Origin of the sequence: Phytohabitans rumicis (assembly GCF_011764445.1) — a bacterium.
GTDB lineage: Bacteria > Actinomycetota > Actinomycetes > Mycobacteriales > Micromonosporaceae > Phytohabitans > Phytohabitans rumicis.
Genome location: NZ_BLPG01000001.1, coordinates 1,203,189 through 1,260,859, shown reverse-complemented (window position 1 = coordinate 1,260,859; position 57,671 = coordinate 1,203,189). Strand labels below are relative to the sequence as shown.

Genomic DNA, 57,671 nt, shown 5'->3' with positions numbered 1-57,671 from the left:
CGCGGCCAGCGCCTCGCTGTGCCTGCCGGCGAAGGCGAGCACCAGACCGAGGTTCGTCAGCGCGGCGGACAGACCGGCAGCGGCGGCGGCCGGAGAGATCTCGGCTTGCTGGCGGCAGGCGGCGACGGCCTCGGACGCCAGGTCGAGCGCGTCCTCGACCTCCCCGAGCCCGGACAGCATGCCGCTGAGGTTGGTCAGCGCGGCGGCGAAGTCCGAGGCGCTGGCGGTCCGGCCCTCGGCGGCCAGCTCCCGGTGGATCTCGACGGCCTCCTCTGTCACCTCCAGCGCGTCCCGCCGCTCCCCCAGTCCCCACAGAAGGGTGCCCTGGTTGGTCAGGGCGTTCGCGAGGTCGGCCGAGAAGGCGCCCGGGTTGTCCTCGGCGAGCGTCCGGCGGATCTCGACGGCCTCGTCGGAGGCGGCCAAGCCTTCCCCGACGCGTCCCGCGGACAGCAGCCGCTTGCCCAGATGATCCAGCGACGTGGCCAGGCCCGGCCGGTGGGCGGCCGGGTTGCCCGCCGCCAGCCGCCGGCGGATCTCGACCGCCTCCTCGGTGACGGCCAGCGCCGCTTCCTGCTGCCCGATGTCGGACAGCTGCTTTCCGAGGTTGGAGAGGGACAGGGCCAGGTTGGCTTCGAGACCGGTGTTGCCCTGGGCGAGCAGCCGGTAGATCTCGACCGCCTCGTTGGTCGTCTCCCATGCCTGGTCCCGCTCTCCCATACCGGACAGCGCGTTGCCAAGGTTGGTCAAGGCCGTCGCCAGGTCGACCTCGAACGCGGCCTTGTTCGCCGCGGCCAGCCCTCGGCAGATCGTGACCGCCTCCTCGGCCGCGGCGACCGCGTCCTCGTGGCGCCCGATCTTCGTCAGCAGGACGCTGTGGTTCGACAGGGCGCGGGCGAGATCGGGCCCGAAGGCGGCCGGGGCCGCCGCGACCAGGTCCCGGTGGGCGGCCACCGCGTCCTCGGCCAGCGCCAGCGCCTCGTCCAGCCGCCCGACGTCGATCAGCCGTACCCGGAGGTTGTCCAGCGACCCGGCGGCGTGTTCCTCGTCGTCGGTGGCGTCCGGTTGACTGCGTATCCGGACGGCCTCCTCGGCCGCCTCGACGGCCCGTTCCCGCAGACCGGCCGCCGCCAGAGCGATGCTGAGGTTGTGCAGCGACGTGGCAAGCTCCGGCCCGGACGCGGCCGGGGTCCGCGCCGCCAGCCGCCGCTGGATCGCGACCGCCTCGGTGGCCGCGTCGAGCGCCTCTTCCCAGCGCCCGAGCCGGGCCAGGGCACCGCCCAGGATGGTCAGCGAGCCGGCGAGGTCGGGCTCGAGTCCGGTCCCGCCGCCCTCCACCAGTTGCCGAGCGACGGCGACCGCCGCTTGGATCGCGTCCAGCGCCTCCGGGTCCCGGCCCGCGTTGGACAGCAGGATGCTCAGATCCCACTGGATGCGCAGCCGGTCCACGGGGTCCGGGTCGCAGCCGAGTCGCTCGGCGGCGAGCCGGGAGGCGACCGCGGCGATGCCCGCGTCCAGGTCGACGTCTCGGGTCTCGGGCAGCAGGGACTCGATGGCCTCCAGCAATTCCATGGGCATGGTGGGCAGTTGGGCGAGGCTCGTCAGAGCGGCACCGCCGGCGGACACCGCGTGCCGGGGGTTGTCGAGCAGCAGCGGGTAGAGGTGCGCGGCGCCGACGTGCGGCCAGCGGCCAGCCGCGGCCGCCAGGAAGGTGATCGCCCGGGGTAGGTGCCCGGGCGGCGAGCCACCGGCGAGGACGTCGGTGGTCGCGGTGGCGGCCCACGGGTCGGCCGGATGACCGTCCAGGTCGTGGCCGGGCAGCATCAGCGCGAGGAAGTCCTCCGCCAGCCGGTCCGGGTAGAGCGGCTCGAGTACGGCGCCCTGGCGCGGGTCGATCGGCGGGTAGCAGATGGCGTGGTCGCTGAGGAGCCGTTCGGGCCGCACCTCCAGGTCGAGGCGACCCAGGATCGACTGTCCTTCGCGGTGCGGCATCGAGCCGGTCAGCACGGCGACCTGGACCGCCCGCGCCATGACGCTGGGCGGGGTCCGGAAGTCCGACCCGTGCGCGCTGTTGGCGTACAGCTTGGCCCAGTGCTCACGCTCCCGGTCCAGCAGGTACGCGGTGAGCCCCACGATGTCGGCGGGATAGGGCCGGCTGTTCGCCGCGGCGTCGACGCGGACCAAGGCGGCGAGGTGGATGGCGAGCGTCAGGCCGTACTCCGGGTCGTCCAGCAGACCGGGCGGAAGGGCTCGCGCGGGTTGGCCGTTCCCGTACCGGGCCGCGAAGGCGTCCAGCGCGACCGTGTACATCCGTTCGCGTTCGCCCTCGACCCGCGGCAGCGTTCGCAGTGCCTGGTCAGTGGTGTCGGCCTGATGCCGGTGCAGATCGGCCCGCAGCAGCGGCCACGGGTCGACGCTGCGGGCGACGAGGAGCAACCGGGTCGGTACGGGCTGGTGCAGCAGGACGTTGCTGAAGAGCCAGGCCAGGTCGGAGCGGGGCCATCGATCCGCGTAGTCGACGAGCACCAGCAGGCCCGCCGCGTCACCGAGCCGCAGGTCCTCGCTGCCGGGTGGCGACCAGATCGTGCCGGCCCCGTGGACCGCGGTGACGACCTTCCAGCCAGCCGCGGCGGATCGCCGCGCGAACTCGTTGGTGAGCCGGGTCTTGCCCTGCCCGCCGGCGGCGTGCAGCCATCGGGCCGTCAACCGAGGCCCGGTCGCCCGCCAGTCCGACAGCTGCGCCAGCTCGGCGTCGCGGCCGGTGAAGTCGACCACGGCGTAGCGGGCGTCGAGCAGGCGACTCGGCTGTGCGAGCAGCCACGCGGTGTCCGGGGTCGGGGCGGGACGGTGGGCCTGGAGCAGGTAGACCGGACCGCGGTCGGCGAACACGTGCAGATCCGCGCCGATCACGCCGTAGCCGAAGCCGCTCTCGACGCGCACCTCTTGCCGTACGCCGGGACCGCTCATTCGGGACTGCTCGGGCGCTCCTGCCCGGCGGGCGGCGGGGCCTCGTGATAGAAGACGTTGCCTCCTTGCACGGCGAACAGGCGCGAGTTGTCGCGAGCGATGTTCGTCTGCACCCACTGCTGATGCTGGGCCGGCAACGCCGCCTGGATGGCCGTGGTGAGGTCCACGAGCGCGGTCTCGAGCTCCGGATGCTCCTCCAACAGCTGGGTCAGCTGCAGCTGCCACACCGGTGCCAGCGCCTGGCGGGCCTGCTCCGGGTCGTGCGCCCGCTCGACCAGCGCGACGTTGGCGTCCAACTGAGCCTCGATCGCGTCCCGCCGCCCGGGGCCGACATGCTTGAGCAGCCTGCTCACGCCGGCCCGGGTCACCGTCCACGCGTCCGTGGCCATCGCGCCCACCAGGGCCGTGCCACCGCTGGCCGCCAACGCGGCAAGCGCCTCCGACAGCATCCATGCCCCCTTTTCTCGCCAGTCCAGCGTGGACCATGACTCACCCGGACGCTGTCGGGTCGGCTACACGCCGGGCCGCTGGAGCGGAGGAGGCGTGTACCACCCAGCCGGCAGGGCACGGTTTGCACGCCGGCTTCCGTCTCGCCACGCTGGATGGCCTCCAGTAGCAGCGCGCCCGCGCTCCGGCCCACCTGTTGGAGGTTGAGGTCGACGCTGGTGAGCGCGGGGCGGCAGCCCTCCGCGGTGGGCAGCCAGTTGTCCACGCCGACGCGCGCGATGTCCTCGGGCACGCGCCGGCATCGCGCAACGCGACGACCTCCAGCCGGCCGCTGGTCAACGGCAGCGTGCAGCTTCGGCTCGCCTGGCCTGGTCCGTCGGACTCGACGTGTTTGCCCGTGCCGGCCAGCGGCGGGTTCGTCGTCTTCAACGGTGAAGCGTCGAGGGCCTGGCAAAGGTTGGCGACCGGCCGGTAGGGCCCGTCCGGGGTACGGCTCGCCACCGGTCCGGACTCGGCCGCGGCCGTGGGTGTGTCATCGCTGGTGGTGCAGCTCGTGAGGACAAGCCCGGTTGAGCTGGGTGTCCAAATCTCAGTCGATGATTTCGGCACCGGGCCCTCGTCGTTCGCCTTGCTGCCCCGGGTTGCCGTCAGCGAGGCCAAGATCGATCGTTCCCTCGTGCGGACCATGGCTGACGCGCACGCCTCCGACGCGATCGTCAGAGCCACCTCGACCTCGGTCAGCGCCTCGGCCTGCGCGTCGTCGCCGAAGGCGTAGAGACCGCGGAACAGCGGTGCTGCGGTCGCTGGTCGACGCCGCCCGAGGCCAGGCATGTGCGGGTGCGGGCCCGTGCGGCCATCAAGAACGCGTTCTTCGGATCTGGGATGGCGCCAACCCGTCGAACTGACCCTTTGACGGCGGTGTGTCCATTCCGGACGCACTGCCGCCCCTTGTCCTTAGCGGAGTTGCACCGGCAGGGTTTGACCCGATCTCACCCTGATCGGACCTTTCCCGGGTGGGCGACAGTTTCGTTTCCGGGGGATTGCCAAGTGAATCGAAGGCTGCCTAAATTCTATCGTGCACAATGCGGTTCTCGGTCTGTAGTCGCTCGCTTTATCAGGGAGGGCCATGACCAGCGTATTGTTGGTTCCTGTCCATCTCGACTTTCTGTATTGTCCGACCGACCGGGTCGTGGTGCGTTCGACGGCCGACTATTCCCGGTTGCCCTACCTCGATGAGAGTAGCGACCGCAACGGTGACGTCGCCCAGATCAGCGAGGAGATCGTAGGCCGCCCCTTCCAGGAGGAGACGGCCCTGCTCAAGGCCGGTGTCCACCTGCACTGGGCGCTGCCCGACGCTCTGACCAGGGCCCGGCCCGGACCCGCCCGAGATGCCGCCGGGCAGCCCGGCGCCGCGGTCTTCCCGGCCGTGCCGAATCGGTGGCTGATTCGCCGGCGCGCGACCGGCATTCTCCCAGAACGCGCCTGGGTGGTCGAAAGCGATTACATTCATCCGGATGGACTCGGCGAGACCCTTGGTGTCGCCGTGCCCTATCCGTCGGCGCCGGAACTGCGCCGATTTCGGCCATTCAGATATCTCGGGCGAGTGCTGCCACTATCGCTGTCAAATGTCGCGGATCCGGCGGCGGAGTATGTCGGGAAATTGACAGCGATCGGGTTCGAGTCGTCCAGCGGCGGCTACAGCGATCCGACGTTCGCCGCGCTGTACCCGAACTGCCACAGCGTCTTCGGTTTTCACGACGCGGAGGTCGGCGCTGACCCGCCGGAAGGGCTGCGCTACGACCTGACCGGCTGGTACGCGGACCCGGCGCAGGATCTCCTGCGCCTGGTCGAAGCCGAGAGCGCGGCCGCCGGCACGCCGCCGCGGCAGACGCTGGAGCAGTATGCGCGCTGGGCGTTCGTGGCTGTCGACGCCGTCGCCGAGCAGTTCCCCACGCGCACGGTCTGCTATGCCAGCGGTGAGTTGCGGGTGGCGGGCGAGACCGCCGACCCGGCCGGCCCGGCGACGGTGACGGTCGGCAACACCGCTACCGAGGCGGTGTCCGTGGCGGTGGCCCAGGCTCTGGACCCTGCGCGGCGGTTCGAGATCGAGCATGAGCTGGAGGCCGTGCTGCTCGAGCCGCGCCTGACCGGCGCGCTGCTCGACGTCGAGGCCCGCATCGCGACGGCGCGGCACGAGCGCGGCTTCGTGCCCCGGCGCGGCGAGCGACAGTGGACGGTCGGCCCGGCCGCGGCCGGCGCTCCGGCGCCCGCCGACGCGGTGCGCGGGCAGGCCACGTCCGAGGTGCCGCTCCCGGCCCGGCTCGCCGGCCTGCTCGACGAGCTCAACACCGCGCAGCGCGAGTACGACGCGGTCGCCGCCGAGTGCGACGCGGCACGCGAGCAGCTGTTCGCCGACTGGTACAAGTACCAGATCTGCTCGTACCCGCTGGATCCGGCGGCCTATCCGCCGATCGACGAGGTGCGGACGTTTCTGGAGACCAAGAGCCTGGGCCTGGTCGACGACCTCGCCGCCGCGCTGGGGCCGGGATCGGACACGCTCGCCAGCCGCCTCCGGGACGCGCTGCTGGCGGTCGAGACCGCGCTCGCCGACCTCAACGCCACGGACGCGCTCGTGGCGTCCGGCACCCGCTACGCCCTGACCCCGCTGGAGGGCCCGAGGTTCTGGCAGCCCACCGAGCCGGTCGTACACGTGATGGGCGAGGACGTCCGGGCCACCGAGCGGCACGGGCGAGACGGCCGGCTGAGCGCCGACGGCACGCTGCTCTGCCAGGCGGTCGTCGCCGAGAAGGTCGACGCGGCGCTGGCTGACCCGGCGCTGCTCACCGTGCTCATCGACACCCTCCGTTCGGTGGCGGGACCTGACGCGATCGCGTTCCGCGACGGTGACGGCCGGCCGTGGCACCCGTTCATGCTGGAGTGGGAGGTCGGGGCGTGGCCCCGCCGCCGAGGTGGAAACCTCGCCGCGGACGGCAGCTACGACGAAGACTTCCTCACCGCCGGCGGCGGCCTGCCGCGCGGCGGTCCGGACTTCGCCCTGGACGCCGGCGACCCGAGCCTGGCCGGTGCTGTCGCTGTCTACAGTGGAACGTCGCTGCTGACCACGCACGGCGGTGACCGGCTGCGCGGCGCCCTGGCCGAGTACCTGGCCCGCGAGGTGCTGCCCGCGTTCTACGCGGCGACCGGCACGCCCCAGGCCGACGACCCCGCCATCCTCGCCGACCAACTGCTCGACTGGTACCAGAGAACGCACGGCGCCAAGGGTGACCACTCCACCGCGGTCCGGGCGTTCGCCGAGGTGAGTGGCATCGACTACTTCGCACAGTCGCTCAGCGGCTTCAACGACGCGCTCCTGATGCACCGTCAGGTCAAGCAGCTCCCGATCGGCGACCCGCTCGGCTTCGACGAAGACCGCGCCCTCGCGGCGGCGGTGGCGGCGGCGGTCGGCACCCGGGTTCGCGGCGCCCCGCAGCCGCTCGACGACTTCGCGCCGATCCGTACCGGCGCGTGGCGGCTGATGCGGCTGCGGCTGGTCGACACGTTCGGGCAGGTCCGCGACGTCGACTGGAACGGCGTACTGCCGGCCCGGAGCCTCACCGTGCCGGGTAACCCGGACCTCGTCGGGCTGCCGCCGCGGATCACCCAGCCGGCCCGGATCGCGTTCCGCTGGCTGGCCGCCGACCGCGACGGCGCCACCACCACGCACCCGGCCAGCACCCCGATCTGCGGCTGGCTGCTGCCCGACCACTTCGACGCCAGCCTCACCGTCCACGACAACACGGGTGCCGCGCTGGGCAGCATCGACGGGCGCGGTGGATGGCGGCCGGCCCCCGGCGGCACCGGCGTGCCGGCGCCGGAGCGGATCGCCAACCCGTACCTGCGCGGCCTGGTCACCGACGTCATCGGTCAGGGCGCGGCCTTCCTCGACGACTTCATGAACGCGCTCGACACCGCGCTGGGCCACATCGAGCCGGAGAGCGTCGACGAGCACGCCACGCTCGCCGTGCTGGTCGGCCGCCCGATCGCGGTGGTCCGGGCCCAGCTCGACCTGCAGCTGCTCGGCCTGCCCGCGATCCACCAGGGCTGGAACCAGTTGCGCCGCGACCTGGAGCGAGTCGTCCGCGACACCGACGGCTTCACCGGGGTGAAGGTGCCGATCCGCCTCGGCGAGCTCGACCAGCTCGACGACGGCACGATCGGCTACTGGGTTGAGGGCGACCCGACGTTCCACACGCCGCTCGACCAGGCCTTCAGCCACCCCGCGATCCGTACCTGGGCGGACGGGCCGGTCGACATCCGGCACGCGATCGACGACCCGCCGCTGGTGGTACGGATGCTGGTCGATCCGCGCGCGAAGGTCCAGGTGACCTCCGGGGTACAGCCGGTCAAGGCGATCACCCTGCCGGGAGAGCACTACGCGGCGGCGCTGGCCGCGATCGAGGTGACCTTCCCGGTCGGCCCGCTGCTCACCGACCAGGCGTCGGTCAACCTGCCGCTGCCCGCCGAGCCCGGCTACACCTGGTCGTGGGTCGCCGAGTCGGCCGGCGCCTGGTCCGAGGTGTCGCTGGCACCGGCGATCAGCCGCGACGTCTTTGTCACCGCCCTCACCGCCCGGATCTGGGACCACCTCACCGACCGGCACATCGGCTGGCTGTATCCGAGCGGGGACGGGTTTCTCGCCACCGATCCCGCGTACCGGCCGGCCGCACGGCTCGATCCGGCCTTCGCGGGCATGACACCGGCGATCGAGGCGTTCCTCGCGACCGCCGTCCGCACACCGGTTGCCGGGTCGGCCGCGATCGCCGACGCCATCGCCGACCCGGCCTGGGACCGGTTGCTGGCCGCGGGCTGGCTCAAACCCTTGCCCGGCACCACGTCGCGGGCCGCGCTGACGCCGGCCGACCAGCGCGCGAGCGCCCTGCCGGCACCGCTCGTCGGCGCCGAGCCGCTCGTCGGCGCCCTACTCGATCTCGGCGCGGAACGCATCGGGCCGGCGGCGGCCGCCGGCGACAGCGCGTCACAGCAACTGCGCGACGGCTGGCTGGGCCTGCGGGCCGAGCCAGCCGCCGGCTGACGGGACACCGGAGGAGACGCCGTGCCACGAGACATCCAGCTGGCGCTGACCGTGGAGGAGACGAACGTGGTGCTAGAGGCCTTGGGGCAGCTGCCGTACGCACGGGTCCACCTGCTGATCGGCAAGGTGCAGCGGCAGGCCACCGACCAGCTGCGGTCCACTGACGACAGTGCGGAGCCGGCCCAGTGACCGGCTACGACGCGAGCCTGCTGATCCACCTGCGCCTCGACACCATGACCGGCGGCCGAGTGGCCGACAACTCGTCGCACGCCCGGCACGGCACCGTCGGCGGCAATCCGGCCGTGGTCGCGGATGACCATTTCGGCAGCAGCCTGCGCTTCGACGGCAACGACGCGGTCCGGGTGTCGGACGTGCGCCCGCGGGCCACCGGAGCCAACCCGGCGCACACCATCACCGGCTGGGTGCTCGCCGACGCCTACCCGGCGCGGCGTGCCTGGCTCCTCAACCTCGGCCAGGCCAACGCGGGCGCGCACCACTGGCTGCTCCATCCGAACGGTGGCCTACAACTCGGGGTGTGGGGCGGCACGCAGCACACCCCGACGCTGCCGCGCGGGGTGTGGACGCACGTCGCCGTGGTGTACGACGGCTCGGCGCTCGCCTGCTACCTCGACGGTGAGCCGGTCGCCGCGAGCAGGGCCGGCACCTTCCGCTTCGCCACGTACAGCCTCGCGCTGGCGGAGCCCAAGCTGGCCGAACTCGGCTACACCGGGCGCCTCGCAGGCCTGCGGATCTACGATCGCGCGCTGACCGCCGCCGAGGTCGGCGAGGTGATGGACGACGACCGTGCCGCGATGGCGGTCTTCCGGCGCACCCATCCGCTCGCCTTCAGCCTGCACGACGGCGACACCCAGCCGGTACTCGCGATCGTCGACGACGCGACGGGTGGCCGGATGAGCCTGGAGGTCACCAACACCGCCAGCCAGGACGTGGTGCTCGCCGCCGGCGGCGCCCACCTCGAGCTGAGCTTCCGTCCCGGAATCCTCGCCACCACCGGCCAGCCGCTGATCGTCGAGACACCGGCCGGCTGGAGCGCGGCGGTCGGCAAAGACCGCATCACACTGACCGGCCCGGCCGGCACATCGATCGCCGCCGACCAGACCCTCCACTTCGGACTGGTGAATATCGGTGGCGACGGCCGCGGCGGCACCCGCGGCACCCGGGTTCAGTTGCGCTACCTCAACCTCGGGTACGTCGGCGAGACCGCGCCGCTGACCGGCCGCAGCGTCCAGCACCTCAGCCTGGTCAACCGGCGCGGCCAGCAGGACATCCCACTGGAGGCGGACTTCGCCAGCTTCCACACGGTCCTCACCGAGTCGGCCGGCACCACCGGTAGCCTCGGCAGCGACGTCAAGCTGCGGATCACCAACGTCTCCGACTCGCCGATCCCGCTGACCCCGAGCGGGCAGGAGGCGCCGTCGACGCTGGTGCTCGCGTTCGAGGAGGGATCGCTTGACCTGGCGGCGCTCTCCGTCACCGCCGAAGGAGCCGACTGGAGCGTCGTCAAGCCCACCGAAGAGGGCCAGACGCCGACCTGGGAGGTCACCTCACCGACCCGCATCGCCCTCGGCGCGGGGGAGAGCGTGCTCCTCACCCTCAACAGGGTCATCGGTCGCCACCCGTCCGGACCCACGCGCCTGCTCATCCACTACCGGAACTTCCCCGGGTACTGGGACGGCCACCTCGCCCTCACCGTCGAGAAGACCGCGCTCCTCGTCCGCGATGTCACCCCCGCCACCGGTGGGGTCGACACGCGGGTCGGCATCGGCACCGCCGACCCGCTGGCCAAGCTGCACGTCGTGGGCGGCGCCATCATGCCGGCCGAAGGGATTACCGCCAGAGCGGGCATCCTGTTCCTGAAAAGCCCTCGGGGTACGACCGACGAGGGCGCGTGGATCCGCTACCGCGCCATCCCCACCGGTTCCAGCACATTGCAGATCGGCACCGGCGCCGGCGCCAAGGACCACCTGCTGCTCATGCCGTCCGGCAACGTCGGTGTCGGCGTCGACACGCCCGCCGCGGCCCTGCACGTCGTGGGCCCTGGCAACGTCAGCACCAGCACCAGCGCGCTGATGGTCGGGCCAGCGAAATCCGCCCACCTGGGCCTCGGCCACGTCGGTGGGTACGGCTGGATCCAGGGCGGCGGCTCGAGACCGCTGGTACTCAACCCGCACGGCGGCACCGTCAGGATCGGCGAGACCGACATAGACCCAGCGGCGCCGGCGCCGAGCGACCGGCTGTACGTCAACGGCAGCGCCACGGTTCTCGGGCTGACCGTCGGCACCATGTCGACGCCGTTCGCGAACATCCAGGCCGGCGGCACACCGGTGACGCTGAACGCCAGCCCGACCCCTCCGGGGATCCCCCACCCGGCGGGCTTCGAGGTGGTGACAGTCGAATTCCCGATGGCGTTTCTCACCGTACCGGTGGTGGTGGCCACGGTGGAGCTCGCCTCGAGCGGCGAGCGCGCGGTCTACTCGTGCACCGTACAGAGTGCCCGAAGAGAGTCGATGACAGTCCATGTGTTGCGGGTGGACAAGAGGATCGAACAGGTCAACGTCCAGGCCCGCATCAACTGGATCGCCTGGACTAGGAGCTGACGATGCCTTGGGACCTGACGATTCACCATATCGACGTGCACCAAGGGAATGCCACCGTCATCGACGCGCGGTACGGGGACCCGGGTCAAGCACCTGCTCTACGCCGCACCGTCTTGATCAATGGTGGCTCCGCAGAGTCCGCCCCCGTTGTGGCGACCTATCTGCAGTCGATAGGAATCAGTCGTATAGACATCGTCATCGTTACCCACTTCGACGAGTACTACTTCGGTGGAATCAGTGCCATTCTACAGAAGTTCGGCCAGCCGGAATACAGATTTCTCGACGGTGCCACGCTATACGACCAGGGCTGGCAATATCCGATGTGCGAAATGCAAACAGTGGCCGCCGTAAAGGGCGCTAAGTTGGTATCCGACAGCTCGTACACGGTCTACCGAAAAGCTATGTCGAGCATGCCGTCGACCTTCCGTCACGCCACCTCGCTTGTCAACAGCTTCGAGATCGTCAACCTGAAAACTCAGACCGGCGAGGTCCTTCTACCCGCGCCGACGACGTTGAGCATCAGCCGCGACCCAAAAACCTTCGAGCTGACCGACAAGTCTCGCGATCAAACCTTCATGCCGCCGGACCGGCTCGTCGGTGTCGAACTGATGTGGGGTAATGGGGATCTCAGCGACTGGCGGGTGGAGTCGCCGCCACGAGACGCGCCTTACGCGCCTACCTTGACCTGCGTAGCGGCAAACAAGTGGATAGCGCAGATTGGCCCTGGGCCCCGCACCAGCCGGTTCTGCTCAGATCAGGCGGGCGGCCTCCAAAACGAAGGACAACTGAAGATAATCGAAAACCAAAAAGCAAAGGGTCTTGGCCTCGTGCTCAAGTTCAACAACTTTCGCTACTTCATCGCCGGAGATCTTGAGTCGGCCCAGGAGATAGGCAGTCGCAATCTGCGCAGCGCTGATCCGGCGGTTGTACCGGGCGTGATGCAGTTCCTCAACCCTTCCGACACGGCGAGCGGACGGGTGCACGTAGTGCGGCTAGCTGACGAGATGTCACATTCATTCATGTCTGGAGAGTACGTCCGGGTGCCTCGATCGACCGCCTCGCGAAGTTTCGTGTCGAGGCTTCGACCGGCGGCGGCGATCGTGGCGCTCGGCAGTGGCAACCGTGGCTTCCTGGGCAAGGACACGATGCCAATTCTGGACGGCTTCAAGAAATTCGACGACCAGATCTCGAAGCGGAAGGAATTCCGGTTCTATTACCCGCCGACGGTGTATCGGCCGGTTCGGCGATATCTGAGCGAGCTCAGATATTCCGACAACCAGAGCTACGCGCGCGGTCCCTATGCGCACACCGCTGGCGGCCCGAGCGTGCCCGGGCACATTCGTGTCCTGGTCTCACAAGAGGAGTCCTTGCGCCCGCCCGAAGGTCGGCAGTACCGGATCGCCTTGGCGGTCACCCGAGCGGTCGCCTCAATTTTTGGTGACCAGGTCCCTCAGCAGGTCGTCACCTCGTGCGCCGACGACATGACCCTATACGGTAGCTGCGCCGTGGTCGGCAAGATCATCGGCGCTCCGTTCGCGGCGGTCGAGGAGGCCATCACGAAGGCGGCGTGGGTCTGTCCCTGGCCGCGCCCGGAAGGCACCCCGCTCGAAACGGTCCTGGCCGGGCCCGACCAGACGGCGCAGGATCTGCTGTCGGCGATGCTGGGCGAGGCGACCGTCGACGCGATGATCTCCGCGGTCCGGGACCCGGAGAACACCTACGAAGGGCGCGTCCACGACGCGATCGCGGCGCTAGGTGGTCCACATGCGATCACCGCCGCGACAGCGGCGGCGACGGCCGCCAGATTGATGAGGGGGACGAGAGGAGCCGCCGCGGATTGGTCGACGGCGCCTTGGCGGTCCTGGCGGCGTCCACCGTCGCCTTCGGGGGCGCCACCGTCGCCCAGGCCGTGACGGCTGGAGTGGCGATCGCGAGTGTCGCGGCGGGCCGCGACGAGTATTCGGCAACCACCACCGCCAGGGCCGCGTTCCGGAGCGGCATGGAGCCGGCTGTCGCCGCGATGGCGGGCGTCATGGCGTGCACCGGGCTCTTCGCATTGGTTCACAGCTCGGCGGCGTTCGCTCTCGACAACGCGCTCGAGGAGTTGCTCGTCCGTTCGGGCGTTCCGCCGAGCCCCGGGATCAAGGGACCTGTTCGTGACGCCATCAAGGTCGCGGTAAGCAGCGTCAGGGCCGCGGAGATCGCGGACGACCCCCTCTTCCGTGTCGCGTTCCACGACGAAAACGGCGAGCACATAACCATTCCGCACAGCTAGCCGGGGACGCAATGGCGACGCTTCGCGAGCTTAGTGACCGTTACACACAGGCCACCGTCGACGGCACGCTTCCGCTCACCGCGGAAAACTGCGGGGTGCCCGCCCTGGCCGCGGTGCTCGACCGGCTTCCGGCGAGGCGGGTGCTGCTCCCAGGTCCCCAGCTCGTCCTCGACACGAACTCGCTCACGGTCACCGCGACGCCCAGTGAGCTGTGGCCCATCGGCACCGGATCGGCCCGCGCCGTGACCGTGACCTGGCTGGAGCTGGTCCTCACCGCCGAGTCCGCCGCCGATCCGACCGTCGCCCTGCGGCTGAAGGGCTTCGTGACCGTGGGCGCCGCCGCGGTCAACGTAGCCGGCGGCCTCGACGAGTCCGGCCGGCTCAGCCTCACGCGTGTCGCCGAGCCTGCCAAGATCGTGTCGTTGAGCGACCTGGTCGACTTCGTCGGTGACTCCCAGTGGGGAGTCGTGCTGCCGGCGGGCACCGGCATCTTCGCCGCCGTGCCCCTTGCCGACCTGCGCGTCGTGCTCGCTGTGACGCCCACGCAGGACACCGAGGTGGTCGCCGGCGCGACGCTCGCCGAGCACGGCTGGACGCTGATCGACGACTTCGTGACGTTCTCCGGCATCGGTGTCGAGGTCAAGGCGACGACCTCGACCAGGGTTCCGAACGTCGAGATGTTCAGCGGCGCCGTTTACGGCACCGCGGAGCTGGGCGACTTCCCCGTCACCGCCCGGTTGACGCTTCGTGACGACGGTGCGGGGGAGGTAGAGCTGGTCCCGGCGGCCGGCGACGCACGGCCGGGAATCGTCGACCTGGCGCGTCTTGTCGGCGACGACGCCCTGGCCGGCGAAGTACAGGCGGGGTTCGACATGCTCAACCTCTCCGCGCTCGCGCTCGACAGAGTCACCGTCGCCTTCGATCTGACCACGCGCGCCATCCGCAACGTCGTCGTAGACACCCACATCACGGTCGACGGCGTCAGCTTCGCAGTCGGGGTGGTGCTGCCCACGTTCGCCATTTACGGCCACCTGATGCCGGGCCGCACCGTCGACCTGCGGACGCTGGTCGGCAAGAGCCTTCCCGAGACAGCGGCACAGGCGTTTCCCACAATGGAGCTCTCCCAGCTCCGTATCGCCGCGATCCCGAACATCGGCCGTTACGAGTTCGTCGCCACGCTCGACAGCGACCTGAGCATCCACATCGGACCGGTGCCGCTCGCCTTCACCTCATGCACGCTGTCGATCGCGCGGGACCCGGCCGGCGTCGCCGGGAGCATCGAGGGCTATGTCAGCGTGTTCGATGCCGACTTCCGGGTCTTCGCCGAGCACGACCCGCGCGGCGGTGGCTGGCAGTTCACCTGTGAAAGCCTGGCCGGCAGCGCCCTGACGGTGCGCGCCGTGCACGACCGACTCGTCGAGCTGTACAACGTGGACAGCACGCTGCCCGGCGCGCTCGCGAGCCTGGAGTTGGACCGCCTCAGGATCTTCGCGGACACCGCGAGCCGCGCCGCCAAGTTCGACTGCGTCACCTCCCTGCGCGTCGGCGACCAGCTTGTGGACACCACGGTCACGATCCAGATCGACCCGGTCGCGGGCGGCTGGCGCAAGAGCTTCACCGGGCGGGTCACCGTCGCCGACCTCGACTTCGAACTGCACGTCATGACGGACCCGGCGGAGACGGTCATGGCGGCCACCTATTACCACACCGGCGACTCACGCCAGATCTCCGTCCGGGATCTCGTGCTGGCCCTGTCCGAGGAGGCAGGCGAGCTCATCCCGGACGACCTCTCGATCGACCTGCGCGACGTCGTCCTTGGCGTCGTGGGCGCCGGGGAGGAGGCCGGCGCGGCGTTCGTGCTTGGGTTGGAGCTCGGAGCGAAGCTCGGGCTGTCCAGCCTTCCGCTGGTGGGTCAGCTGTTCCCGGCGGACCGCTCGCTGGGTGTCGACAGCCTCCGGATCGTGGCCGCGTCCCGCGACCTGACCACGGTCGAGACCGACGCGATCAACGCGCTGCTGCCCGCGGCGGTCCCACCGCTGCCCGTCGCCACCGCCGGCGTCACCGCGACCGCGCGTCTCAACCTCGGCGACACCGCGCCGAAAGAGCTTGCCCTGCCGGTGGCCGCTGCCCCGGCCGCCACCAGCACCCCGTCGACTGCTCCCGCGCCGGCCGTATCCACAGTGGACACGACGCGCTGGTTCGACGTGCAGAAGACGTTCGGGCCGGTGTACGTGGGGCGGATCGGGTTCGAGTACGCGGACAAGAAGGTGCTCTTCCGGCTCGACGCGTCGCTCACCGTGGCGGCCCTGACGCTGTCGCTGGACGGCCTGACGTTCGGGTCGCCGATCGACCGGTTCGAGCCGACCTTCGACCTGCGCGGCATCGGCGTCGACTACCGCAGCGGCGCGGTGGAGATCGGCGGAGCGTTGCTGCGCACCACGATCAAGCCGGCCGGCGGCGAGCCCTACGACGAGTACGACGGTGCCGCCCTGATCCGTACCGCGGACTTCGCGCTCGCGGCGCTCGGCGGCTACGTGTACCTCAACGGGCAGGCGTCGATGTTCGTCTACGCCGTGCTCGACAAGGCCCTGGGCGGGCCGCCGTTCTTCACGGTCACCGGCCTGGCCGCCGGCTTCGGCTACAACCGGCGGCTGCTGATGCCCTCGATCGACCAGGTCGCCACGTTCCCGCTGATCACGGCCGCGACCAACCCGCAGCCGGCCACCGGCGCCGCCCAGCCGCGGGATCTGCTCCGCACGCAACTCGACGGGCTGCGCACCTGGATCCCGCCGACCGCCGGCGACATGTTCCTCGCGATCGGGGTCCGGTTCTCGTCGTTCCAGATGGTCGACTCGTTCGCGCTGCTCGTGCTCGGCCTGGGCGAGCGGTTCGAGCTCGACCTGCTCGGCCTGTCGACGATGGTCGCGCCCCGCCCGGACCTCACCGAGCGGCAGGTGGCGCCGCTGGTCGAGCTGCAGCTCGCGATCCGGGCCTCGTTCGTGCCGGCCGAGGGCCTGCTCTTCGTACGCGGGCAGCTCACCTCCGCCTCGTACCTCTTCTCGCGAGACGGGCAGCTCACCGGCGGGTTCGCGTTCTACGACTGGTTCGGCGGCGAGCACGACGGCGACTTCGTGCTCACGATCGGCGGATACCACCCGGCGTTCCCGGTGCCGGCGCACTACCCGCAGGTGCCGAGGCTGGCGCTCAACTGGCAGGTCGACGCGAACCTCGGGATCAAGGCCGACGCGTACCTGGCGCTGACCCCGTCGGCGCTGATGGCCGGCGGGCACCTGCAGGTCATCTGGCAGAGCGGCGCGCTGCGGGCCGCGTTCAGCGTCGGCATCGACTTCCTCATCGCCTGGAAGCCGTACCACTACGACGCGCACGCCTACATCGACCTCAACGTGTCGTACACGTTCGTGTTCTTCGGCACCCACCAGATCACCGTCGACATCGGCGCGGACCTGCACATCTGGGGCCCCGACTTCGCCGGTACCGCGCACATCAACCTCTGGATCATCTCGTTCGACATCGCGTTCGGCGCGCAGGACCGGCCGGCGCCGCAGCCGGTCGAGTGGGCGGTGTTCCGCCGCTCGTTCCTGCCGTCGGGCGCCCTGTGCGGGGTCACCGCCGCGGCCGGGCTGGTCAGCCGCACCACCGGCACCGCCGCCGACCTCGGCGTCCTGGATCCGCAGCGCCTCGTCCTGCGGGTGGACACCGTCATCCCCTCGAACGCCGCACGGATCCGCGGCGACCTGGCCGTCACCGAGCTGTACGCCGGTGCGGACGGCACGCCCACCCCGTTCGTCACCGGCGACGCGCGCGCGGTGCCGGCCCAGCAGACCAGCCCACACCGCCGCCCGCTCGGCGGCATCGCGGTGGGGCCGATGCGGCTCGTCCCGCCCGGCCACAACGGTGTACACCTGCGCAGCGCCCTGACGGTCGAGGTGACCCGCGACGGCGGCGGCGTCGAGCATCACTTCGGGTTCACCCCGCTGCTGCGCAACCTGCCCACCGCACTCTGGGGTGAGCTCGGCGCGTCGATGGTGCCCGACCCGACCGGCGAGGCGCTCGTACGCGACCTGCTCGGCGGGTTCGAGCTACGGCCGCGACTCGACCCGATGGAGGGCGACGACCGGGCCGCCGTCGGCGGCATGGAGCTGCGCCAGTACCACCTGCCGACGCTGCCGGTCGGGACCTACCACGTCACGGTCACGCAGGACGTCACCACCGACGAGCCGACCCCGGCCGCGCGCCGGATACCGCCGGAGCGGTTCACCACCACGGTCTCGTTCACCATCGCCGGCAACCGTCCGCAACTGGATCCCGGCGAGATCTACGCCCTCTACCCGCCGGAGAACAGCGCCGGCCACTACCGCGCCGACCTGCCGCACATCGTGCTCAACCACAGCACACTGCCCTGGCAGGACACCGCCGACCCGAGCCGCGACGACCTGCCGTGGCTGGCGCTGCTGCTGTTCGACGAGACCGACGCCCCGGAGCCCCAGCTCGACGACGACAAGCTGACGGTCATCGACGTACCCGCGAGTCTTCTGCCTTCGCAGAACGCCGCGCGCCGCGACCTGGCGCTGCTCACGCACGTCCGCCGCGACGCGGACGGCGTGGAACGCGCCGTGGTCATCGCCAACCGGCTGCCGCGCCCCGACTCCACCCACGTCGCCCACCTGGTCTCGGTCCGCCACCTGTACGGCGCGGCCGGGGTGACGGCCACCGGCACGGTGCGCGTGGTGAGCCTGAAGAGCTGGCGCTTCACCGACATCGAAGCCGGCGGCGACCTCAAGGTGCTGCTGCGGCACCTCGCGGACGGCGCGGCCGCGCTCGGCGCGCCGGTCGCGCTGCCATACGTCTCCGGGACCGGCGAACGCGCCGACGCCAGGTACCAGGGACCGCTGGTTCCGGTCGCCGACGCGCGGCGCCCGGCGCTGCCGGCGCACGCCGCCGACGAACTCGTCGCCGGGGCCGACCGGGGCTTCGCGGCAGCCTGGCAGCTCGGCCGGCTCCTCGCGCTGTCGAGCAAGCCGTTCGCGGCCGCGCTGTACCGGTGGAAACGCCGCCGCGCCCAGCAGCTGCGCACCGGCGCCGACGGCACCCCGCCGCCGGTCCCGGCCGCGGTCGCCGCCTGGCTCGACGAGCTCGCGCTGCTCAATGGCGTTCCCTACAACTACCTGGTACCCGACGCCGGCGCAGCGCCGGCCGAGTCGCTGCGTTTCTTCACCGTCCACGAGGGCTGGATCGCGGCCCTCCTCGACGGCGCGCTCAGCCTCGGCCGGATCACGCCCGGCGATGTCGACCTCGACCGGACCCTGGCCAGCGAGATCGCCACCGCGGTCGTCGTCGACCAGGCCGATGTGCCGCGCCCGGCCGTCGCCCCCTGGACGGCGCACGTGCTCGTGCCGTCGGCGGGCACGATGAGCGGTTTCCTGATCCGTTCGCACGTCGTCGGTGGCTGGCCCGACCTGCGGATCACGGCCAAAGCGGTCAAGCCGGCGCGGACGGTGCTGCTGGCACCGGACACCCTGCTCTGCCTCTTCGCCGGGGACATCCGCGGCGTGACCATCACCCAGCCGATACACACCGTCCACTTCGCCACCGCCGACACCGACGCCCGGGACAGCCAGCGGGTCCTCGACGTCACCGCCGCCGCAACCGCCCGGATCGGCGCGGAAGGGGCGGCGGCCGGCCACTCCGCCTCCTTCGCCGCCGCCACGCTCGCCACGCCGACGGCGGTCGACATCCCACGCCGATGACCCAGATGCGGCCCTGGGCACGCGGATCATGCGGTCTGCGCCAGATCGAGGGGATGCGGGCCCGCACGACATAGCCACCGTCCGGCCCGGGGCCGGCGGCCACCTCGCCGCCCAGCAGCACCGCGCGTTCCCGTATTCCCCGCAGCCCGTTGTCGGTGCCTGCCGACCGACCCGGTGAACGTTCGTGGTCAGCACGTTAGCGGCGGTAGATCGTTATGGCCACGCCCCGGTCTTGGCGAACCACGGACCGTTGGAGCAGAACCCCGGTCCGTGGCTCGAAGATGAGTTCTGCCCCGCCTGGCACACGCAGCTTGACTCCTCGCAAACCGGTCAGGGTCGGCGCGTCCGTCGACAGCAGGACCAGTTTCTCGGTCTGCGCGGCCAGTCTCAGCGCCGCGCCGTGTTGGGCGGGGGAAAGCTCCGGACTCGCGAATGCCGCCGTCAACCAGCGCCACCACGGTTCATTGTCCACTGTGGATTCGCTCGCCGCGTCGATCAGCTCGCTGACCGCCTTGGGTGTGGCGGGAACATCAGCAACTGTCCAGTTCGGACTCACGTAGTCGCCGAGAGCTGGAAACGTCTTCCGCGCCTGCGCCCATAGGTCGGCCAGATCCTCGGTCGTTTTGTCGATCATCGGCCGTGCCACCGGCTGGCTTGGACCGTACCCGGTGCAGCCCGCCACGTTCATCGTGACCGAGGGCAACGTGATCTGCTCGACCCGCAGGCGGCCACCCGCGGACGTGGCAGAGCCTGTGGAGTCGGCGCGCACTTCGGCCTCTACCGCATCGATCCAGCACGGTCCAGGTGCACCGGTCACGACGATGTCGACGGTGCGCTGGCGCTGCCCTCCGAAGGCCGGGCCAGCCGGATCGGGCGAGCCGAACAGCGCATCGGGCGCGGCGAATGCGGCAGCGGGCGCGTTGCTCGCCGAGGCGGCCAACTTGGCCAGGACGGCGGCGGCGCTGGAACCGCCTGGGGCGTCCCCACGATCGGTCAGCCCGATCCGGATCGTCGTGCCGACTCCGGCCAGTACCAGTACCGAGACGGCCGAGCCTACGACCGCCAGCCAGCGCGATCGCGAAGGCGGGCGTGCCCAGGATCGCGGTTTAGTGTGGTTGGTCGTTCCCGCCCGTGTCCGGGCGTGGGCCAGCAGCTCGTCCAGGGTGCGCTGCTCGGCCTCGGTCAGGAGACTGGCGTAGTCGGGTCCGCGCTTGGTGGCCATCGGGATCAGCCCTCCTGCGGCCGGTTCGTGAAACGGTCACGTGCTCGGGCCAACCGCATTCGGGCGGTGGCGGGCCGGATGCCGAGCACACCGGCGGCCTCCGTCACGGTCAGGTCGTCGAGCACAATCAGCGCGACCACCTCCCGTTCCGCCGGTGGCAGGGCGGACAACTCCGCCAACGGGCCACCGCCGCGACGGCGGGCGTCCACCTGCTCGTCGACCCGGCCGTAGTCGTCGGGTGCCGCCGGCCGTCGTCCCCACAGCCGTCGCAGCGCCCGCGACTCGATGCCCGACCGGCGGTTGCGGCCCGCGATCAGATTGGCGGCGATCCCGTACAGCCAGGCGACCGGCTCACCGCGGGAGGGATCGAAGCCGGCGGCCGACTCCAGCGCCGCGAGGAAGGCCGCCGCCACGAGGTCAGCCGCGTCGTGGCCGTCGCCGACGACACGGGTGACGTAGCGCGTCAACCCGCGGACATGCCGGCGGTAGAACTCCTCCACAGCTTCCGGATCGCCGTCGAACGCCGCGACCAGGTCGCAGTCGTCCATCTCGGCGAGGTTCCGGCGCGGATCCACGGTCACATCCTCCACTTCGCACTCCGGCGGGAAAACGTCACATCGGCCGACCGAGGTGACGCTTCGGCGCAGTCCGTCCAAGACGGGATGTACGGGCAGCCTTCAGCGCCCGTCGACCGACCCGAACCGAGGAGGATTCTTGCCGCTCACGCGGACCATCGGGAATGTAGTGGTCTACGTAGCCCTGTTGCTCGGCGCCACCGCCGGGTGTGATACCGGCCAAGAGCCGGACCTGGCCACGGGCAGACCAGGCGGGAACGGATCGGTCGCGGCCTCAGCCCAGACCGACCTGACCAAGTACGCGCAATGCATGCGCGCCGAGGGTGTCCAGCTCGACGACCCGTCCCCGGACGGGTCGCTGCGGGTGCCTGCGGAGCTCGAGCAGTCGGCCGGCTACCGCGCCGCCTACGAGAAGTGCCGCAAGCTCCTACCCGCCGCGCCCGTGCCGGACACCCAACAGCCGGCCGCGAAGGAGAAGCTCGCGGAATTCGCGCAATGCATGCGCACCAACGGCGTGACCGCGTATCCGGATCCGAGCGGCGGCGACAACAGCGCCGCCTACCTCAAGGCGCAGGAGGATCCCGACTACAAGAAGGCGTACGAAGCGTGCACCGACATCATCGGCCGACCCTCGCCGGGCAGCGGTGGCGGATGAGCGCGCTGCGAACGGCCGCATTCAGTATCGCCGGCCTGTCGGTCCTCGGCGCGGTGGCCTTCGCCGCCGCCGGGATCGGCGGGTCCGGCCAGCCGCCCGACGACCGTGCCGGGGACCGGGCGGCACGGGCGACGACCCGGATCAAACGGGAGACACTGGTCCAGCGGGTCGAGGTGAAGGCCGAACTCGGCTACGGCGAAGCCGTGTCGCTGCCGGTGAAGGCCGCCGGCACGGTAACCTGGCTGGCCCCGACCGGCGAGACGGTCGGCCGGGGCCAGATTGTGCTCCGGGTCGATGATCAGCCGGTCGTCCTGCTGATCGGCACGATGCCGGCGTTCCGTCCGCTTGCCAAGGACACCAAAGGCCGCGACGTCGAACAGTTCGAGCACAACCTCCGCCAGCTCGGCTTCACCGGCTTCACGGTCGACGAGACGTACTCCGCCGAAACCGAGGCTGCGGTCAAGCGATGGCAGCGCCGCCTCGGCGTGACCGAGACCGGAACGATCGACCCGGCCCAGGTCGTCTTCGCGGCGGCGCCGATCCGGATCGCCGAGCACCTGGTCCGGCCCGGCGCCGCCGCCACCGGCGAGATGCTGTCCTACACCGGGGTCAACCGGATGGTTACCGCTGCGGTGAAAGTAGCCGAGTCCGGCTGGGCGAAGCCGGGCACCGCGGTGACCGTTGTGCTTCCCGATGCCAAGGAGGTCGCCGGCGTCGTTAAGGCCGTCGGTCGGAGCGCGTCGATCGACGACAGCCAGGCAGGAGCCGGACAGCGCAGCAGCGGCGGTACCGAGGGGGCCACGGTCCAGGTCACCGTGGCCATCAACGACCAGCAGGCGCTCAACGCCTTCGACAATGCCCCGGTCGCGGTCCGGTATGTGCTTCAGCAGCGGTCCGACGTGCTGACCGTGCCGACGGTCGCCCTACTCGCGCTCGCCGAGGGCGGCTACGGACTAGAGGTGCAGGACGGCGCTGGTTGGCGGATCGTGCCGGTCGAGGCGGGGTTCTTCGCCGACGGGCGAGTCGAGGTGCGCGGCGCCGGCATCGACGCCGGTATGACCATCCGGACTCCCGAATGACCGCGCGGCCGCTCGTCACCCTCGACCGGGTGACCAAGACCTACTCCGGCGGTGTCACCGCCGTCCGTGACGTCAGCCTGACAATCGGCCGAGGCGAACTCGTCGGCCTGCTCGGCCCGTCCGGCTCCGGCAAGTCGACCCTGCTCCACCTGGTGGGTACCCTGGACCGGCCGTCGTCCGGCTCGGTCGAGATCGACGGCGACGCCGTGGCCGACCTGTCCGATCGGGAACTGTCCGCGCTGCGGGCCCGGCGCATCGGGTTCGTGTTCCAGCAGTTCCACCTGCCCGCCGGCGTACCGGTGCGGGACGCCGTAGCCGACGGTCTGCTCTATTCGGGCGTACCACGCAAGGAGCGCAGGCGGCGCGCGGACGCGGCGCTGCGTCGGGTCGGCCTGGAGCACCGGCTGGATCATCGCGCGCACGAACTGTCCGGCGGCGAACGCCAGCGGGTCGCGATCGCGCGGGCGGTGGTCGGCGAACCACCGCTGCTCCTCGCCGACGAGCCGACCGGAAACCTTGACTCGGACTCGGGTGCTGGTGTGCTCGAACTCCTGCGCGAGCTGCACGCGACGGGCACCACGGTTGTGGTGATCACCCACGATCTTCAGGTGGGTGCGAGCCTGCCCCGGCAGGTACGGATGTGCGATGGCCGAGTCATAGAAGGTGCGCTGTGCTGAAACCCGCCCGGCTCAGCCCCGCCGACGTGCTCCGGGTCGGTGGCGGCGGCCTGGCCGCCCGACCTCTGCGGGTCTTCCTGTCCACCCTCGGGATCGCGATCGGCATCGCGGCAATGCTCTCCGTGGTCGGCATCTCTGTGTCCGCGGGCGCCGAACTCGACCGAACTCTTGACCAGTTGGGTCCCAACCTGTTGACGGTCACGCCGGGTACCACGTTCACCGGCCAGCCGGCGGTGCTGCCCCGCGAGGCCACCACCATGGTCGGCCGGATCGGGCCGGTGACCGGCGTATCGGCTACCGGCAAGGTATCGGCCTCGGTGTACCGCACTGACCTGGTGCCCACCGGCCAAAGCGGCGGCATCGCCGTTCTAGCGGCCGAACTCGACCTGCTCGACGTGGTCCGTGGCCGGATCGACACCGGCGACTGGCTCAACCCTGCGACGGCCGAGTATCCGGCGGTCGTCCTCGGCGACGGCGCCGCCCGGCGGCTCGACATCCGCAGAGCCGGGCTGCGCGTCTGGCTCGGTGGCGAGTGGTTCACCGTCGCCGGCATCCTCGACCCGATCCCACTCGCCGCAGAGATCGACGCGGCCGCGCTTGTCGGGTGGCCAGCGGCCGAGCACTACCTTGGCTTCGACGGCCACCCGACTACCGTCTACACCCGGGCAGTGGAGACCCGGGTGGAGGCGGTGCGCGGCGTTCTCGGGGCAAGCGTCAACCCCGCCGCACCGAACGAGGTACGGATCTCCCGCCCCTCCGAGGCGCTCGCCGCCCGCCGCGCCGCCAACGACACCCTCGGCGCGCAACTGCTCGGCGTCGGAGCCGTGGCCCTGCTGATCGGCGGCATCGGAGTGGCGAACACGATGGTCATCTCGGTGCTGGAACGCCGAGCAGAGGTGGGTCTACGCCGCTCGCTCGGCGCCACCCGGGGCCAGATCCGCCTGCAGTTCCTCATGGAATCGCTGCTGCTGTCCGGGCTCGGCGGGGCCGCCGGCACCCTGCTGGGAATCGGCATCACCGCGGCCTATGCGACGGCGCGCGGCTGGCCGACGCTGGTCCCGATCTGGGCCGCCGCCGGCAGTCTCGGCGCGACCATCGTGGTCGGGATAGGCGCCGGCCTGTATCCCGCCGTACGCGCCGCTCGCCTGTCACCCACCGAAGCCCTCACTGCCCCTTGACATCCCCGCGTCGAGCATGGTCGTCACGAAGCCCGGGGTCTTCTGGCGCCGGACCGTCCACATCCACGTACCCCGGTCGATGTCTTCCTTTCGGACGCCCGACACCTCACCGATGCGCGCGGCGGTGCACGCACCGTACTTCACGACGTCACCCCATCCGGCGAACTCCCCATAGGACCGCTTGACCAACGCGTCGGCGAGCGTGCACAGGGTCTCCCAGTCCGGCAGCGCGAGGTATCGCGGGTCATCCAGCTCGTCTTCCGCTTGCTGATACTCGCGTTGCCATCCGCTGACCCTGGCGGGGTTGCGGTCGATGATGCCATCTCTGACCGCTTGTTCCATGACCCTGACCAGGATGGCAAGGCTGTTCTTGACGGTCGATCGGCTGTGCTCGTCGGCGATCCAGTTCCTCAAGGACTTTGCCGTGGACAAGCGGCGGGTCTACGCCACGACCGTCTCGTACGGCTCGCGGCTGCTGTGGAACGCGTTTGCCAAGCGGCCGGACCTGTTCGCCGGTGGGCTGGTGACGGGTGGCTTCGCGGTGAACGCGGACCAGGCGACCGCGATCGCCGCGGCGGAGATCCCGCTGTGGGTCACGCACGGCGTACACGACCATCTGCTGAACATCAGCCTGGCCCGCACCACCCGGACACTTCTCACCAACGCGTACGCGGCGCGGGCCAAGACCCCCGAGCAGATCGGGCCGCTGCTGCGCTACACCGAGTACGAGGACGCGGCGTTCTCGCTACCCGACTACCACGCCGCCTACGGACCGACCTATGAGGACGGCTCCATACTCCGGTGGTTGCTCAGCCAGCACAAGCCGTCCATCTGAGTCAGCCATCGTGGCTGTCCGAAGTGGATTGCACGAGTGCACCCGGCGCGCGGGACACCAGTCCCGCCGCCGGGTGGTAGCGCACCGGGATCGGATCGCTCAGCGCGCCGACGAAAGCGCCGTCGACCCGGTCGAGGAAGCCGATGACCGACCAGCTGCCGTCCACATCGGTCACCAGGCGCGGCGCGTAAAGGTGTGGGTCGGCGTAGGGGCGCGCGGCGGCGACGTCCCACGCTCCGGTGACACTTGCTCCGGGCGCGACCCAGATGCGGTGCTCCGGCTGCCCGGCGTTGGTGCAGAAGAGCAGGACCGGATGGCCGTCCACGACCGCGACCTGCGGCACCTCCAGGTGCCCGAAGCCGGCTGGCGCGGACAGCGGTGCCTGGACCGTCCAATGGAGCAGGTCGCGGGAAGTGGCATGGCCCATGACGCCGCGACCCGCCGCCGGGCCGGTGTTGGCGCGGGCGGTGACGAGCATGTGCCAGCCATCGCCGGCAGGGTCGGGCAAGACCCACGGATCCCGCCATGCCTGCTCGTACCAGGCGTCCGGGTCCAGCAGCTCGTACCAGGTGGGGTCCGCCTCCACCAGCGGCTCGGTGCCGTGCCGATGCCAGGTGGTCAGGTCGTCCGAGACAGCCAGGCCGACCCGCTGCACCAGGCCACGCTCGGCACGGCCGACACCGGTGTAGAACAGGTACCACCGGCCGTCCGGTCCGTGGACGGTGCAGCCGGTCCAGACCGCCAGGTCGTCCCAGCCCGGCGAGTCGGCAGCGATGAGCGCGTCGGGCAGCAGCCGCCACGAGCGCAGGTCGGTGGAGACCGCGTGGCCGATCGAGGCGCGGTGGTGGCGGCGTTCCGGGTCGAGCAGGGCGCGGGACGCGCGCAGGAAGAACACGTGCCACGCGCCGTCGTCGTCCCGCGCGTACCAGCTGTCCCACACCCAATGGTCTGGCAGTCGAAGCATACGCGGGAAGGTACCAGGTGAACCGATTTAGCGCGATTGGCTCAGGCGGGAGGAGCGATGGACCTGCGGCGCCGCAACGACATCGGCACGAGGGTCGGCCCGGCGCCCGTACCGTCCAGGAGGAGATCCACGGCCCGCCGGCCCATCAGCTCGTGGGGGAGTGCGACCGTTGACAGGCCGGGATGCAGCCACGCGGCGATCGGATCGTCGTCGAACGAGACAACCGAAACGTCTCGGGGCACGCTCAGGCCGACCTCGGCGATGGCCTGGTAGGCGCCGAAGGCGAGCCGGTCGTTCATGCAGACGACCGCGGTGGGCCGCTCCGGCTTGCGCAGCAGGGTCCGCATCGCGGCGTAGCCGTGCTCCGGCAGCCAGTCCGGGCAGGAGACTTCGCGATGAACGGCGGCGCCCACATCGGCAAGAGCGCCGCGGATGCCCGCAAGTCGCGCGGTGGCGGCCATCGACACCTCCGGGTCGTTCTCCTTGAGCCGGTTGCGGCCGATCACCGCGATCCGGTCGCGGTGTCCGCTTTCCAGCAACACGGTGACCGCGGTCCACCCGGCCCGCTCGTCGTCGGGGAGCACGCAGGGCAGGCCGTTCGGGCTGGTGGCGTTGAGCAGCACCACCGGGCCGGCCAGCAGGGCGGGCGGCACGGTGAGCCGACGGGTGGCCATCGCGGCGTAGATGACACCGTCGACCTGGCGGTCGAGCATGGCGTCGATCGCGTGTTGCTCGAAGGCGGGGTCGCCCTGCGTTTCGGCGATGAGCAGGACGTGGTCTCGCTCGCGGGCGGCGTCCAGCGCACCACGGATCAGCCCGCTGGCGAACCGGGTGGTGGCGACGATGTCGGACACGAATGCGATGGTGGCGGTCTTGCGGGTACGCAGGCTCCGCGCGGCGATGTTGGGCCGGTAGCCGAGTTCCTCGGCCGCTTTGAAGACCCGCTGGTGCGCCTCGGCCGACAACCGGGTGCCCTCCCGGCCGTTGAGCACCATCGACGCGGCCGTCTTGGACAGCCCGGCGCGGCGCGCCACGTCCGCCAGGGTTACGCGGTTGTGCGCCATGGATCCTCCGGATCTCGTAGCGGTCGGCGTGTGAACCAGTCATTTCCGAGCCGTTGCCGAAATGGTCCTTGACACCGCTGACCACCGCGACCATGCTCGTGCTAAATCAGTTTAGCGAACCTGACCCGCTCACGGTGAGCGGTACCCGAACCCGCGCGACGCCGCCCGTGGGTGCGGCCGACGGGTGCCGATACCAGCAAGGAGCCATAGATGCCCGAATACAGAACAAGGCGGTTGTCGCGGCGGAGGGTGGCGCTGACCGCGCCCCTGACCGTCCTGGCGATGGTCGCCGCGTGCAGCGCGCCGGGCGCGCAGGAGTCGCCGTCCGGACAGACCAGCGCCGCCGTCAGCACCGAGCTCGGCAGCGAGCAGATCACCTTGGAGATGTACGCCGAAACCGGCTTCCCCCTCGCGAAGGCGCTCGCCGAGGAGTTCACCAAGCAGCACCCGAACGTGAAATTCAACGTCCGCGAGGACCAGTTCACCGTTATCGTGGAGAACGCGCCACGGGTGATGGCCTCAGACAACGCACCGGACATCATCCGGCTGCCCACGATGGTCGACCTGGTCAAGGACGGCCTACTGAAGAACCTCGACCCCTACTTCGCGGCGTACGGGTGGGACAAGTTCCCGGCCTCCCAGCTGGTCCAACTGCGCGTCGCCGAGGGTGGCCGGCCGCGCGGTACCGGCTCGCTGTACGCCATGGGGCTCGGCTACGCCATCACTGGCGTCTTCTACAACAAGCAACTGGCCCAGAAGGTGGGCATGACCCAGCCGCCGGCGACCGTGGCCGAATTCGAGGATCTGCTGGCCAAGGCGAAGGCCGCCAACGTGCAGCCCATCATGCAGTTCAACAAGAACACCGCTGGCATCAACTTCCCGCACCAGGCGCTGCAGAACCAGTTCGGCGACCCGGCCCAGATCGCGGACTGGATCTTCCAGAAGCCGGGCGCCACGTTCGACACCCCGGCCGCGCTGAAGGCCACCCAGACCATCCAGAAATGGGCCCAGGCCGGCTACTTCCCCAAGGACGCGAACGCGATCGACTACACCGCCATGATGGGCCAGTTCCAAAAGGGCGGCGGCCTGTTCATGTTCAACGGCGACTGGGAGTCGGCCAATCTCGACAAGAGCATGCCCGGCAACGTCGGCTTCTTCCTCTTCCCCGGCGAAACGGCGGGAGCCAAGCACGTGGCGATGTCCGCGCCCAACACCTTCGGCGTCAGCGCCAAGGCCAAGCACCCGGACGCCGCCGCGTTCTTCCTCAACTGGGTGCACACCAACGACAAGGCCCGCGAGATCTCCGTGAAGAACGGCGGCACCAGCCCCGGCGGCCCGCCGAACCTGGCCGTCCCACCGGCCGCCGAGGGCACCGTGCTGGCCCAGACGCTCAAGGCGTCCGCACAACTCGGTGCGGAGAACGGCGCGGTGGACTTCACCGCCAACGCCACCGGCGCCATCTTCGCCTCGGCCATCACCCCGGAGATGCAGAAGCTGGTCGCCGGGCAGCAGACCCCGGAGGGTTACGTGAAGGCCGTGCAGGCGGAGTACGAGAAGGAACTGTCCAAGTGACGACTGCTCCCAGCAGGGTGACAGCCCAGCGGGCCGGCCTTTCCAGGCCGGCCCGCCCGGGCCGCCCGACGCCCGTGCCGCCCCGCCGACGCCGATGGCTCCGCCTCGCCCGGTGGAGCGGCTGGCTGTGGGTCCTGCCCGCCCTGCTGATGTACGCGATCTTCGTGCTCCGGCCGCTGGCGCTGACGTTCCAATACTCGCTCTACCACTGGAACGGCATCGGCGTGGCCCGCTGGGCCGGCCTGGAAAACTACGTCACGGTCTTCACCGACCGCGACCTGCTGAAGATCGTCGGCAACGCGTTCGTCCTGATCATCTTCTTCAGCTTCATCCCGGTCGGTCTCGGCCTGGTCATCGCCGCTCTGGTGCGCCGGATCAGCAGCGGCCCGTTCGGCACCGCCGTGCGTACCATCCTGTTCCTGCCGCAGGTCATCCCGCTGGTCGCGGCCGGCATCGCATGGAGCTGGCTGCTGTCCTCGACGGGCCTGGTCAACCAGCTGCTGCGCGGGATCGGACTGGACGGGCTCGCGCGCGCGTGGCTGGGGGAGTTCGACACCGCCCTGCCCTCCGTCGGCCTCATCGGTGCCTGGGTCCTGCTGGGCCTGTGCACGATCCTGCTGATCACCGGCATGAGCAAGATCGACCCCGCGCTGTACGAGTCGGCCCGCCTCGACGGAGCCGGCCCGATCCGCGAGTTCCTCGCCATCACCCTGCCCAGCCTGCGCCAGGAGATCGGCGTCTGCCTGACCGTCACCGTCATCGCCGCTTTGGCCAGTTTCGACATCGTCTACATCGCCACCGGCGGCGGCCCCGGCCTGCAAACCACCGTGCCCGGCCTGGAGATCTACCGCCTCGCGTTCGCCCAGCGCCAGGTCGGCCTCGCCTCCGCCCTCGGCGTGGTGCTGATGGCGCTGGTGCTCATCTGCGTGCTGCCGATCCAGCGGCTGACCCGGGAGGACAAGGGATGAACCTGAGCCGCCGCGAACAGCTCACCAGCCGGCTGTTCCTCATCGCTCTCGTCCTGGTGACGCTGCTGCCATTCGTCAGCATGCTGTCCGCCGCCCTGCAGCCGCGCGGCACCGTACCCGACGGCCTGAGCTGGCCCACCGACCCGCAGTGGGGAAACTTCGTCGACGCGTTCAACGTCGCGAACATGGGGGCGTTGCTGCGCTCCAGCCTGCTCATCGTGGCCGGTGTCGTGCCCGTGTCGGTGTTGATCGCGACCATGGCCGGCTTCGGCCTCGGCCACCTGCGCGTACCCGGCGGCCGGTTCGTCTTCCTGCTCTTCCTGCTCGGCCTCACCCTGCCGTTCGAGGCCGTGATCACGCCCATCTACTACCAGGTGCAGCAGCTGGGCCTGCTCAACACCCGGTGGGCGATCATCCTGCCGCTGATCGGCCTCTACATGCCCTTCGCCGTGTTCTGGATGCGCGCCCACTTCATCAACGTCCCCCGCGAACTCTCCGACGCCGCTCGCGTCGACGGCAGCAACACCTGGCAAATGTTCTGGCGCGTACAGGTGCCCCTGGCCCGGCCCGCGATCGCGTCACTGACCATCCTGCTGTTCCTGTGGACCTGGAACCAGTTCCTGCTCGCGATCGTGCTAGTCGACGACTCCACCAAACGCACGATGGCCGGCGCACTCGGCGCGTTCCAAGGTCAGTGGGGGACCGACCAGGTGCTGCTGTGCGCCGGGTCCCTGCTCATCCTCACCCCGACGCTCATCGTGTTCCTCATCTTTCAGCGCCAGTTCATCAAGGCACTGCTCCAAGGCTCCTTGAAGGGCTGACTCACGCAGCCGGTGTCGCGGCGGGCATGATGGTCGGAAAGCGATATCCCGACCGCCACGGAGGACCGATGGGCCGCGACAGAGTGACCCTGGCGGACGTGGCGCGCCGCGCCGGGCTGTCCAAGACGGCCGCGTCGATGGTGCTCAACGGCCGGGAGGGCACCCGGTTGTCGGCCGAGGCGCACCAGCGGGTCTTCAAAGCGGCCGAGGAACTCGGCTACCGGCCCAACATCGCCGCGCGGAGCCTGCGTACCCGCAAGACCGCCACCATCGCATTCGTGTCCGACATCGTCGCCACCACCCGGTTCGCCAGCGGGCTGATCCGTGGTGCGCTGGACGCCGCCCGCGAGCGAGACCACGTCCTGCTCATCGCCGAGACACAGGGCGATGCGGCATTCGAGCAGTTCGCCATCGAGGCGATGCTGGACCGGCAGGTCGACGGTGTCATCTACGCCGCGATGCAGTCCCGCCGGTTGACGGTGCCGCCCGCCCTGCTGACCGGCCCGGCGGTCCTGCTCAACGCGACCGGCCCGGAGAACGTGCCGTGCGTGCTCCCGGACGACGAACAGGCCGGCCGGACCGTCACCACCGCGCTGCTCGAGCAGGGCCATCACGACCAGATCGCGGTGATCGGCCGCAACCGGCTCAAGGAACGCAACCCCGAGGTATCCCTCGCTGCCGAGGCCCGCATGCGCGGCATCCGTGCCACCCTCGCCGAGGCGGGCACGACAGTCGCCGCCGAGGCCTTCTGCCAGGAATGGCTACCCGAGTTCGGATATCGCGCCATCCGCGCGCTGCTGCGCAAGCCGACCAGGCCCACCGCCGTCATTTGCATGAACGACCGGCTCGCCTTCGGCGCCTACCAGGCAATCGCCGACGCGGGCCTCCGCGTGCCGGACGACATTTCGGTCGTCGCGTTCGACGACGACCCGATCGCGGCCTGGCTGCGGCCCGGCTTGACCACCGCCGCCCTCCCGCACGAGCAGATGGGGCGCCGAGCGATCGAGCTGCTCCTCGACAGCCACACCGCCGCACCATGCCTCGTTTCCATGCCGCTGCGTCGGCGCAAATCCATCGCCCCGCCGGCGTGACCGGCTCGGGCGCGGCCACCGAAGGACTCACCGACGCCTTGTCGCGCAGTCCGCCACGTCGGCGACCTTGCCGCTGTTGGGATTCTCCAGCCGCACCCAACCGCTGTCCGTCGGGAGGACCGACCAGCGCTGGCACGGGTTGTCCCACCAGCCGTACTGCTGGAGGTTGGTCCCGTCGGCGGTGCCGCAGGCGTTCACGTCGAGCGGCTTGTTGCTGTGCTGGTTGACGATCCGGGCGGTGCCGTCGGCGAGCGGCTCGATCCGCCAGCGCTGGTTGGCTCCGCCGTGGCAGCTCCAGAGCTGGACGTTGGCGCCGTCCGCGGTCGACCAGTCGCTCACGTCCAGGCATTTGCCGCTTGCCCGGTTGACGAGCATGACGTCGTTCGGTGTGTAGATGAAGCCGACCTTGTCGACCTCGGTGCCGGAGCGGCCGTGGAAGCCGGCGATCTGCCAGCCGGCGGGCGCGGTACGGGTGGTGCAGTCCGAGGTGGTGGTGCCGCCGGCGAGGGTACGCCCCAGGCGTCGCTACCTTCGGCGGGGGCGTTGCCGCCGCGGGTGAGCTCCACCCATACGTCCGTCAGGCCGTTGGCGGAGGCGAAATCGCGGATCGTGGTGCCGTCGGTGGCGCGGGTGTAGCGGGTGTTGGTGTCGCCCATCACCACCACCGCGTTGCCGGCCGAGTGGCTGGAGATGAACGAGCTGAGCTGAGCGAAGTTGGCGGCCCGGGCCGACAGGTCGCCGCTGTCGCTGCCCGCGTCGGCGTGCAGGTTGTAGAAGTCGACGTAGACGCCCTCGGCGAGGCGCACCCGCATGGGTGGTTGGACAGCGTGTTGAGTCCGCTGCCGAAGGGGACTCCGCCGCTGGTCGGGGTGCGGTACGGGTGGTTGTCCGCCGCGTAGAGGTAGGCGTGGTAGTTGAACTCCTCCTGCACGTTGATCACGTCGTACGGCCCCAGCCGTTGTCCGATCGCCGTGGTCGCGGACTCGCGGTCGGTCGCGGCGCTGGACAGGAGCTCCGGCAGCCCCGCGATGTTGTGCGTCAGGACGCTGAACGTGCCGGAGTCCGCCGCTGACGCCGGCGGCAGTACCACGACCGCGACGGAGGCGAGCATCGCCCCCACGGCACCAGCCAGTCCTCGCCGCATGGGCCGGCCCTTCTCTACGCTGCTGAACGCCCATCCGGGCGTACGCGGTGGGTACGAGTCAGCGCATGGACGGCGGTTGGCACATCGATGCTGGCCGAGACTGTAAGCGCTCGTGATGCCCGAACGGAAGGATATTGCGAAAGAATTTCGCGTTACAGGTGCACCTCGCCCCGTTGCCAGGGCTTGACTGGGCGGGTTGTCCGGAGCCGCATGAGGCTAAATCGGGTTAGCTCGTACTGTTTGGCGCCCGAAGGTCGTCGACAATGTTTGCCGTTTCGCTTGACGGACGCCCGGAAGGTGTCTAGTTTCCGAATCTATTGACAGTCTCCACCGAGGCCGCTCGCCATACCCCCACGGAGGCAGCGCATCATGAGGACTATTCGACGGCTGCTCGCCACAATCACGATCGTCTCGCTGGCCGCGCTGGCGTTGGCACCCACCACAGTGCAGGCCGCGCCCGCGACCAGGTACGACGGGACCCTGCCGAACGGCGCGACATGGATCGCCGACGTGCCGGCGAACTGGAACGGCACGCTCCTGCTCTACAGCCACGGCTACAACCCCACCCCGAACAACCCGCCCGTCAACAGCCCTGGTCCGGCCGCGGCCGAGGCCCTGCTGGCTCGCGGTTACGCGCTGGCCGGCTCGTCGTACTCCCGCTCGGGATGGGTCACCGACACCGCCGCCAGCGACGGGCTCGACACGCTGCGGGCGGTCACCGCGCTGATCGGCCAGCCACGCCGCGCCATCGCGCTCGGCACCTCGTTCGGCGGCATGATCACCGGACAGCTCGCCGAACGCGGCGGCCGGTGGCTCGACGGCGCGATCGCCACCTGCGGCCTGATGGGCGGCGGGATCGACCTGCACAACTACCAGCTGGACGGGTCGCACGCGGTCGCGCAACTGCTGCTCGCGGGGGAGCAGGTGAAGCTCGTTCGCTTCACCGATACCGCTGAGGCATTCGCCACCGCGGGTCGGATGGTGGCCGCCTTGGATCAGGCGCAGGCCAGCCCGGCCGGGCGTGCCCGGGTCGCCCTGATCACGGCCCTGTACCAGGAGCCGACGTGGGTGCCCGGGCAGCCGAAGCCGGCACCCGGTGACATCGAGGCGCAGGTGGCGGGCCAGTACCAGAACCTGCGTACGATCCTGCCGTTCATCGTGGCGGGCCGCTCCGACATGGAGCGCAGCGCCGGCGGCAACCCGACCTGGAACAAAGGCGTCGACTACGGTCGGCAACTGGCCGAGTCGGGTCGCCTTGCAGAGGTGGCGCAGATTTATCGGCGGGCCGGTATCGATCTGCGCGCGGATCTGAAGCTGCTGACGCATACGGCCACCGTGACGGCCGATCCCGCGGCGTACCGCTGGATGCGCAACTCCACGCTGACCGGACGGTTGGACATGCCGGTCCTCACGCTGCATACCACCGACGACGGCCTCGTCCCGGTGCAGCACGAGGAGGAGTACGCCGAGGACGTCCACGACAGCCGCTCCGCCGCGCTGCTGCGGCAGGCGTACGCCGAGCACGCCGGGCACTGCACCTTCACGACCGCTGAACTGGTCGCGGCGGTGGTCACCATGGAAAATCGCATCCAGACCGGACGCTGGGACGGACTAGCTGAACCGCACCGGATGCAGGCCCTCGCCGACTCGCTAGGGCTCGGCTCGGCCGCCTTCATCAGGTTCCGCGTGCCGGAGTTCCTCGGCGACCGCCCCGCACCACCGCGGTACCGCTAGGCCAGGAGCCGCCATGCGTCCATTCGTGTGCCTGGCCGGCGCGGTGCTGGCCGGCGTGCTCGGTACCCCGCCCGGGGCCGCAACGGCGGCCTCGGGCGGCGCCGCCGCCGCCGCGGCCAACCGTGGCGATCACAAGAGCGGCCTCGTGGTGCGCACCGACAAGGGCGACGTCAGGGGTGTGCGGGCCGACGGCGTCGACAGCTTCCTCGGCATCCGGTACGCCGCCGCGCCCGTCGGCGTCCTGCGCTGGCGTCCCCCTCATCCGGCCGCACCCTGGGGTGGTGTGGCCGAGGCGACCGCGTACGGTGACCGGTGCGCAGCCGCGGCCAGCTCGAACGGGCCGCGGACGGAGGCCGAGGACTGCCTGTTCGTCAACGTGCAACGTCCCACCGGCCTCAAGCCCAGCGACCGTCGGCCTGTCTACGTGTTCATCCACGGCGGCGGGTTGGTCAACGGCAGTGCCAACCAGGCCGACATGGCCGCGATCGTTCGGCGTACCGGCGTCGTCGGTGTGTCCTTCAACTACCGCCTCGGCGTGCTGGGGTTCCTTGGACACGCCGGTCTGACCGCCGAGGCCGGCGAGTCGGGCAACTACGGGTTGATGGACCAACAGGCCGCCCTTGGTTGGATCACGCGGAACATCGCCGCGTTCGGCGGGGACCCCCGGCGGGTTACGGTCGGCGGCGAGTCCGCGGGCGGCTGGTCGGTGTGCGCGCACCTGGTCGCCCCGGGATCACGCGGCCTGCTCAGCAAAGCGATGATCCAGAGCGGATCGTGTATCAGCCGCACCCAGCAGGAGGCTGAGACGGCCGGCACCTCCTTCGCGCCGGCGGTCGGCTGCGGCGCCGCGGCGACCGCGGTCGACTGCCTGCGGCGGACGGAGGTCGCCCGGCTCATCGACACACCGGCTGGCCGGTTCGGCTTCGTCCGGGAAACACCCACCCTGCCGGCCGATCCGGCCGAGGCGGTCGCCTCCGGGCAGTTCGCCCGCGTTCCGATCGTCATCGGTGCCAATCGCGACGAGGGCCGCACCTTCGCCCAAGGGTTCATCGACGCCACCCGGCAGCCCACCTGGGCGTACGAGTTCGCGCACCGGACCGGTCCCGGGCTGACCCCGATTCCCGGTTATATGTGGGGGGCCGGACATGCCGCGGAGCTCGCGTACCTGTTCCCCAGCTTCGACAACGGCGTTCCCATCGCTCCCACCTTCGACGCCGCGGAACGACAACTGGCCACGGACATGAAGCGCTACTGGGCCGCGTTCGCCCGGTACGGCACGCCAAACGCCCGCGGGCTGGCGTGGTGGCCGCGGTACGACCATCCCGGAGAGTCCATGTCGCTACGGGCCGGCGGGGAAAGCCGTCCTATGTCCGACGCACAGTTCGTCGCCGAACACCAATGTGCCTTCTGGCCGCCATGAGGTCAAAAACATAGCGCCCAACATCGATACCCTATCCTGGGCCGGTGGCAGCGCCCGGTCCACCAACTGGCGTGCGACCGCAGACCCTCCTGCTGACCTTCCTCGGCAAGGCGGTGCTCGGTCGCGACATCGCCGTTTTTTCCGGCAGCTACATCGCCGTGATGGAGCGACTCGGCATCTCGGAACAGGCGACCCGGTCCACATTGACCCGGATGGTGAACCACGGTCTGCTGGCCCGCCACCCCCGCGGCCGGAAGATGTACTTCGGGCTGACGCCGCGGGCCGAAGCGGTCCTGGCGGAAGGCGAGCACCGACTGTGGCGTGCCGGAGCGGTCAACCGGGACGCGGACGGACGCTGGACCCTGCTCGGGTTCTCGCTGCCTGAGTCCCGCCGCGACGAGCGCCATCTGCTCCGATCGCGGCTGCGCTGGGCCGGCTTCGGCCTGCTGCGCAGCGGGATGTGGATCGCGCCGGGCCGGGTCGACATCGCCGCCCCATTGCCGAACGGGCAGTTGCACGACGATGTCCAGGTCTTCTACGCCGAGCCGGCGGACCCGGCAGCTGTCGGACAGATGGTTCGTGACGCCTACGACCTGTCCGCGATCGCCGGACGCTACCAGCAGTTCCTGCACCGCTGGGGCACCCCGCGCCCGCTGCCGGCCGCCCCCGACGACCTGGCACGGCTGCTCTGGCTGGTCAGCGAGTGGCTGCTGGTCCTGCGCGACGATCCCCGGATACCGCTGCGACACCTGCCACCCGACTGGCCCGCGGTCGCCGCTGAGAAGGCCTTCCGGCGCCGCCACAACCAGCTCAGCATGCGCGCCGAAACGATTCTCGACGAGGTGGTCGACGCCGTCGAGATCCCACGGTAAGGGCCGGGGTGGGTGGGCGGGCAGCTGCCACCCACCCCGGCGGGGCACTGCTCAGCTGGCGCAAGCCGTGCCGTTGAGGGTGAACTGGGTCGGCGCGTTGTTGGCGCCGCTGTAGGTGGCCTGGAAGCCGAAGCTGACGCTGCCGCCAGCGGCGATCGTGCCGTTCCAGGCGGCGTTTCGGGCGGTCACCTGGTTGCCGGACTGCGCGACGGTGGCGCTCCAGGCATTGGTCACCTGCTGGTTGCCCGACCACGTCCACTGGAGGGTCCAGCCGTTGATTGCCGAGCTGCCGTTGTTGGTGATGGCGACGGTGGCGGTGAAGCCGGTGTTCCAGCTGTTGGCGGTGTAGGCGACCCGGCACCCCGTGCCGGCGGGCGGGGGAGAGGTGGTGGGCGGCGTGCTGGTGGGTGGTGTGGTGGGTGTCGTGGCGGTGGGTGGGGGCGTCGTGGGTGTCGTGGGCGGCGTCGAGGTGATTCCGAAGAACTGGAGGGCGGCGAGCGCCATGCCGCTTGCCGGCAGGCTGTGCCCGGCGCCCTGGATGGCGTACGCCTCGACCTGCACGGTGCTGGAGCTGTTGGCGTAGCGGCGGCGGTTCCAGTTGGTTTGCGGGGTGTCGCTGGCGGTTGGTGTCTGGCCGAGGCCGAACACGTTGGTCCACTGTTCGATCGACTCGTTCAGCCGCGAGTACGGTACGAGGTTGTCGGCGGTGCCGTGCCACAGTTGCGCCCGCGGTCGTACTCCGCTGTATGCGGGGTAGGCGGCGCGGACCAGGTCACCCCATTGTTGCGGGGTGCGATCCACCTGGCCGGTGGTGCATTGGCTGGTGCTTGGTGGGTAGTCGGCGGCGTTGGCGAAGCAGCCGAAGGGTACGCCCATAAAGGACGCGCCGGCTTTGAACACCTCCGGGTAGACGGCGAGCATGTGTTGGGTCATCATGCCGCCGGAGGAGCTGCCGGTCGCGTAGACGCGGTTCAGGTCGCCGCCGTACTGACGGTTGGCGTAGTTGACCATGGAGACGATCGAGACTGGGTCGCTGCCTCCGCCGTGGCGTTTGGCCGCGTCGGACCAGGTGTCGAAGCACCTGCCGAAGCCGGCCTCTTGCATGGCGCTGGGGTAGATGACGATGTACCCGTACTGGTCGGCGAGGCGGGCGAACTCGCTCTGCTGGTAGAAGCCTGGTCCGGAGCCGCTGCAGCCGTGCATCGCGACCACGATCGCCGGGTTGGCCGGGCGGGAGTCTGGGACGTAGATGTGCATGCGCATCCCGCCCGGGTTGTCGCCGAAGCTCGTCACCTCCACCAACGACGCGGCGGATGCCGGTGTGGACAAGACGACCGCGGCGGCCGCGGCCAGCACGCCGCTGGCGACGGCCGCGATCGCGGTCTTCATTCGATTCATGAGCACCTCCATCGAAGAACATCGCTGAAAACGTTAGGTAAAATCGTGACGTCCGTCAATAGAGTGGCCTAGCTTTCGTCGGCTCCGCAACGACGGTGGGCCGGGTACAAAGCGCCCGGCCCACCGTGTCAACGTCGTCCACAAGGCACCGGCCACCGTCTGGGCGTAGAGAAGATGAAAGAGGGCTGACCCGCGTCGATACGACGAGGAATGGTCAAGGTGCAGGGCGCCGTGCAGAGCCCGGCCCGCATCGGCCCGAACCCTTGGCCACCTGCATGGTGATGGGACGTCGCGAAAGGAGGCCGCCGATACAGGTGGCGAAGGTCAGGCAGGCCAGTAGCGCGTGCCGTCGCTGGTCACGCTGCGTCCCATGTTTGTACGGGACCGCCTGGGATTCGAACGCACACCATCGAGACGAAGGCCGTACAGCGATACCAACATGGAGTGCAGGAAAAGGGCCGCACTGCATCCAGACTCAGGCCCCAGGCGCGCGCTCGGCGGCGCTGCGCTCGACGCAGAACACGTTGCCCTCCGGGTTCGCCATCGTCACCCACCCCGTCCGGTCGGGCTTGCGGTGATCCTTGTACTCGGTCTCACCGAGCTCCTTCAGCCGCTCGACCTCCTCGTCACGCGTTCGGTCCGTAGGCATGACGTCGAGGTGGATCCGGCGACCGGGTCTTGGTTCGCCGACTTCCCCTCGGGGTTATATCGGAACAATCAGACATCTTGGCGCATGTCGTCAGGGGCAAACCCCGGTGAACCAAGAACCGCTCCTCGCAGATCTGCCCGGCGGAGCTTGGCGCACGGATAGCCGATGAGCTGGGCCCGGATGCAGTGACCTGCCCCGCGGTGTCGCTGATCAGGAGGGCAATTCAAAAACTAAGTCGACGCTCGCAGATGTGATGCGGAGTGACGTCGGTGGGTGCCGCGACGGGTCTGAGAGTGTCCTGATTGGACGCGGCGGCCGAGTCCGATAGGTCATCTTTGCTGACCCCTCGCCCCGACGGACTAGGGATGATCGGCGACAGCGGCTACCAGGGCACCAGCCCGACCGCGCTGCACAAGAACCACCCTGCGTCGCCGGCCTCCGCGAGCCAGCCGCAGCACCTCATCGCGGTCGGCGTTCGTCGCGCGCGCATTGCCACGCCTCTCGTCGGACCACCCAGTGATCACGCTGACGTGGCGCCCGCGCCGTCGAGATCGCGTGCGGCGTCGGCGAAGGCGCGCACGAGTGGCGACTCGGTTGCCGTGCGCCAGACGAGGGCCCAGTGGCCCAGCGGCGCATCCCGGATGGGCAGGTAGACGATGCCGGGTCGCTGGTAGTAGCGGCTCGCCTCGGCGAACACGACACAGACGGCTTGGTCGGCGACGACGACCGCCTGAATCTCTTGAAAGGTGGCGACCTGCGGGCCGCGCGGTATCGGACGCCCGCTCGGTGTGTGGGACGGGAGTACCGCGGCTTCCCAGTAGGCGGGCACCGAGCCGGCGATCTGGGGCAGGACGCAGTCTCCGAGGTCTTCCAGGAGCACCGACGCCCGGGTGGCGAGTGGGTGGGTGCTGGCGACCATCAACAGGAGTGGGTCGGTAATCACCGTTGGTCCGACGGTGAGGTCCGGTTCCCGTACCGGCAGCCAGCAGGTTTGCAGGTCAACCTGACCGGCTCGCAGCGCTCCGAACGGGTCGCTGAAGTGCACCTCACGGAACAGCAGGTCGCAGCGCGGGTTGCGGGCGCGGAACCGGTCGATGACCCGGACCAGTTCGTAGGTTTGGGACCCGAAGACGCCCAAGGTGAGGGTGGTGGCGCCGCGAGCGGTCGTGGTCGCGACCTCGATCGCGGCCCGGAGTTGGCCGTATGCGGCCTTGAGGTCGGTGCGGAACTGCTCGCCGAGTGGCGTCAGGCGAACCGCGCGCGTGGTGCGGTCGAACAGCGGCGCGCCGATGAGCCGTTCCTGCTTGCGAATGGACTGACTGACCCGAGCGGTGGTCAGCCGCAGCCGATCGGCGGTCCTGCCGAAGTGCAGTTCCTCGGCGAGGGTCAGGAAGATCTCGATGTCGCGCAACTCCACGCTTCCATTATCAACTGCGGCTAAAGAGTCGTTGCCGAGGTCGCCGTTGATCCACAGCCCGACCGCGACGGACGCTGTGCGGGCACCACAGACGAAGGGAACTCAAGGACATGACCGACTCGGAACAGACCTCGGTGGTGATCACCGGAGCCAACAAGGGACTTGGCTTCGAGGCGGCCCGTCGGCTCGGCAAGCAGGGCTGGACGGTCTTCCTCGGCTCGCGCGACGAGGGTCGAGGACGGGCGGCAGCCGACAAGCTGGCAGCCGGTGGCGCGGACGTGGTCCTGGTGCCGCTGGACGTGACCTCGGACGAGTCGGTGGCCGGCGCCGTACGCCTCGTTCGGGAGCACACCGACCGGCTGGACGTACTGATCAACAATGCCGGCGCGCCGGGAAACATCGTCGCGCCCGCGGACGCGACTGCCGAGGAGGTGCATGCCGTCTACGACACCAACGTGTACGGGCCGATCAGAGTCACGCATGCGTTCCTTCCCCTGCTGCGGGCGGCGCGGCACCCGCGGGTCGTGATGGTCTCCAGCGGTGGCGGCTCGTTCGCGGTTGTGACCGATCCGCAGCAGCCGGTCTCGAAGATGCACGAGCTGGCCTACAGCTCGTCGAAAGCGGCACTGAACATGATCACCATCCGGTACGCCCAGGCGCTCCCAGAGATCAAGTTCAACATCGCCACCCCGGAGAGGTCGCCAACCGCAAGTTCGCCGCCACCGACATGAACCACCACACCGGCCAACTGACCGTCACCGAGGGCACCGACTCGATCATCGGGCTCGCGATCCTCGGCCCCGACGGGCCGACCGGCGTCTTCGTCGACCGCCTAGGACCCGTTGCCTGGTGACCGGCGCCTGGCACAGCTCACGCGGGCGCACTGTCACAGCGGTCCGATCGCCGCCATCTCGTGTCCAAACAACCAACCACCAACGAACGGAGCTACATCATGGGCAAGGTCTGGTTCATCACCGGTTCGTCGCGCGGCCTGGGCCGCAACTTCGTCGAGGCCGCCCTGTCCCGCGGCGACAAAGTGGCCGCGACCGCCCGCAGCACGGCAAGCTTCGACGACCTGGTCGCCGGATACGGCGACGCGGTCCTTCCGCTCGAGATGGACGTGACCGACAAGGCCGCCGTCTTCGACAGCGTGCAGCGGGCCAGGGAACACTTCGGCCGCCTCGACGTCATCGTCAACAACGCCGGCTACGCCCAGGTCGGCGCGATCGAGGAGCTGTCCGAGCGGGAGCTGCGCGACCAGTTCGAGACCAACGTGTTCGGCGCCGTGTGGGTGATTCAGGCGGCGCTGCCCTACCTGCGCGAGCAGGGCTCAGGGCACTTCGTCCAGCTGTCCTCGGTCGCCGGCCTGATCGCGATGCCACTCGGCGGCGCGTACCACATCTCCAAGTGGAGCGCGGAAGCGTTGAATGAAACCCTCGCCCGCGAGGTCGCCGACTTCGGCATCAAGGTGACCCTGATCGAACCCGCCGGCTTCGCCACCAGAAAGGGCAAGAACCCGAACCCGCTCGACAACGGCCACATGGCCCAGCTCAACCCCGCATACGACGGTCTGCGCCAGCGCCTCGGCCAGATGACGGGCAGCAAGCCCGCCGGTGACCCGGTCGCCGCGGCCCAGACACTGCTCAAGATTGTCGACTCGGACGAGCCGCCACTGCGGGTGCTCTTCGGACAGGGCTTCCACCAGATGATCGAGCAGGTCTACGCCGACCGGCTCAAGACCTGGGCCGACGGGCAGGACCTCTCGACCGAGGCACACGGCAACCTCGACCAAGCGGGCGCGAACCCGCAGGCCTGAGAACAGCTTTCGCCGGCAATACCGACGGCCGGTCTGCCCGACCGGCCGTCGGGAGCCCCGACCTGCCCGAACCCGTCGACCAGAACGAAAACCATACCCGTGAAACCTAGCGCTACCACCGATGCGGCAACCCATTCGAAACACGGCCACCGCCGCTGGATACGCCCGCTCGCCGCATCGCTGCTGTTGACCCTGTTCGCCATCGAATTGATATATGCCTGGCCCTCGTTGACCACGGCACTCAATCAGCTCCGCGCGCCGCGGCCCGGCTGGCTCGCCGCGGCGCTGATCGCCGAACTCGCCGCGATGGCCGCCTACGCCCGGATGCAACGCCGACTGCTGCGCTCAGCCGGCGTCCGGGTTTCGATCTACCGGCATGCGGCGCTCGCCTACGCCGCGCACTCGCTCAGCGTCACTCTGCCCGGCGGCCCGGCGTTCTCCACCCGTTTCAACTACCAGCAGATGCGCCGCTTCGGCGCTTCCCCCGCCGTCGCGTCCTGGTGCATCGCCCTGTCCGGCATCCTCTCTGCCGGCGCGCTGGCCGTCATCACCACGGCCAGCGCGCTCGCCACCCAGGGCGCGCCCCCATGGCACACCCTCATCGGTCTGGCAGTGGTCGCGCTGCTGCTCACCGGCGGCATCCGCAGGCTCACCCGCCATCCCCGAGCGGTCGAATCAGCGGTACACGCCGTGCTGGCCCGTCTCAACCGGCTCCGGCACCGACCCGCCGCCGACGGACTGGACCGAATCATCGGCTTCGCCAGACAACTCGGCGCCGCCCGCCTCCCGCCGGGTCACGCCGCCGGTGCCACCACCTACGCCCTGCTCAACTGGCTCCTCGACGCCGCCTGCCTCTGGCTTTGCCTGCACGCCGTCAGCAACGCCGACATCAGCACCACTCGACTCCTGTTGGCGTTCTGCGCCGGCTACGCCGCCGCCAGCATCACCATCGTCCCGGGCGGCCTCGGCGTCATCGACAGCGCGCTCATCCTCGGCCTGGCCGCCGGTGGCATCGACACCGACACCGCCTTCGCCACCGTCGTGCTGTACCGAATCATCAGCCTCGGTGTCATCATCAGCGCGGGCTGGATCACCTGGACCGTCATCCGTCGCTGACCACAACGACCTCTTCGCTCTCGCCGTGCGGTGGCTCAAAGCTCTTGACGTCACCACGGCTGACGTCTTGGTCGCGCCATCGCACCCGGCTGAGCTGATCGCCAACATACGCGGCGCCCACAGTGTCGAGATCGATTCTGGGCACCTGATCGCCATGGAGAGAGCAGCGCAGTGGGAGCATGCGATCGAAGGGTTCCTTGATAGGGTTCATCCCGGCGCACTACTGCGGTCTGAGGCGTGATGCGACTCGGCGTGGTATTGCCCGACGAGTCGGCAGAAGCTGACCCGCGGCGGATCGTCGAGGTGGCCCGCCGGGCCGAAGTCTTGGGCTTCGACAGTGTCTGGCTACCCGACCATCTGCTGCCGCCGTCCGAATACGGACCAGTCTACGGCGGCGTCTTCGAACCCCTGATCCTTCTGTCGCACATCGCCGCCGTGACGACACGGATCACGTTGGACTCGGCGGGCCTTGACATGAAGCCAACTTTAGGTCGTGGCCGAGCCTCCCAGCAACGACGGAATCGCCATGCCGCTGTCGCCGCGACCATGAAGACGGTTCCTGGTTCGCCGCGTTTCCCCTCGGCGGCAAATAGCAACAAACGGACATCTTAGTCCGTGTTGTCGAGGGCAACACCGGCGAACCAAGACCGGTGAGGAATGTGGTCGTGGTGTCTTTGTCGTGCCTGATCGCGGCAGGCTACCGGGTCGCCTTGGCGTCGTAGTCGCGCCTGGCCTGCTCCACCGTGTCGAGTTTGGTGCTCGCCCAGTCAGCCAGGTGCGCGAAGAGTGGGGCGAGGCTGCGACCGAGGTCGCTGATCTCGTACTCGACTCGGGGCGGGATTTCGGGGTGATAGGTGCGCACGATCAGGCCGTCCCGTTCGAGTTGGCGCAGCCGCTGCGTCAGCACCTTCGGCGTGATCGTGGTTATCCGCCGCGCCAGCTCAACGAAGCGCTGCCGGCCGTGCTCGTTCAGGGTCCACAGGATCGGTGTGGTCCACCGGCTGAACACGATGTCCACGACGGGGTCGATCGGGCAGGCGTCCTCGGGGTCGGTCGGCGTGCGCGACTTCCAGGTCGGCTTGCCAGTCATGTACGTCCCTCCGGCATAGTCACTTTCCCCTAGGTACCTACTATACCGGCGATGTTAGCGTCACTCCGTTCCCGGCCACCAGGCCGTGGAAACAGTGACCTGACAAGGAAGCAATTCGATGATCGTAGTTACGGGAGCGACCGGAAACGTTGGCCGGCCGCTTGTCCAGGCGCTCGCGGCATCCGGTGAGAAGGTGACGGCAGTGTCTCGCAGAGTCGGGGAAGCGGCCGTGCCGAAGGGTGTACAAGTCGCCGCGGCGGATCTGACCGACCCGGAGGGTCTTCGGCCCGCCTTCGATGGCGCCGACGCGCTGTTCCTGCACGACGGCGGCGCCAGCGCCCAGGCGTTGAAGCCACGAAACATCCTCGACCTGGCCAAATCCGCGGGAGTACGAAGAGTTGTGTTGCTGTCCTCGCAAGGAGTCGGCACCCGGCCGGATTCCCACTCCCACGGCGTCCTGTTGCGGTCTATCGAAGACGCCGTGCGGCAGTCGGGTCTGGATTGGACGATTCTGCGACCAGGTGGCTTCAACTCCAACATGTACGCCTGGGCGGAATCGGTCCGTACCCAGCGGACGGTCATCGCGCCATTCGGTGACGTCGGGATGCCGACGGTTGATCCCGCCGACATCGCCGACGTAGCGGCCACGACGTTGCGGGAGGACGGCCACGCCGGGCAGATCTATGAGTTGACGGGGCCGGCGCTCACCACGCCGCGACAGCGCGCCAACGCCATCGGCGACGTACTCAGGGAGCCCATCCGGTTCGTCGAGCAGACCCGCGATGAAGCACGCACACAGATGCTGCGGTTCATGCCCGAATGGGCGGTCGAAACCACACTCGCCGTCCTCGGCGAGCCGACCCCCGCCGAGCAGCGGATCAGCCCCACGGTCGAGCAGGTGCTCGGCCGCGCGCCACGCACCTTCGCCGGCTGGGTCCAGGGCCACATCTCCGCCTTCCGGTAGGCCGCGCCAGCGCGGCCCGGATCGCGCCTGGCCAATTCGCGGCGGTGCAACGAAACCGGCTTATGACAACCGCCGGAGCGGTTGGGTGTCTTGCTCGACCCGTTGCTCACCCTGATCTTGGATGGCACGTCGCGGATGTACAGGTCGGGTCGGGCCCAGCCGGCCAACCGCTCCACGCTTCCTGATGGTGGTTTGCGTGGCGACGCGGCGGTCACCGCAGACTGTCCAATGCGGACATCGCTGCCGAGTGTGGCATGGCCGAGGCCACGGTCAAGGCCGACGGGGGCGGGTCAAGCCAAGCTGGGGTAACCAGCACCTGCTCGATCCAACACGTGGATCGTGGACCGGCAATACCCGCTGGACGTCTCGCCGCTGTCGTTGAGTTGGACGTAACGGATGTCGAGCGTGTCGCGGGTACGGGTGCCGACAATGAAGCCACGACGTACCGCGCCACCGCGGTAGGTCGCCCAGACCTCGCCGTCGCGTTCCTGATACTCGAAGACAGTGTCTGCGCCGACCTCGCCGCCAACGTTCGCGACAGCGGCGAACCGGCGGCCGTCCAATGAGGATGCGGTCATGCTTTCTGTCGCGACGAACAAGCGCTACGGCTCGGCCGCAGTGCGGCCGTACCGCCGTCCTTGTCTACGGGCACTCGCTGGACCCATTCTCGTCGGCATCATCGTCCCGCCGCCGGCATGCGGTGACGACGAATCCCACCCGTAGTGACCGAAACGACGGCGGCAGCGCTCATACCGCCCAGTCAGCCTCTACGCCGTGAAGAAGTCAATGAGTGCGCGCGCGACCTGGCCGGGCGCGTTCTCGGTGGGGATGTGCCCTGCATCCGGGATGCGTATGAGTGTGGTGTGCGGGATCTCCGCGGCGAACCGCTCGGCGTACTCCACCTTCTGGAAGTCGTCGTCCTCGCCCCAGATCAGCAACTTGGGTGTCGCGTTCTGCCGCAGCGCGGGAACGGCATCGCGGGTGTAGCGGTTGTCGGCCGCGCCGGCCAGGGCCATCCAGGAGCGGCGAACCCGCGCATCGGTCCACGGATCCAGATAGTCCGCGATCCGTTGCTCGGTGGCGGCACCGGCCAGCGCCGCTGTCACGGCTTGCCGGCGGGCGGCGAGAATCTCGTCGGCGGTAATGGCGGCGACGACCTGCGGGTCCCGGAACCGGGCCACGCCGGACACCGGCCAGGAGTCGTAGGTGACCGAGTTGACCAATGCCAGCCGGGACACTTCCAGCCGATCGTGGACGAGCAGGTGCTGGGCGACGGCGCCGCCGATGTCATGACCCGCTACGGCGATCGGCCCGCAGAGCCGCACCGCGGAGGCGAAGCGCGCCACCCAATCCGCGAGGGCCGGGACCGTGCCCGTTTCCAGGGTGAGTTCGCCGCCCGAGCGCCCAAGTCCGGGCAGGTCGACCGCGACGGGCCGCAGCCCCGCCGCAGCGAGGCGGTCCAGCACCGGCAGCCAGACCCGGCTCCAGTACGTTCCGTGCAGCAGCAACACGGCCGGGCCGTCCTGCTCCACGGTCAGGTAGCTGGCCATCTCGCCGTCGACCTGGATCTCGGTGCGCAGCACTGTCGTTTCGACGATCTCACTCATGGGTCCACTGTGACCGGGGCCGGCCTTCCCGCCGAGAGTCTGGAACGACACCCTTAGGTACATTCCTGCCATGACCCTTCATCGGGTGGTGGCCCTGGTCACCGCGCCGCAGTCGCCCTTCGAGCTGGCCTGTGCCTCCGAGGTCTTCGGTACCGTTCCGCAGGACGCGCCGCCCCACTACAGCTTCCGGGTCTGCGCCGAGCGCCCCGGACCCCTGCCGACCACCGCCGGCTACGCGATGCTCGTCGAGGCGGGGCTGGCCGCCCTACGGGAAGCGGACACCGTGGTCGTCCCCGGCTGGCAGCCGCCCGGCGCACTCGTGTCGCCGAACGTCGCCGAGGCGCTGCGGGGCGCCCACCGGCGCGGGGCGAGGATCGTCGCCATCTGCACGGGGGCGTTCGTGCTCGCTCAGGCCGGACTGCTCGATGGCCGCCGTGCCACCACCCACTGGCGCAGCGCCGTCCAGTTGGCCGCCGCCTTCCCCGAGGTGCGGGTGGATCCGGACGTGCTCTTTGTGGACCACGGCGATGTGGCGACCAGCGCCGGGACCGGCGCGGGCATCGACCTGTGCCTGCACCTGGTGCGTTCCGACCACGGCGCGGCGTACGCCGCCCAGGTCGCCCGGCGCATGGTCCTGCCACCGCACAGGGAAGGCAGCCAACTCCAGTACGCCGCACACCCCGCACCGGCCAGGGCGGACGAGTCGTTGGCGCCACTGCTGGAGTGGGCCACCTCCCACCTCGACACCCCACTGACCCTCGACCACCTCGCCGAACGCGCCGGACTGTCCAGCCGAACCCTCGCCCGCCGCTTCACCGAACAGCTCGGCACCAGCCCGGGACAGTGGCTGCTCGGCCAACGCCTCGACGCGGCACGAATACTGCTGGAACAGACCGACCTTCCGGTGGAAGCCATCGCCACCCGGGTCGGACTCGCCTCAGCGGTCAACCTACGTCGCCGGTTCCGGGTGCATCTCGGCACCACACCCGGCATTTACCGACGGACCTTCAGCGAAACCTGATGACGCAACTCGGCGTTCCCGCACGCGCGGGCCGGCGAGCGTGACGCGGGTGCACCTACCGCGGCGCTGGCCCTGGCAGCACGCCTGGGACAACCTGTTCACCGCCGTACACGCCCCACCGGCCTGAACCGTCTACATCAGACGAACCTGGCAGCCGGCGCCGGCCACACCCCAAGCCCGACCACCCCGACCGCCCCGCGAGCAGACCGACGATCCTTGATCGGCGGATCACCCCTGCCCACCGTCACCAACAAGATCAGCATGCCGCGAACATCCCGAAACAACGGCCGCCATAGATCAAACCCGTGGATCGAGGCTGAGGATGTCGCACGCCCGCCTGGGGTTATTCACGCTCGGGCAGCGGCAGATCCGGACAGGTCGAACCGGCGATTACGGGCTTAATCTCGTCGTCTGCGGTGCTGCGGAGCGCGTCGACAGCCTCCTTGACGGCTGGTTCCCCGCCGACTGCGCGTCAAGGAGAAGCGCACGAGCGAGCTGCAGTCCCTGGCGACACGCGCTGCGACTCCGCTGGTTCGCCCCGGAGTCTCAGCACGCGCCGAGGCTGATTCGGGCGTACCCCTTCCGCCTCTGACAGCGCTGCCGTCACGAGGCCCGGTGTATCGGAAGCGTGCGTCGGAATTGGCACTTCGCTTCCACACTCCCACCTATCGCGCGGTGTAGCTTGAAGTCATCTCGGTGACTCTGGACCCAGGCCACGCTCGACGCGGACTGGAGACTTCCAATGTTTGTCATCCGAGATAGATTGTCATCAATTATCGCATCCGCGGGCCTGTTGATCGCGACCGGTCTCCCGGGTTCGCCGGCCAGGGCGGCCGGGCCGGCTGCGGCACACGGCGCGAGGACGGACAGGGTGAGCGTGTCCACTGCCGGGGTGCAGGGAAATGAACAGGTCACCATCTCGGCGGTCAGTGGGGATGGGCGGTATGTCGCCTTCAGTTCCTACGCGTCGAACCTGGTGGCCGGCGACGTCAACGGCGACATCGACGTGTTCGTGCGGGACCGGCGCACCCGTATCACCACACGGATCAGTGCCGTGGGTACAGCCGACGACGGCAGGAACTCCGGCGGTATGTCTCCGGCCATCAGCGGCAACGGCCGGTATGTGGCCTTCACGTCTGGCGCGCCGGGCTTGGTGCCTCGTGACACCAACGAGATGACCGACCTGTTCGTGCGTGACCGCGTGGCCGGGACCACCGTCCGGGCAAACCTGTCAAGCACAGGGGTTGAGGCGAACGCCAGCACGTACAACCACACCATCAGCACCGACGGCCGCTACCTTGCCTTTACATCCACCGCCTCGAACCTGGTCGCGGGTGACACCAACGGCACCGTCGACGTGTTCGTGCGGGATCGGCTGACGAGAATCACCACCAGGGCCAGCGTGTCCAGCCGGGGCAGGCAGGGCACCAATCACGACAGTGCGACTCCGGCGATCAGCGCCAACGGCCGGTACGTTGCGTTCACCTCCGCCGCGTCGAACCTGGTACCTGGCGACAGCAACGGCACCTCAGATGTGTTCATCCGTGACCGGTGGGCCCGTACCACCGTTCGGATCAGCGTCTCGAACACAGAACGCCAAGCCGCCGGCGACACCTACCTCCCGGCGATCAGCGCCAACGGCCGCTACGTCGCCTTCACCTCCGCCGCGTCGAACCTGGTACCTGGCGACAGCAACAGGGTCCCGGATGTGTTCGTGAGGGATCGGCGGGCCGGTACGACGACTCGGATCAGCGTGTCCACCAGCGGCGCGGAGGGCGTCACTAACAGTGCCGTGCCGGTCATGAGCGCCAGCGGCCGATATGTAGCCTTCCTCTCCAGCGCACGCAATCTCGTGCCCGATGACACCAACGATGCGTGGGACGTCGTCGTGCGGGATCGGCGGATGGGCACCACGACCCGGGTCAGCCGTTCAACCACGGGAGTCCAAGCCAACACCGCCAGTCTCGCGCCGGCGATCAGCGCCGACGGCCGATACGTGACCTTCACGACAGGGGCATCCAACCTGGTGCCATCAGACACCAATGACGCCTTCGATATCTTCGTCCACGGCCCAATCCACTGACCCGTCCTCGATCCGGTGCCCGAGCCGGGACTTGCCGACAGCCGGTTGATCCGGTCCGCTATCGTGCCCGCACCAACGCGACCGGCCTGACGCCCGCGGTCCGGCGCTGGTTACCGACCTGACGGGCGCGGACTGCCTGGCCCGGTGGCCGATGTTCGCGCCCGCGGCAGCATCCGCCGGCGCGGGTGCGGTGTTCGCGCTGCCGCTGCACGTCGGCGCGGTCCGGGTCGGTGTCCTGGACCTTTACCGCGCGCGGCCCGGTGGCCTGGACGGTGACCAGCTCGCCGACGGGCTGCTGTTGGCTGACATCGCCTGCGCGCTGGTGCTGGACGCGGTGCAGCACGAGCGGCCGCACCCGGACGGGCGCCGGCCGGAGCCGGCCTCCCTCGCGTATCCGCAGGTGCACCAGGCCACCGGGATGGTCACCGTGCAGCTGGGGGTGAGCGCGGCGGTGGCGCTGGTCCGGCTGCGCGCCTACGCGTACGCCCACGACCGGCGGCTGCATGACGTCGCCACGGACGTGGTCGCCCGACGCCTGCGATTCCACCCCAAACCTGACGGAGACCGTGGTGGCCGTTGACGTCCCCGACTCGGCGCGCTCGCGTCACGTTCGGTGGGCGGCTGCCAGCCGCCGGGCGAGCAGGTCTAATGTCCAGGCGGGCGGGTCTACCGTGTGGCGAGGTGAGTGAGATGGCCGAGGTCCAGCTAGCCGACATGTTTGTGGAGATGGCCGATACCCTCGTCGACGATTTCGACGTGATCGACTTCCTGCACGGGTTGACCGAGCGGTGTGTGCAGCTGTTGGGCGTGTCGGCGGCCGGCCTGCTGTTGACCGACCAGCGGGACGCGTTGCACGTGGTGGCCGCCTCCTCCGAACGGACCCGGCTGCTGGAGCTGTTCCAGCTGCAAACCGACCAGGGCCCGTGCGTGGACTGCTTCCGCACCGGCCAACCCGTGTCGGTCGCTGACCTGACCACGGCGGGCCGCTGGCCTAGATTCACCGCCGCCGCCGCTGAGGTCGGTTTCGCCGCGGTTCATGCGGTGCCGATGCGGCTGCGCGCGGAGGTGATCGGCGCGTTGAACCTGTTCGACACCGCTCCGGGCCCGCTGGACGAGGGCAAGCTGCGGATCGGTCAGGCCCTGGCCGACGTGGCCACCATCGGACTGCTGCAGCAACGCGCCATCCATCGCCGCGACACCCTGACCGAACAGTTGGAGACCGCGCTGCGCAGCCGGGTCCTGATCGAGCAGGCTAAGGGTGTCCTGGCCGAACGGCTCCACCTGGACATGGCCGAAGCGTTCACGCTGCTGCGTGGCAGTGCCCGCAGCCGCAACCTGCGCCTGTCCGACCTCGCCCAGGCCGTGGTAGCCGGAACCGAACGGATCCCGCTGGCCACGGCCACCGGCCTGCCCCGCTGATACTCCACCAAGGCCGGCGTGGCCTTGGCAACCGGCATCGGGGCGGATGCGGGCGGTCGTGGTGGGGTCCCGGGCGGAAACCGCCCGGGACCCTCCCCCGGCCCCTGGAAAGTCTTGGTTCAGCTGCACCTGCGAGCGGTCCCTGGCCTGACGGCCAGGCACCCGTGGCCCGCTCAGCCGCCGGTTCCCGGTCGGCACGCGCCATGGCCGTGCTCATCGCGCCGCCGCCGCGCCCGGGGCAACCCGCGGACACCGAAGCCGCGATACCGGTCATTCGACCCCTCCGGTGGCAGGCAAAACCATGGCACGCCAAGGATTCCGCCACCGGGGACCGGGGTGACACGGTGCACGGTACACCCCATCGCGCCGTGTCACATCCACTGCCGACGTCGATGTGGCCGGCTAGCCGCGCGCCGCCTCGGGCGAGGACGTGCCGCTGCGGGTGCCGACCAACCGGCGACCTCCCAGGACATGACATGCGGATCGTCCACGACGCCGCAGCGCTACCGATGCCCAACTTGGAGCGCCCACGCGGCTCCGCTCAACGGTTTCGCGGGGCGCCGTTCACCGGCGACAAGGTGGCTGGGTCGATGTCGTTTGGTCCTTACCTTCGTCAAGTCGATGGCGCAGTTCAGGTGATGCAAACGGAGTCGGCGGCTGGTGGGGGCATGATCACCGCCCCGACGATCAGCAAGCCTCAGGCCAGCGGCAAGTCGCTGACGCGTCCGGTCGACGATCCCCGCGATCTCCGCGTCAGTGCACGTGATCAAGCTTTGCCGTCTCGATTTGAACGCAGTCGTCGCCCGCGCGGCGATGTCATCCGGGCTGGCTGATAGGTCGCATGACCGTGGATTATCTCTTCGAGCTTGAGGTGTTCCGGCCACATCTATGATCCGACGGCGTTTGACACCGCGGGAATCCGAGCTGGTGGCGGCGTTCGGCGCGAGGTTGACACCTGGCGGTTGTTCGGGACCGCCCTGGGTGGCGAACAACCGGTGTTTCGACGTCTTCGGTGGTGGCGTGATCTTGCTGGTCAGCGGATCAAGTAGGTCCAGTTCGAACAGTTTGTGATCCGTTGAGGCATTGACGTTAAGCGGCGGCTGTGTTGTCGCCGGGGCTGCGGGTTCGTACGTTTCGGCTCCGACCGACGCGTTGGTCTGCTGCTCGACCCGGAGGGTATCCCGGCGCGAGGAAGCCTGTGGCCGGGGACCTCTCGTTCGCTGTGCAGGTCGCTGAGCCGTCCGACGGGTGGCGAGCCGAAGTAGGCATAGAAGGGGAGAGCGCCGATGCCGTATGACGTCCCACTATGGACATGGCGAGCCTGGCTGCGGGCCATGCTCGCCGCGGCTGTCCTGCTTGCCGCGACGATTGTCGTGTCCTTCACGTCTGCGTCGAGGGCGGTGGCGGCTGTTCCGGCGGGTGGCATGACACCGGCGGCTGTCACCGGCATGTTCGCTGCCTATGGCGATGCCGGGGGGCATTGGACCGGCGGTGACAGCACGGCGTCGGTGCTGCTGCCGGACGGGCGCGTCGTGTGGCTGTTCTCCGACACCTTCTTGGGCACGGTGAACGCGGACGGCAGCCGGCCGGCGAACACCCCCATGGTCAACAACACGATCGTGGTCCAGGAGGACACGAGCCTGGTGGCGACCCTGCACGGCGGTACGGCGACCGCACCGACCGCGCTCGTGGTTCCCCAGCAGGCCGGCGAGTTCTTCTGGGTCGCCAACGGTCTGGTGGATAACGGCCAGCTGAAGGTGCTCTACAACCGGTACCGGCTCGGCCCGGGAGGCAGCCTGGATTTCGTGCCTACGGGCACGTCGCTGGCCACGTTCACGCTGCCTGCGCTGACCTTGGACTCGGTTGTCGACCTTCCGCTGGGCAGTGCCATCGTGTGGGGATCGGCGCTGCTGACCGAAGGGGGCCACACCTACGTTTACGGCGCCTCGTCAGGGCTTGCCAATCTCAAGTTCGGCCACGTGGCCCGGGTGCCGGTGGGGAACCTCGGTGGGACGTGGGAGTTTTGGAACGGCTCCGCGTGGTCCCCGGAGGAGTCGGCCGCTTCGCGGTTGCTGAGCGGGGTTGGCACGAACTTCGCGGTCCAGAAGGTGGGCAGCGAGTACGTGCTGATCACGCAGGAGAACAACCTGGTTCTTGATCGGCAGTTCGTCGCGTACACCGCTGCGTCGCCGGTTGGGCCGTTCGCCGGGCCGACCGTCCTGTTCAGCGCGCCCGAGGCGGTGCCCGGCAACGACGTCGTCGTCTACCACGCCCGTCTGCACCAGGAGCTGGCGCGCAGCGGAAAGCTACTGCTCTCGTACGACGTCAACACCCTCGACAACGCCGACAACTACGCCGACGCCCGCTTGTATCGGCCACGGTTCCGGGAGATCGACTGGCCGCCGACGCAGCCGAACCCCAGCACCCTGCCGGCCGCACCGACCGGGCTGACCGCGACCAGCAGCACCACGGGGACCGTGAACCTGTCGTGGAACGCGGTCGCCGGAGCAACGGAGTACCGCGTCTACCGCCGCTATGTGACCGGTGGCCAAACCCACTTCGCTCGCCATTCCGTCCCGGTCACCGGCACGTCGGCACAGTTCGGAGAGTTGGTGCGCGGCCACGAGTACCAGTTCACTATCACCGCCGCCAACGCATCGGGTGAAAGCCCACGACCGAGCGCTGCGACAGTGACGCCTACACCGCCGACTGATATTGATCTGATTCACCTGGCGAATACTCCCGAGTCTGTTGCGAACAAGTACTTCGTCACGTTTAAGGACACGCCCGCTGTCCAGGCGACCGGTGTCGAGCGTTTCGCGCAGGAAATTACTCAGCAATACGGGGCAACGCTGGGCTATCTCTACCCGTTGACGCTCAACGGGTTTTCGATGGTCGTAAGCCAGGAAGTGGCAATCACTCTTGCTGCGCATCCCGACGTGCTCGACGTGGAGCAGGTCCAAACCGTTAATATCGCAGCCGATGGCGGGAGCCAGACGAACCCGGCGTGGGGTCTTGATCGCATCGATCAAGAAAATCTTCCGCTCGACCGGATCTACCGTTACCCCAACAGTGCAGATGGTGTGTCCATCTATGTGGTGGACACCGGAGTCCGGGCCACACATGCGCAGTTTGGCGGCAGAGTTGCTCAAGGCTACAACGCATTCAACGGTGGCACCATGACAGATGACTGTAGCGGGCACGGTACAGGGGTGGCGTCACTCGCTGGAGGCACATACCTCGGAGTGGCAAGGAACGTTCGTATCGTGCCAGTAAAAGTCTTCGATTGCATGACCAGGTCAGGCGACGTCCAGGCGGCGGGTATTGAGTGGGTGGCACGTACAGCCACCCGGCCCGCCGTAGTCAACCTGAGCCTCGCCGGAATAAAACAAGCCCGACCCACCAAGGTGGATCGCGCGGTGTTGAAGCTTCTCGGCCGAGGCCTGACAGTCGTTGCCGCAGCCGGCAACGACGACGGTGCGGATGCGTGCAATTCTTTCCCAGCGTATCTTTCCAAGACCTCAGCCCTGATTACCGTCGGGGGTACGACAGAAAATGATCAACGCACTGGATCCAGCAACCAGGGACCCTGTGTGAGTATCTACGCTCCTGGTGCGGCCGTACCTGCCGCGACCGACCAATCAGATACGAGCGTCGCAGCGAAGACCGGAACCTCGTACGCCGCGCCACACGTCGCCGGGGCGGCAGCCATGGTGCTGGCGGCCCATCCTGGCTACGGACCCGAGCAGGTCCGCGCGGCGCTAGTCGACGCCGCCACACCGGACGTCCTCTCAGACGTCGACACATCGAACCGGCTGCTGTTCATCGAGCAGGTACCAGACCAAGCACCGACGAATCTGGTCGCTACACCCAACCCCGATGGCACCGTCGGCCTGCAGTGGCAACCAGTGACCACTCCGCATGTCGAGTACCTAGTCTCCTCTCGGGACGTCACGCTCGGTCAGAGCGAGTTCGAGCGGTGGGCGGATCCGGTCGACGCCACGACCGCAGTGGCTCGTGACCTGGTGGAAGGCCACACGTACGAGTTCAAGGTGGCGGCCGCTACGAGCATGGGTGTCGGACCGGAGTCGAATGTGGCCTCGGCGGTCGCACACACGGCCCCGCCTGGACCGCCGACGCAGTTGACAGCCGCGTCCAACAACGACGGGACGATCGCGTTGTCGTGGGTAACGCCGGGCCCGAACGTGTGGTTCAACGTGTACCAGCGGGACATCACCGCGGGCGAGACCGAGCCCACCAAGCTGCCGCTGCCGGTGACCGAGTGCTGCGCGTTGACGGCCGCGTTCCTGCACCACGGCCACGACTACGAGTTCACCGTGACCGCCACCAACGTGGGCGGCGAGAGCCCACCATCGAACCCGGCCACGGCACGCTCGGTGTATCCGCCGCCGGGCGTACCCACGAACCTCACGGCCGTCGCGGGTGACTCGCAGGTCCAGTTGACGTGGGCGGCGCCCAGCCCGGACGTGTGGTTCAACGTCTACCAACGGGACGTGACGCTCGGCGAGACCGAGTTCACCAAGCTGCCGCTGCCGGTGACCGAGTGCTGCGCGCTGACCGCGACCTACCTGGCCAACCAACACACGTACGAGTTCAAGGTGACCGCGACCAACGTCGTCGGCGAGTCGGGGCCGTCGAACCTGGTGCAGGCCACGCCGCTGCCGCCGCTGCCCGCAAAGGTGACCGGCCTGACCGCGACCGCGAACAACGACGGCTCGATAGCGTTGTCCTGGTCGGCGCCCCCGGGCGGCGACTTCTGGTACGACGTCTACCAGCGGGACGTCACCGCCGGCGAGACCGAGTTCACCAAGCTGCCGCTACCGGTCACGCAGTGCTGCGCGTTGACCGCCTCCTACCTGGTCCACAGCCACGTCTACCAGTTCAAGGTCGGCGCCACCAACGGCCGAGCCGGGCCGCTGTCCGACCCGGCCCAAGCGACCGCCCACTACAGCCCACCACCCGCACCGACCAACCTGCGCGCGTCGACCGCGGGCAGTAAGGCCGTGCATCTGAACTGGGACGCCGGCCCGAACCTCATCTTCTGGGTGTACATCCGCGACGTCACCGCCGGGCAGACGACCTTCACCAAGTCGTTCACCTCGGTCAACACGAGCGCATACACCTGGACCGACCTGTGGCCCACCCACCTGTACGAGTTCAAGGTCACCGCGCAAAACCCGGGGGGTGAAGGCCCAGCCTCAAACGTCGTCCAAATCACCGCCGTCGACGTGCTACCGAACCCACCAACGGGGCTGTCCGCCACCGCTGGAGACGGCCAGGCCGTGCTGTCCTGGACAGCCAGCACCACCACCCCGGTGACCTACACCGTCTACCAGCAAGACACCACGATCGGGCAGTCCTGGCAGAAGCTGCCCACCCCGGCCTCCTGCTGCACCATGACCGCCCAGTTCCTGACCAACGCACACACCTACCGGTTCAAAGTGGTGGCCGCCAACACGGCGGGTGAAAGCGCACCCACCAACATCGTCACCGTCAAGCCGATGCCGCCGCTCCCGCAGGCGCCGTCCGGGCTGACCGCGGCCGCCGGGGACGGCCAGGTCACCCTCAGTTGGTCGGCGTCCAGTACCCCGAACGTGTGGTACCTGGTCGAGCTGCGGGCCAAGGGAAGCCCCTGGCGACAACTGCAATACCCGGTCACCACGTGCTGCTCCTACGTGGTGAACCTGCTGGACAACGGCACCACGTACGACTTCCGGGTACGAGCAACAAACCTGTCCGGCCAGAGCACACCCTCCAATGTGGCCAGCGCACGACCGATGCCACCGTTCCCGCAGCCACCCTCCAACTTGACCGCGACCGCCGGGGACGGCCAGGTGACCCTCAGATGGTCGGCGTCCAGTACCCCGAACGTGTGGTACCTGGTCGAGTTGCGGGCCAAGGGAAGCCCCTGGCGACAACTGCAATACCCGGTCACCACCTGCTGCACCTACACCGTCAAGCTGCTGGACAACGGCACGACGTACGACTTCCGGGTACGGGCCACCAACCTGTCCGGGGAAAGCGCACCCTCCAAT

At 69.4% G+C, this 57,671-nt stretch carries 44 protein-coding genes and 5 pseudogenes (2 of these 49 cut by a window edge); 31 read left to right on the top strand and 18 right to left on the bottom strand.

Annotation, left to right across the window (positions count from 1 at the left end; genetic code table 11):
• The 3 genes in view from Prum_RS05255 to Prum_RS05245 are tightly spaced (each overlapping or abutting the next) and all read right to left on the bottom strand, a layout consistent with a single transcriptional unit that may run on beyond the window.
• Positions 1 to 2,964: the 5' portion of a tetratricopeptide repeat protein gene (locus Prum_RS05255; RefSeq protein ID WP_173074438.1), read on the bottom strand. It extends 396 nt beyond the left edge of the window; 2,964 of the gene's 3,360 nt are visible here — the first part of the coding sequence; its start codon is at positions 2,962 to 2,964; its stop codon lies off the left edge, out of view.
• Positions 2,961 to 3,413 (bottom strand): hypothetical protein, encoded by a 453-nt coding sequence (locus Prum_RS05250; protein WP_173072715.1) that lies wholly within the window; start codon positions 3,411 to 3,413, stop codon positions 2,961 to 2,963. Before Prum_RS05250 ends, Prum_RS05255 begins: the two co-directional genes overlap by 4 nt.
• Positions 3,329 to 3,865, bottom strand: coding sequence for a substrate-binding domain-containing protein (locus Prum_RS05245; RefSeq protein ID WP_173074436.1), 537 nt, complete (start codon positions 3,863 to 3,865; stop codon positions 3,329 to 3,331). The genes Prum_RS05250 and Prum_RS05245 overlap by 85 nt, the downstream gene beginning before the upstream one ends.
• Before the next feature lie 120 nt (positions 3,866 to 3,985).
• Here Prum_RS05245 and Prum_RS50910 point away from each other — a divergent pair.
• The 7 genes and pseudogenes from Prum_RS50910 to Prum_RS05210 form a co-directional block, all read left to right on the top strand.
• Positions 3,986 to 4,203: pseudogene (locus tag Prum_RS50910) on the top strand (EAL domain-containing protein); the annotation flags it as partial.
• A 334-nt stretch (positions 4,204 to 4,537) separates the two neighbouring features.
• A complete protein-coding gene (locus tag Prum_RS05235; protein WP_173072713.1) occupies positions 4,538 to 8,503 on the top strand; it encodes a hypothetical protein in 3,966 nt (1,321 codons plus the stop codon).
• 21 nt (positions 8,504 to 8,524) lie between these two features.
• Positions 8,525 to 8,692 (top strand): hypothetical protein, encoded by a 168-nt coding sequence (locus Prum_RS05230; protein WP_173074434.1) that lies wholly within the window; start codon positions 8,525 to 8,527, stop codon positions 8,690 to 8,692.
• Positions 8,689 to 11,121, top strand: a complete 2,433-nt coding sequence (locus tag Prum_RS05225) for a LamG domain-containing protein (protein WP_173074432.1) — start codon at positions 8,689 to 8,691, stop codon at positions 11,119 to 11,121. The genes Prum_RS05230 and Prum_RS05225 overlap by 4 nt, the downstream gene beginning before the upstream one ends.
• Positions 11,122 to 11,123: 2 nt before the next feature.
• Complete coding sequence (locus tag Prum_RS05220) at positions 11,124 to 13,034, top strand: ComEC/Rec2 family competence protein (RefSeq protein ID WP_173074430.1); 1,911 nt, start codon at positions 11,124 to 11,126, stop codon at positions 13,032 to 13,034.
• The gene (locus Prum_RS05215; RefSeq protein ID WP_173074428.1) at positions 12,959 to 13,396 is read left to right on the top strand and encodes a hypothetical protein; all 438 of its coding nucleotides are present in this window, start codon (positions 12,959 to 12,961) and stop codon (positions 13,394 to 13,396) included. The genes Prum_RS05220 and Prum_RS05215 overlap by 76 nt, the downstream gene beginning before the upstream one ends.
• Before the next feature lie 11 nt (positions 13,397 to 13,407).
• Positions 13,408 to 19,164, top strand: a complete 5,757-nt coding sequence (locus Prum_RS05210; RefSeq protein ID WP_173074426.1) for a DUF6603 domain-containing protein — start codon at positions 13,408 to 13,410, stop codon at positions 19,162 to 19,164.
• 196 nt (positions 19,165 to 19,360) lie between these two features.
• Here the strand turns inward: Prum_RS05210 and Prum_RS05205 are convergent, their stop codons facing one another.
• Positions 19,361 to 20,386, bottom strand: coding sequence for a hypothetical protein (locus Prum_RS05205; protein ID WP_173074424.1), 1,026 nt, complete (start codon positions 20,384 to 20,386; stop codon positions 19,361 to 19,363).
• Positions 20,387 to 20,391: 5 nt separating this feature from the next.
• Positions 20,392 to 20,961: an RNA polymerase sigma factor gene (locus Prum_RS05200; protein WP_218577074.1), complete on the bottom strand. Its 570-nt coding sequence runs from the start codon at positions 20,959 to 20,961 to the stop codon at positions 20,392 to 20,394.
• Positions 20,962 to 21,130: 169 nt separating this feature from the next.
• Here Prum_RS05200 and Prum_RS05195 point away from each other — a divergent pair, with 169 nt between their 5' ends.
• Genes Prum_RS05195 through Prum_RS05180 form a run of 4 tightly spaced genes read left to right on the top strand, consistent with a single transcriptional unit; the run spans position 21,131 to position 24,550 of the window.
• Positions 21,131 to 21,616: a hypothetical protein gene (locus Prum_RS05195; protein WP_173074422.1), complete on the top strand. Its 486-nt coding sequence runs from the start codon at positions 21,131 to 21,133 to the stop codon at positions 21,614 to 21,616.
• Positions 21,568 to 22,695, top strand: coding sequence for a peptidoglycan-binding protein (locus Prum_RS05190; protein WP_218577073.1), 1,128 nt, complete (start codon positions 21,568 to 21,570; stop codon positions 22,693 to 22,695). The genes Prum_RS05195 and Prum_RS05190 overlap by 49 nt, the downstream gene beginning before the upstream one ends.
• Entirely contained in the window at positions 22,692 to 23,372 is a 681-nt protein-coding gene (locus tag Prum_RS05185) for an ABC transporter ATP-binding protein (RefSeq protein ID WP_173074418.1), read from the top strand. The genes Prum_RS05190 and Prum_RS05185 overlap by 4 nt, the downstream gene beginning before the upstream one ends.
• Positions 23,366 to 24,550 (top strand): ABC transporter permease, encoded by a 1,185-nt coding sequence (locus tag Prum_RS05180; RefSeq protein WP_218577072.1) that lies wholly within the window; start codon positions 23,366 to 23,368, stop codon positions 24,548 to 24,550. Before Prum_RS05185 ends, Prum_RS05180 begins: the two co-directional genes overlap by 7 nt.
• Before the next feature lie 33 nt (positions 24,551 to 24,583).
• Here the strand turns inward: Prum_RS05180 and Prum_RS05175 are convergent.
• Positions 24,584 to 24,958 (bottom strand): annotated as a pseudogene (locus Prum_RS05175) (site-specific integrase); the annotation flags it as partial.
• Between Prum_RS05175 and Prum_RS05170 the strand changes: the two are divergent.
• The gene (locus Prum_RS05170; protein WP_173072711.1) at positions 24,906 to 25,385 is read left to right on the top strand and encodes a hypothetical protein; all 480 of its coding nucleotides are present in this window, start codon (positions 24,906 to 24,908) and stop codon (positions 25,383 to 25,385) included. The pseudogene Prum_RS05175 and the gene Prum_RS05170 overlap by 53 nt on opposite strands.
• A 1-nt stretch (position 25,386) precedes the next feature.
• Here Prum_RS05170 and Prum_RS05165 read toward each other — a convergent pair whose 3' ends face one another.
• Positions 25,387 to 26,349: a glycoside hydrolase family 68 protein gene (locus Prum_RS05165; protein ID WP_173074414.1), complete on the bottom strand. Its 963-nt coding sequence runs from the start codon at positions 26,347 to 26,349 to the stop codon at positions 25,387 to 25,389.
• 41 nt (positions 26,350 to 26,390) lie between these two features.
• On the bottom strand, positions 26,391 to 27,413 hold the full coding sequence (locus tag Prum_RS05160; RefSeq protein ID WP_173074412.1) for a LacI family DNA-binding transcriptional regulator: 1,023 nt from the start codon (positions 27,411 to 27,413) through the stop codon (positions 26,391 to 26,393).
• Positions 27,414 to 27,623: 210 nt separating this feature from the next.
• Between Prum_RS05160 and Prum_RS05155 the strand changes: the two genes are divergently transcribed.
• From Prum_RS05155 to Prum_RS05140, 4 genes are all read left to right on the top strand, one after another.
• Positions 27,624 to 28,985, top strand: coding sequence for an ABC transporter substrate-binding protein (locus Prum_RS05155; RefSeq protein ID WP_173074410.1), 1,362 nt, complete (start codon positions 27,624 to 27,626; stop codon positions 28,983 to 28,985).
• Entirely contained in the window at positions 28,982 to 29,953 is a 972-nt protein-coding gene (locus tag Prum_RS05150) for a carbohydrate ABC transporter permease (protein ID WP_246277656.1), read from the top strand. Before Prum_RS05155 ends, Prum_RS05150 begins: the two co-directional genes overlap by 4 nt.
• Positions 29,950 to 30,774: a carbohydrate ABC transporter permease gene (locus tag Prum_RS05145; RefSeq protein ID WP_173074408.1), complete on the top strand. Its 825-nt coding sequence runs from the start codon at positions 29,950 to 29,952 to the stop codon at positions 30,772 to 30,774. Before Prum_RS05150 ends, Prum_RS05145 begins: the two co-directional genes overlap by 4 nt.
• Before the next feature lie 68 nt (positions 30,775 to 30,842).
• Positions 30,843 to 31,865 carry a LacI family DNA-binding transcriptional regulator gene (locus Prum_RS05140; RefSeq protein WP_173074407.1) on the top strand — a complete coding sequence of 341 codons (1,023 nt, stop codon included), beginning with the start codon at positions 30,843 to 30,845 and terminating at the stop codon, positions 31,863 to 31,865.
• Between the two features lie 27 nt (positions 31,866 to 31,892).
• Here the strand turns inward: Prum_RS05140 and Prum_RS05135 are convergent, their stop codons facing one another.
• From Prum_RS05135 to Prum_RS54895, 3 genes and pseudogenes are all read right to left on the bottom strand, one after another.
• The gene (locus Prum_RS05135; protein ID WP_246277655.1) at positions 31,893 to 32,204 is read right to left on the bottom strand and encodes an RICIN domain-containing protein; all 312 of its coding nucleotides are present in this window, start codon (positions 32,202 to 32,204) and stop codon (positions 31,893 to 31,895) included.
• 105 nt (positions 32,205 to 32,309) lie between these two features.
• Positions 32,310 to 32,384, bottom strand: a pseudogene (locus Prum_RS54900) (hypothetical protein); the annotation flags it as partial.
• Between the two features lie 122 nt (positions 32,385 to 32,506).
• A pseudogene (locus Prum_RS54895) lies at positions 32,507 to 32,677 on the bottom strand (jacalin-like lectin); the annotation flags it as partial.
• A 701-nt stretch (positions 32,678 to 33,378) separates the two neighbouring features.
• Here Prum_RS54895 and Prum_RS05125 point away from each other — a divergent pair.
• From Prum_RS05125 to Prum_RS05115, 3 genes are read left to right on the top strand one after another with little or no spacing between them, the layout of a single operon-like run.
• Positions 33,379 to 34,743: an alpha/beta hydrolase gene (locus Prum_RS05125; RefSeq protein WP_173074405.1), complete on the top strand. Its 1,365-nt coding sequence runs from the start codon at positions 33,379 to 33,381 to the stop codon at positions 34,741 to 34,743.
• Between the two features lie 13 nt (positions 34,744 to 34,756).
• On the top strand, positions 34,757 to 36,163 hold the full coding sequence (locus Prum_RS05120; protein WP_173074403.1) for a carboxylesterase/lipase family protein: 1,407 nt from the start codon (positions 34,757 to 34,759) through the stop codon (positions 36,161 to 36,163).
• Positions 36,164 to 36,207: 44 nt separating this feature from the next.
• Complete coding sequence (locus Prum_RS05115) at positions 36,208 to 37,035, top strand: PaaX family transcriptional regulator (RefSeq protein WP_218577071.1); 828 nt, start codon at positions 36,208 to 36,210, stop codon at positions 37,033 to 37,035.
• A gap of 51 nt (positions 37,036 to 37,086) precedes the next feature.
• Here Prum_RS05115 and Prum_RS05110 read toward each other — a convergent pair whose 3' ends face one another.
• The 3 genes and pseudogenes from Prum_RS05110 to Prum_RS05100 all read right to left on the bottom strand — a co-directional run bounded on the left by Prum_RS05110 (position 37,087) and on the right by Prum_RS05100 (position 40,499).
• Complete coding sequence (locus Prum_RS05110; RefSeq protein WP_371871187.1) at positions 37,087 to 38,433, bottom strand: extracellular catalytic domain type 1 short-chain-length polyhydroxyalkanoate depolymerase; 1,347 nt, start codon at positions 38,431 to 38,433, stop codon at positions 37,087 to 37,089.
• 475 nt (positions 38,434 to 38,908) lie between these two features.
• Positions 38,909 to 39,106 (bottom strand): annotated as a pseudogene (locus tag Prum_RS05105) (VOC family protein); the annotation flags it as partial.
• A gap of 496 nt (positions 39,107 to 39,602) precedes the next feature.
• Positions 39,603 to 40,499, bottom strand: a complete 897-nt coding sequence (locus Prum_RS05100) for a LysR family transcriptional regulator (RefSeq protein ID WP_173074397.1) — start codon at positions 40,497 to 40,499, stop codon at positions 39,603 to 39,605.
• Between the two features lie 110 nt (positions 40,500 to 40,609).
• On the opposite strand from Prum_RS05100, the gene Prum_RS05095 reads away from it, so the two are divergent.
• The 4 genes from Prum_RS05095 to Prum_RS05085 all read left to right on the top strand — a co-directional run bounded on the left by Prum_RS05095 (position 40,610) and on the right by Prum_RS05085 (position 43,431).
• On the top strand, positions 40,610 to 41,230 hold the full coding sequence (locus tag Prum_RS05095; RefSeq protein ID WP_246277653.1) for an SDR family NAD(P)-dependent oxidoreductase: 621 nt from the start codon (positions 40,610 to 40,612) through the stop codon (positions 41,228 to 41,230).
• Positions 41,227 to 41,352, top strand: a complete 126-nt coding sequence (locus tag Prum_RS53560; protein WP_281368841.1) for a hypothetical protein — start codon at positions 41,227 to 41,229, stop codon at positions 41,350 to 41,352. Before Prum_RS05095 ends, Prum_RS53560 begins: the two co-directional genes overlap by 4 nt.
• A gap of 99 nt (positions 41,353 to 41,451) precedes the next feature.
• Positions 41,452 to 42,315: an SDR family NAD(P)-dependent oxidoreductase gene (locus Prum_RS05090; RefSeq protein WP_173074395.1), complete on the top strand. Its 864-nt coding sequence runs from the start codon at positions 41,452 to 41,454 to the stop codon at positions 42,313 to 42,315.
• A gap of 99 nt (positions 42,316 to 42,414) precedes the next feature.
• The gene (locus tag Prum_RS05085) at positions 42,415 to 43,431 is read left to right on the top strand and encodes a lysylphosphatidylglycerol synthase transmembrane domain-containing protein (protein WP_173074393.1); all 1,017 of its coding nucleotides are present in this window, start codon (positions 42,415 to 42,417) and stop codon (positions 43,429 to 43,431) included.
• Here Prum_RS05085 and Prum_RS05080 read toward each other — a convergent pair.
• Positions 43,418 to 43,642: a hypothetical protein gene (locus Prum_RS05080; RefSeq protein ID WP_173074391.1), complete on the bottom strand. Its 225-nt coding sequence runs from the start codon at positions 43,640 to 43,642 to the stop codon at positions 43,418 to 43,420. The genes Prum_RS05085 and Prum_RS05080 overlap by 14 nt on opposite strands.
• 29 nt (positions 43,643 to 43,671) lie before the next feature.
• Here Prum_RS05080 and Prum_RS05075 point away from each other — a divergent pair, with 29 nt between their 5' ends.
• The gene (locus Prum_RS05075) at positions 43,672 to 44,043 is read left to right on the top strand and encodes an LLM class flavin-dependent oxidoreductase (RefSeq protein ID WP_173083416.1); all 372 of its coding nucleotides are present in this window, start codon (positions 43,672 to 43,674) and stop codon (positions 44,041 to 44,043) included.
• A gap of 85 nt (positions 44,044 to 44,128) precedes the next feature.
• On the opposite strand, the gene Prum_RS05070 is transcribed toward Prum_RS05075, so the two are convergent.
• A complete protein-coding gene (locus Prum_RS05070) occupies positions 44,129 to 44,521 on the bottom strand; it encodes a winged helix-turn-helix transcriptional regulator (protein ID WP_173074389.1) in 393 nt (130 codons plus the stop codon).
• A gap of 118 nt (positions 44,522 to 44,639) precedes the next feature.
• Here Prum_RS05070 and Prum_RS05065 point away from each other — a divergent pair, with 118 nt between their 5' ends.
• Positions 44,640 to 45,485 carry an NAD(P)H-binding protein gene (locus Prum_RS05065; protein WP_173074387.1) on the top strand — a complete coding sequence of 282 codons (846 nt, stop codon included), beginning with the start codon at positions 44,640 to 44,642 and terminating at the stop codon, positions 45,483 to 45,485.
• 290 nt (positions 45,486 to 45,775) lie between these two features.
• On the opposite strand, the gene Prum_RS05060 is transcribed toward Prum_RS05065, so the two are convergent.
• Positions 45,776 to 46,084: an avidin-fold protein gene (locus tag Prum_RS05060; protein WP_173074386.1), complete on the bottom strand. Its 309-nt coding sequence runs from the start codon at positions 46,082 to 46,084 to the stop codon at positions 45,776 to 45,778.
• Positions 46,085 to 46,252: 168 nt separating this feature from the next.
• Positions 46,253 to 47,092 (bottom strand): alpha/beta fold hydrolase, encoded by an 840-nt coding sequence (locus Prum_RS05055; RefSeq protein ID WP_173074384.1) that lies wholly within the window; start codon positions 47,090 to 47,092, stop codon positions 46,253 to 46,255.
• Positions 47,093 to 47,162: 70 nt separating this feature from the next.
• Between Prum_RS05055 and Prum_RS05050 the strand changes: the two genes are divergently transcribed.
• The 6 genes from Prum_RS05050 to Prum_RS05025 form a co-directional block, all read left to right on the top strand.
• Positions 47,163 to 48,113, top strand: a complete 951-nt coding sequence (locus tag Prum_RS05050; protein WP_173074382.1) for a GlxA family transcriptional regulator — start codon at positions 47,163 to 47,165, stop codon at positions 48,111 to 48,113.
• A gap of 871 nt (positions 48,114 to 48,984) precedes the next feature.
• Positions 48,985 to 50,196 (top strand): TolB-like translocation protein, encoded by a 1,212-nt coding sequence (locus tag Prum_RS05045; protein ID WP_173074380.1) that lies wholly within the window; start codon positions 48,985 to 48,987, stop codon positions 50,194 to 50,196.
• A gap of 151 nt (positions 50,197 to 50,347) precedes the next feature.
• The gene (locus Prum_RS05040; RefSeq protein ID WP_173074378.1) at positions 50,348 to 50,776 is read left to right on the top strand and encodes an ANTAR domain-containing protein; all 429 of its coding nucleotides are present in this window, start codon (positions 50,348 to 50,350) and stop codon (positions 50,774 to 50,776) included.
• A gap of 110 nt (positions 50,777 to 50,886) precedes the next feature.
• Positions 50,887 to 51,615: a GAF and ANTAR domain-containing protein gene (locus tag Prum_RS05035; RefSeq protein ID WP_173083415.1), complete on the top strand. Its 729-nt coding sequence runs from the start codon at positions 50,887 to 50,889 to the stop codon at positions 51,613 to 51,615.
• Positions 51,616 to 52,091: 476 nt separating this feature from the next.
• A complete protein-coding gene (locus tag Prum_RS05030; protein ID WP_173074376.1) occupies positions 52,092 to 52,448 on the top strand; it encodes a hypothetical protein in 357 nt (118 codons plus the stop codon).
• Positions 52,449 to 52,901: 453 nt separating this feature from the next.
• A protein-coding gene (locus tag Prum_RS05025; RefSeq protein ID WP_173074374.1) for a DUF5005 domain-containing protein crosses the window boundary here: on the top strand, positions 52,902 to 57,671 show its 5' portion. 651 nt of this gene lie beyond the right edge of the window; only the first 4,770 of its 5,421 coding nucleotides appear in the window; the start codon lies at positions 52,902 to 52,904; the stop codon falls past the right edge of the window.

What these genes read in the sequence shown, in the direction of transcription:
- Prum_RS05250 (WP_173072715.1), bottom strand. Translation starts at nt 3,413, where the DNA reads ATGCTGTCGGAGGCGCTTGCCGCGTTGGCGGCCAGCGGTGGCACGGCC.
- Prum_RS05235 (WP_173072713.1), top strand. Translation starts at nt 4,538, where the DNA reads ATGACCAGCGTATTGTTGGTTCCTGTCCATCTCGACTTTCTGTATTGT.
- Prum_RS05220 (WP_173074430.1), top strand. Translation starts at nt 11,124, where the DNA reads ATGCCTTGGGACCTGACGATTCACCATATCGACGTGCACCAAGGGAAT.
- Prum_RS05210 (WP_173074426.1), top strand. Translation starts at nt 13,408, where the DNA reads ATGGCGACGCTTCGCGAGCTTAGTGACCGTTACACACAGGCCACCGTC.
- Prum_RS05205 (WP_173074424.1), bottom strand. Translation starts at nt 20,386, where the DNA reads ATGGCCACCAAGCGCGGACCCGACTACGCCAGTCTCCTGACCGAGGCC.
- Prum_RS05185 (WP_173074418.1), top strand. Translation starts at nt 22,692, where the DNA reads ATGACCGCGCGGCCGCTCGTCACCCTCGACCGGGTGACCAAGACCTAC.
- Prum_RS05170 (WP_173072711.1), top strand. Translation starts at nt 24,906, where the DNA reads ATGGCAAGGCTGTTCTTGACGGTCGATCGGCTGTGCTCGTCGGCGATC.
- Prum_RS05165 (WP_173074414.1), bottom strand. Translation starts at nt 26,349, where the DNA reads ATGCTTCGACTGCCAGACCATTGGGTGTGGGACAGCTGGTACGCGCGG.
- Prum_RS05160 (WP_173074412.1), bottom strand. Translation starts at nt 27,413, where the DNA reads ATGGCGCACAACCGCGTAACCCTGGCGGACGTGGCGCGCCGCGCCGGG.
- Prum_RS05155 (WP_173074410.1), top strand. Translation starts at nt 27,624, where the DNA reads ATGCCCGAATACAGAACAAGGCGGTTGTCGCGGCGGAGGGTGGCGCTG.
- Prum_RS05145 (WP_173074408.1), top strand. Translation starts at nt 29,950, where the DNA reads ATGAACCTGAGCCGCCGCGAACAGCTCACCAGCCGGCTGTTCCTCATC.
- Prum_RS05140 (WP_173074407.1), top strand. Translation starts at nt 30,843, where the DNA reads ATGGGCCGCGACAGAGTGACCCTGGCGGACGTGGCGCGCCGCGCCGGG.
- Prum_RS05125 (WP_173074405.1), top strand. Translation starts at nt 33,379, where the DNA reads ATGAGGACTATTCGACGGCTGCTCGCCACAATCACGATCGTCTCGCTG.
- Prum_RS05120 (WP_173074403.1), top strand. Translation starts at nt 34,757, where the DNA reads ATGCGTCCATTCGTGTGCCTGGCCGGCGCGGTGCTGGCCGGCGTGCTC.
- Prum_RS05110 (WP_371871187.1), bottom strand. Translation starts at nt 38,433, where the DNA reads ATGAATCGAATGAAGACCGCGATCGCGGCCGTCGCCAGCGGCGTGCTG.
- Prum_RS05095 (WP_246277653.1), top strand. Translation starts at nt 40,610, where the DNA reads ATGACCGACTCGGAACAGACCTCGGTGGTGATCACCGGAGCCAACAAG.
- Prum_RS53560 (WP_281368841.1), top strand. Translation starts at nt 41,227, where the DNA reads ATGAACCACCACACCGGCCAACTGACCGTCACCGAGGGCACCGACTCG.
- Prum_RS05090 (WP_173074395.1), top strand. Translation starts at nt 41,452, where the DNA reads ATGGGCAAGGTCTGGTTCATCACCGGTTCGTCGCGCGGCCTGGGCCGC.
- Prum_RS05080 (WP_173074391.1), bottom strand. Translation starts at nt 43,642, where the DNA reads ATGAACCCTATCAAGGAACCCTTCGATCGCATGCTCCCACTGCGCTGC.
- Prum_RS05075 (WP_173083416.1), top strand. Translation starts at nt 43,672, where the DNA reads ATGCGACTCGGCGTGGTATTGCCCGACGAGTCGGCAGAAGCTGACCCG.
- Prum_RS05070 (WP_173074389.1), bottom strand. Translation starts at nt 44,521, where the DNA reads ATGACTGGCAAGCCGACCTGGAAGTCGCGCACGCCGACCGACCCCGAG.
- Prum_RS05065 (WP_173074387.1), top strand. Translation starts at nt 44,640, where the DNA reads ATGATCGTAGTTACGGGAGCGACCGGAAACGTTGGCCGGCCGCTTGTC.
- Prum_RS05055 (WP_173074384.1), bottom strand. Translation starts at nt 47,092, where the DNA reads ATGAGTGAGATCGTCGAAACGACAGTGCTGCGCACCGAGATCCAGGTC.
- Prum_RS05050 (WP_173074382.1), top strand. Translation starts at nt 47,163, where the DNA reads ATGACCCTTCATCGGGTGGTGGCCCTGGTCACCGCGCCGCAGTCGCCC.
- Prum_RS05040 (WP_173074378.1), top strand. Translation starts at nt 50,348, where the DNA reads ATGTTCGCGCCCGCGGCAGCATCCGCCGGCGCGGGTGCGGTGTTCGCG.
- Prum_RS05035 (WP_173083415.1), top strand. Translation starts at nt 50,887, where the DNA reads ATGGCCGAGGTCCAGCTAGCCGACATGTTTGTGGAGATGGCCGATACC.
- Prum_RS05030 (WP_173074376.1), top strand. Translation starts at nt 52,092, where the DNA reads ATGCGGATCGTCCACGACGCCGCAGCGCTACCGATGCCCAACTTGGAG.